At 71.4% G+C, this 50,658-nt stretch carries 45 protein-coding genes and 1 pseudogene; 15 read left to right on the forward strand and 31 right to left on the reverse strand.

The features are described from left to right. Positions 1 to 69: 69 nt before the first annotated feature. A pseudogene (gene ctaD / locus ACZ48Z_RS02605) lies at positions 70 to 1,641 on the forward strand (aa3-type cytochrome oxidase subunit I); the annotation flags it as partial. Here ctaD and ACZ48Z_RS02610 read toward each other — a convergent pair. Continuing rightward, positions 1,640 to 2,680 carry a helix-turn-helix transcriptional regulator gene (locus tag ACZ48Z_RS02610; protein WP_468733999.1) on the reverse strand — a complete coding sequence of 347 codons (1,041 nt, stop codon included), beginning with the start codon at positions 2,678 to 2,680 and terminating at the stop codon, positions 1,640 to 1,642. The pseudogene ctaD and the gene ACZ48Z_RS02610 sit on opposite strands and share 2 nt — an antisense overlap. Positions 2,681 to 2,742: 62 nt before the next feature. On the opposite strand from ACZ48Z_RS02610, the gene ACZ48Z_RS02615 reads away from it, so the two are divergent. Further along, entirely contained in the window at positions 2,743 to 3,927 is a 1,185-nt protein-coding gene (locus ACZ48Z_RS02615) for an epoxide hydrolase family protein (protein WP_468733940.1), read from the forward strand. Between the two features lies 1 nt (position 3,928). Here ACZ48Z_RS02615 and ACZ48Z_RS02620 read toward each other — a convergent pair whose 3' ends face one another. Both ACZ48Z_RS02620 and ACZ48Z_RS02625 read right to left on the reverse strand, forming a co-directional pair. Continuing rightward, entirely contained in the window at positions 3,929 to 5,221 is a 1,293-nt protein-coding gene (locus tag ACZ48Z_RS02620) for an ABC transporter substrate-binding protein (RefSeq protein ID WP_468733941.1), read from the reverse strand. Further along, positions 5,190 to 5,738: an MTB12 C-terminal domain-containing protein gene (locus ACZ48Z_RS02625; protein WP_468733942.1), complete on the reverse strand. Its 549-nt coding sequence runs from the start codon at positions 5,736 to 5,738 to the stop codon at positions 5,190 to 5,192. The genes ACZ48Z_RS02620 and ACZ48Z_RS02625 overlap by 32 nt, the downstream gene beginning before the upstream one ends. A gap of 123 nt (positions 5,739 to 5,861) precedes the next feature. On the opposite strand from ACZ48Z_RS02625, the gene ACZ48Z_RS02630 reads away from it, so the two are divergent. The 5 genes from ACZ48Z_RS02630 to ACZ48Z_RS02650 all read left to right on the forward strand — a co-directional run bounded on the left by ACZ48Z_RS02630 (position 5,862) and on the right by ACZ48Z_RS02650 (position 11,374). Beyond that, positions 5,862 to 6,338 (forward strand): hypothetical protein, encoded by a 477-nt coding sequence (locus ACZ48Z_RS02630; protein WP_468733943.1) that lies wholly within the window; start codon positions 5,862 to 5,864, stop codon positions 6,336 to 6,338. Then, positions 6,338 to 9,259, forward strand: a complete 2,922-nt coding sequence (locus tag ACZ48Z_RS02635; protein ID WP_468733944.1) for an ABC transporter permease subunit — start codon at positions 6,338 to 6,340, stop codon at positions 9,257 to 9,259. Before ACZ48Z_RS02630 ends, ACZ48Z_RS02635 begins: the two co-directional genes overlap by 1 nt. Next, positions 9,256 to 9,912, forward strand: a complete 657-nt coding sequence (locus ACZ48Z_RS02640; RefSeq protein ID WP_468733945.1) for an ABC transporter ATP-binding protein — start codon at positions 9,256 to 9,258, stop codon at positions 9,910 to 9,912. Before ACZ48Z_RS02635 ends, ACZ48Z_RS02640 begins: the two co-directional genes overlap by 4 nt. Before the next feature lie 251 nt (positions 9,913 to 10,163). Then, positions 10,164 to 10,946, forward strand: a complete 783-nt coding sequence (locus ACZ48Z_RS02645; protein ID WP_468733946.1) for a hypothetical protein — start codon at positions 10,164 to 10,166, stop codon at positions 10,944 to 10,946. A 104-nt stretch (positions 10,947 to 11,050) separates the two neighbouring features. Beyond that, the gene (locus ACZ48Z_RS02650; protein WP_468733947.1) at positions 11,051 to 11,374 is read left to right on the forward strand and encodes a hypothetical protein; all 324 of its coding nucleotides are present in this window, start codon (positions 11,051 to 11,053) and stop codon (positions 11,372 to 11,374) included. Between the two features lie 50 nt (positions 11,375 to 11,424). On the opposite strand, the gene der is transcribed toward ACZ48Z_RS02650, so the two are convergent. The 5 genes from der to aroH all read right to left on the reverse strand — a co-directional run bounded on the left by der (position 11,425) and on the right by aroH (position 15,880). Beyond that, positions 11,425 to 12,906, reverse strand: a complete 1,482-nt coding sequence (gene der / locus ACZ48Z_RS02655) for a ribosome biogenesis GTPase Der (protein WP_468733948.1) — start codon at positions 12,904 to 12,906, stop codon at positions 11,425 to 11,427. 78 nt (positions 12,907 to 12,984) lie between these two features. Next, positions 12,985 to 13,572 (reverse strand): lysophospholipid acyltransferase family protein, encoded by a 588-nt coding sequence (locus ACZ48Z_RS02660; RefSeq protein WP_468734000.1) that lies wholly within the window; start codon positions 13,570 to 13,572, stop codon positions 12,985 to 12,987. A gap of 53 nt (positions 13,573 to 13,625) precedes the next feature. Continuing rightward, entirely contained in the window at positions 13,626 to 14,312 is a 687-nt protein-coding gene (cmk, locus tag ACZ48Z_RS02665) for a (d)CMP kinase (RefSeq protein ID WP_468733949.1), read from the reverse strand. Positions 14,313 to 14,435: 123 nt separating this feature from the next. After that, positions 14,436 to 15,521 (reverse strand): prephenate dehydrogenase, encoded by a 1,086-nt coding sequence (locus ACZ48Z_RS02670; RefSeq protein WP_468733950.1) that lies wholly within the window; start codon positions 15,519 to 15,521, stop codon positions 14,436 to 14,438. Further along, entirely contained in the window at positions 15,518 to 15,880 is a 363-nt protein-coding gene (aroH, locus tag ACZ48Z_RS02675; RefSeq protein WP_468733951.1) for a chorismate mutase, read from the reverse strand. The genes ACZ48Z_RS02670 and aroH overlap by 4 nt, the downstream gene beginning before the upstream one ends. 258 nt (positions 15,881 to 16,138) lie before the next feature. Here aroH and ACZ48Z_RS02680 point away from each other — a divergent pair, with 258 nt between their 5' ends. From ACZ48Z_RS02680 to ACZ48Z_RS02690, 3 genes are all read left to right on the forward strand, one after another. Beyond that, on the forward strand, positions 16,139 to 16,801 hold the full coding sequence (locus ACZ48Z_RS02680) for a hypothetical protein (RefSeq protein ID WP_468733952.1): 663 nt from the start codon (positions 16,139 to 16,141) through the stop codon (positions 16,799 to 16,801). Positions 16,802 to 16,903: 102 nt separating this feature from the next. Continuing rightward, positions 16,904 to 17,485, forward strand: coding sequence for a DUF6529 family protein (locus tag ACZ48Z_RS02685; protein WP_468733953.1), 582 nt, complete (start codon positions 16,904 to 16,906; stop codon positions 17,483 to 17,485). Next, a complete protein-coding gene (locus tag ACZ48Z_RS02690; RefSeq protein ID WP_468733954.1) occupies positions 17,482 to 17,892 on the forward strand; it encodes a Rieske (2Fe-2S) protein in 411 nt (136 codons plus the stop codon). The genes ACZ48Z_RS02685 and ACZ48Z_RS02690 overlap by 4 nt, the downstream gene beginning before the upstream one ends. A gap of 34 nt (positions 17,893 to 17,926) precedes the next feature. On the opposite strand, the gene ACZ48Z_RS02695 is transcribed toward ACZ48Z_RS02690, so the two are convergent. From ACZ48Z_RS02695 to ACZ48Z_RS02750, 12 genes are all read right to left on the reverse strand, one after another. Further along, positions 17,927 to 18,943 carry an ADP-ribosylglycohydrolase family protein gene (locus ACZ48Z_RS02695; protein WP_468733955.1) on the reverse strand — a complete coding sequence of 339 codons (1,017 nt, stop codon included), beginning with the start codon at positions 18,941 to 18,943 and terminating at the stop codon, positions 17,927 to 17,929. After that, positions 18,940 to 19,656 carry an NUDIX hydrolase gene (locus tag ACZ48Z_RS02700; protein WP_468733956.1) on the reverse strand — a complete coding sequence of 239 codons (717 nt, stop codon included), beginning with the start codon at positions 19,654 to 19,656 and terminating at the stop codon, positions 18,940 to 18,942. The genes ACZ48Z_RS02695 and ACZ48Z_RS02700 overlap by 4 nt, the downstream gene beginning before the upstream one ends. A 78-nt stretch (positions 19,657 to 19,734) precedes the next feature. Continuing rightward, positions 19,735 to 20,268, reverse strand: a complete 534-nt coding sequence (locus tag ACZ48Z_RS02705; RefSeq protein ID WP_468733957.1) for a TIGR03086 family metal-binding protein — start codon at positions 20,266 to 20,268, stop codon at positions 19,735 to 19,737. A gap of 252 nt (positions 20,269 to 20,520) precedes the next feature. Then, complete coding sequence (locus ACZ48Z_RS02710) at positions 20,521 to 21,642, reverse strand: pseudouridine synthase (RefSeq protein ID WP_468733958.1); 1,122 nt, start codon at positions 21,640 to 21,642, stop codon at positions 20,521 to 20,523. After that, entirely contained in the window at positions 21,642 to 22,298 is a 657-nt protein-coding gene (scpB, locus tag ACZ48Z_RS02715; RefSeq protein ID WP_468733959.1) for an SMC-Scp complex subunit ScpB, read from the reverse strand. The genes ACZ48Z_RS02710 and scpB overlap by 1 nt, the downstream gene beginning before the upstream one ends. Beyond that, positions 22,295 to 23,329 (reverse strand): segregation and condensation protein A, encoded by a 1,035-nt coding sequence (locus tag ACZ48Z_RS02720; protein WP_468733960.1) that lies wholly within the window; start codon positions 23,327 to 23,329, stop codon positions 22,295 to 22,297. The genes scpB and ACZ48Z_RS02720 overlap by 4 nt, the downstream gene beginning before the upstream one ends. A gap of 18 nt (positions 23,330 to 23,347) precedes the next feature. Next, the gene (locus ACZ48Z_RS02725; RefSeq protein ID WP_468733961.1) at positions 23,348 to 23,926 is read right to left on the reverse strand and encodes a hypothetical protein; all 579 of its coding nucleotides are present in this window, start codon (positions 23,924 to 23,926) and stop codon (positions 23,348 to 23,350) included. Further along, positions 23,911 to 25,038, reverse strand: coding sequence for a ParA family protein (locus tag ACZ48Z_RS02730; protein WP_468733962.1), 1,128 nt, complete (start codon positions 25,036 to 25,038; stop codon positions 23,911 to 23,913). Before ACZ48Z_RS02730 ends, ACZ48Z_RS02725 begins: the two co-directional genes overlap by 16 nt. Positions 25,039 to 25,451: 413 nt before the next feature. Next, complete coding sequence (gene ald / locus ACZ48Z_RS02735) at positions 25,452 to 26,567, reverse strand: alanine dehydrogenase (RefSeq protein ID WP_468734001.1); 1,116 nt, start codon at positions 26,565 to 26,567, stop codon at positions 25,452 to 25,454. A gap of 144 nt (positions 26,568 to 26,711) precedes the next feature. Then, positions 26,712 to 28,775 carry a tetratricopeptide repeat protein gene (locus tag ACZ48Z_RS02740; RefSeq protein WP_468733963.1) on the reverse strand — a complete coding sequence of 688 codons (2,064 nt, stop codon included), beginning with the start codon at positions 28,773 to 28,775 and terminating at the stop codon, positions 26,712 to 26,714. Between the two features lie 279 nt (positions 28,776 to 29,054). Further along, positions 29,055 to 29,681 (reverse strand): NUDIX domain-containing protein, encoded by a 627-nt coding sequence (locus ACZ48Z_RS02745; RefSeq protein ID WP_468733964.1) that lies wholly within the window; start codon positions 29,679 to 29,681, stop codon positions 29,055 to 29,057. Between the two features lie 84 nt (positions 29,682 to 29,765). Next, positions 29,766 to 31,430 carry a CTP synthase gene (locus tag ACZ48Z_RS02750; protein WP_468733965.1) on the reverse strand — a complete coding sequence of 555 codons (1,665 nt, stop codon included), beginning with the start codon at positions 31,428 to 31,430 and terminating at the stop codon, positions 29,766 to 29,768. A 470-nt stretch (positions 31,431 to 31,900) separates the two neighbouring features. Here ACZ48Z_RS02750 and ACZ48Z_RS02755 point away from each other — a divergent pair, with 470 nt between their 5' ends. Together ACZ48Z_RS02755 and ACZ48Z_RS02760 are read left to right on the forward strand one after the other, a co-directional pair. After that, positions 31,901 to 33,706, forward strand: coding sequence for a glycoside hydrolase family 15 protein (locus tag ACZ48Z_RS02755; protein WP_468734002.1), 1,806 nt, complete (start codon positions 31,901 to 31,903; stop codon positions 33,704 to 33,706). Positions 33,707 to 33,809: 103 nt separating this feature from the next. Continuing rightward, on the forward strand, positions 33,810 to 35,192 hold the full coding sequence (locus ACZ48Z_RS02760) for an FAD-binding oxidoreductase (RefSeq protein WP_468733966.1): 1,383 nt from the start codon (positions 33,810 to 33,812) through the stop codon (positions 35,190 to 35,192). Here ACZ48Z_RS02760 and ACZ48Z_RS02765 read toward each other — a convergent pair. Next, on the reverse strand, positions 35,179 to 36,135 hold the full coding sequence (locus ACZ48Z_RS02765; RefSeq protein ID WP_468733967.1) for an LLM class F420-dependent oxidoreductase: 957 nt from the start codon (positions 36,133 to 36,135) through the stop codon (positions 35,179 to 35,181). The genes ACZ48Z_RS02760 and ACZ48Z_RS02765 overlap by 14 nt on opposite strands. Before the next feature lie 55 nt (positions 36,136 to 36,190). Between ACZ48Z_RS02765 and ACZ48Z_RS02770 the strand changes: the two genes are divergently transcribed. Then, the gene (locus tag ACZ48Z_RS02770; protein WP_468733968.1) at positions 36,191 to 37,831 is read left to right on the forward strand and encodes a PucR family transcriptional regulator; all 1,641 of its coding nucleotides are present in this window, start codon (positions 36,191 to 36,193) and stop codon (positions 37,829 to 37,831) included. Here the strand turns inward: ACZ48Z_RS02770 and ACZ48Z_RS02775 are convergent. The 5 genes from ACZ48Z_RS02775 to ACZ48Z_RS02795 all read right to left on the reverse strand — a co-directional run bounded on the left by ACZ48Z_RS02775 (position 37,828) and on the right by ACZ48Z_RS02795 (position 43,294). Beyond that, a complete protein-coding gene (locus ACZ48Z_RS02775) occupies positions 37,828 to 38,964 on the reverse strand; it encodes a glycosyltransferase family 4 protein (RefSeq protein WP_468733969.1) in 1,137 nt (378 codons plus the stop codon). The two genes, ACZ48Z_RS02770 and ACZ48Z_RS02775, sit on opposite strands and share 4 nt — an antisense overlap. 400 nt (positions 38,965 to 39,364) lie before the next feature. Next, a complete protein-coding gene (recN, locus tag ACZ48Z_RS02780; protein WP_468734003.1) occupies positions 39,365 to 41,083 on the reverse strand; it encodes a DNA repair protein RecN in 1,719 nt (572 codons plus the stop codon). A 183-nt stretch (positions 41,084 to 41,266) separates the two neighbouring features. Then, positions 41,267 to 42,172 (reverse strand): NAD kinase, encoded by a 906-nt coding sequence (locus ACZ48Z_RS02785; RefSeq protein WP_468733970.1) that lies wholly within the window; start codon positions 42,170 to 42,172, stop codon positions 41,267 to 41,269. Continuing rightward, positions 42,169 to 42,984 (reverse strand): TlyA family RNA methyltransferase, encoded by an 816-nt coding sequence (locus ACZ48Z_RS02790; RefSeq protein WP_468733971.1) that lies wholly within the window; start codon positions 42,982 to 42,984, stop codon positions 42,169 to 42,171. Before ACZ48Z_RS02790 ends, ACZ48Z_RS02785 begins: the two co-directional genes overlap by 4 nt. Positions 42,985 to 42,991: 7 nt before the next feature. After that, entirely contained in the window at positions 42,992 to 43,294 is a 303-nt protein-coding gene (locus ACZ48Z_RS02795) for a hypothetical protein (protein ID WP_468733972.1), read from the reverse strand. Between the two features lie 42 nt (positions 43,295 to 43,336). Here ACZ48Z_RS02795 and ACZ48Z_RS02800 point away from each other — a divergent pair, with 42 nt between their 5' ends. After that, entirely contained in the window at positions 43,337 to 43,684 is a 348-nt protein-coding gene (locus tag ACZ48Z_RS02800; protein ID WP_468733973.1) for an SCP2 sterol-binding domain-containing protein, read from the forward strand. On the opposite strand, the gene ACZ48Z_RS02805 is transcribed toward ACZ48Z_RS02800, so the two are convergent. From ACZ48Z_RS02805 to ACZ48Z_RS02820, 4 genes are all read right to left on the reverse strand, one after another. Continuing rightward, positions 43,668 to 44,555: an ABC transporter ATP-binding protein gene (locus ACZ48Z_RS02805; RefSeq protein ID WP_468733974.1), complete on the reverse strand. Its 888-nt coding sequence runs from the start codon at positions 44,553 to 44,555 to the stop codon at positions 43,668 to 43,670. The genes ACZ48Z_RS02800 and ACZ48Z_RS02805 overlap by 17 nt on opposite strands. Beyond that, positions 44,552 to 45,589 carry a FecCD family ABC transporter permease gene (locus ACZ48Z_RS02810; protein ID WP_468733975.1) on the reverse strand — a complete coding sequence of 346 codons (1,038 nt, stop codon included), beginning with the start codon at positions 45,587 to 45,589 and terminating at the stop codon, positions 44,552 to 44,554. Before ACZ48Z_RS02810 ends, ACZ48Z_RS02805 begins: the two co-directional genes overlap by 4 nt. After that, positions 45,586 to 46,629 (reverse strand): FecCD family ABC transporter permease, encoded by a 1,044-nt coding sequence (locus ACZ48Z_RS02815; protein ID WP_468733976.1) that lies wholly within the window; start codon positions 46,627 to 46,629, stop codon positions 45,586 to 45,588. Before ACZ48Z_RS02815 ends, ACZ48Z_RS02810 begins: the two co-directional genes overlap by 4 nt. 106 nt (positions 46,630 to 46,735) lie before the next feature. After that, on the reverse strand, positions 46,736 to 47,764 hold the full coding sequence (locus ACZ48Z_RS02820) for an HAD hydrolase-like protein (protein WP_468733977.1): 1,029 nt from the start codon (positions 47,762 to 47,764) through the stop codon (positions 46,736 to 46,738). Positions 47,765 to 47,836: 72 nt separating this feature from the next. Between ACZ48Z_RS02820 and ACZ48Z_RS02825 the strand changes: the two genes are divergently transcribed. After that, positions 47,837 to 49,120 (forward strand): DUF1015 domain-containing protein, encoded by a 1,284-nt coding sequence (locus ACZ48Z_RS02825; protein ID WP_468733978.1) that lies wholly within the window; start codon positions 47,837 to 47,839, stop codon positions 49,118 to 49,120. A 57-nt stretch (positions 49,121 to 49,177) separates the two neighbouring features. On the opposite strand, the gene ACZ48Z_RS02830 is transcribed toward ACZ48Z_RS02825, so the two are convergent. Next, entirely contained in the window at positions 49,178 to 49,954 is a 777-nt protein-coding gene (locus ACZ48Z_RS02830) for a tetratricopeptide repeat protein (RefSeq protein WP_468734004.1), read from the reverse strand. Between the last annotated feature and the right edge of the window lie 704 nt (positions 49,955 to 50,658).

Here is a 50,658-nt window from a genome sequence, read left to right on the forward strand (position 1 = left end):
CCTTACGCCCCCTGTCGCCGCGCACGACGGCGCGAGCATCATGGCGTGAGCCGAGCGAAGGGGCGGGCGATGGGGACGCAGACCGTGCAGGCGACGGCACGACCGGTGCGGACCAAGCGGCACGGGCGGCTGGTGGTGGACTGGCTGACCACCACCGACCACAAGAAGATCGGTCACCTGTATCTGATCACGTCGTTCGTGTTCTTCCTGGTCGGCGGTGTCATGGCGCTGCTGATGCGCGCGGAACTCGCCCGGCCGGGGATGCAGATCCTGGACAACCAGCAGTTCAACCAGCTGTTCACGATGCACGGGACGATCATGCTGCTGCTGTTCGCGACCCCGAGCTTCGCGGGCTTCGCCAACGAGCTGATGCCGCTGCAGATCGGGGCCCCCGACGTGGCGTTCCCCCGGCTCAACATGCTGTCGTACTGGTTCTTCCTGTTCGGCGGTCTGACCGTGCTCGGTTCGCTGATCGTGCCGACCGGTCCCGCCGCCTTCGGCTGGTTCGCCTACGCGCCGCTCAACAGCTCCGCGCACTCCCCCGGCGTCGGACCCGACCTGTGGATCATGGGCCTCGCGCTGGCCGGCTTCGGCACGATCCTCGGCGCGGTCAACTTCATCACCACGATCATCGGGATGCGCGCGCCCGGCATGACGATGTTCCGGATGCCGATCTTCACCTGGAACACCCTGTTCACGTCGATCCTGATCCTGCTGGCGTTCCCGGTGCTGGCGGCCGCGCTGCTGGTCCTGGAGGCGGACCGGCGCTTCGGCTCACAGGTGTTCGAGGCGGGCAACGGCGGGGCGCTGCTGTGGCAGCACCTGTTCTGGTTCTTCGGGCATCCCGAGGTGTACATCATCGCGCTGCCGTTCTTCGGCATCATCACGGAGATCATCCCGGTCTTCAGCCGCAAGCCGGTCTTCGGCTATCTGACGCTGGTCGGCGCGACGATGTCGATCACCGGTCTGTCGATCGTGGTGTGGGCGCACCACATGTTCGTCACCGGCGCGGTGCTGCTGCCGTTCTTCTCGTTCATGAGCTTCCTGATCGCCGTGCCCACGGGGGTGAAGTTCTTCACCTGGACCGGCACGATGCTCAGGGGTTCGCTGTCCTTCGAGACGCCGATGCTCTGGTCGACCGGCTTCCTGGTGACGTTCCTGTTCGGCGGCCTGACCGGGGTGATCCTGGCGTCGCCGCCCCTGGACTTCCACGTCTCGGACACCTACTTCGTGGTGGCGCACTTCCACTACGTCGTCTTCGGCACGGTCGTCTTCGCGATCTTCGCCGGCTTCTACTTCTGGTGGCCCAAGTTCACCGGGAAGATGCTCGACGAACGGCTCGGCAAGATCCACTTCTGGACGCTGTTCGTCGGCTTCCACACCACGTTCCTGGTGCAGCACTGGCTGGGCGCGGAAGGCATGCCCCGCCGGTACGCCGACTACCTCGCCGCCGACGGCTTCACCGCCCTGAACACCGTCTCGACGATCGGCGCGTTCCTGCTCGGCGCCTCGACGCTGCCGTTCCTCTACAACATCTGGAAGACCGCGAAGTACGGCGTGCCGGTGGAGACCGACGACCCCTGGGGATTCGGCCGCTCCCTGGAGTGGGCGACCTCCTGCCCGCCGCCGCGGCACAACTTCACGACGCTGCCGCGGATCCGTTCGGAGTCCCCGGCGTTCGACCTGCACCATCCGCAGTACGCGGCCCTGGCGCCGCAGCCCGAGCCAAAGAGCGAGCAAGCCGGTCGTGAGCCGTCCTGATCGCCTCGGTCAGCCCGTCCGGCTCCAGCACCTCGAAGTCGAAGCCCGTCAGCATCACATGGATCACCATCACGTCGAGGCTCGCGGCGCCCGTGCGCAGGATGCAGCTGTCGGGGCCCTCCGCCTCCAGCACCCCGGCACTCGGCGAGACGCGCTCGGCGGCCTGTTCCTTGGACACCAGCAGCCGTACGACCGCGTGCGAGGCGTACGCGCGCGTGGAGACGCCTCGCGAGACGTACGCGGCGAGATCCTCGGCGGGCGGGGGACGCGGCGTGAAACGGGGCCCGTGCGGTGGTCTGGGCGTGATCCGGTCGGCGCGGAAGGTCCGCCAGTCCTCGCGGTCCAGGTCCCAGGCGACCAGGTACCAGCGCCGCTCGCTGCACACCAGCCGGTGCGGTTCGACGGTACGGCGGCTGGGGGTGCCCCCGTGGTCGCTGTACTCGAAGCGCAGACGCTCGGCGTCCCGGCAGAGGTTGGCGAGCTCGGTGAGGACGCCCGGGTCGACGGCGGAGGGCCTCGGGTCGCGCAGCATCGGCACGGTGAAGGCGTTCAGGGCGCCCACCCGGCGCCGCAGCCGGCTCGGCAGGACCTGCTCCAGCTTGGCGAGGGCCCGTACGGACGTCTCGCCGATGCCCTCGATGCCCTGTCCCGCGGCCGTGCGCAGGCCGACGGCGACCGCGACGGCCTCGTCGTCGTCCAGGAGCAGCGGGGGCAGCTCGGCGCCCGCGCCCAGCTGGTAGCCGCCACCGGTGCCGGGGCTGGCGTTGACGGGGTAGCCCAGCTCGCGCAGCCGGTCCACATCGCGGCGGACGGTGCGCGGGGTGACGCCGAGGCGCTCGGCCAGGTCGGCGCCGGACCAGTCGCGGTGGGCCTGCAGAAGTGACAGCAGGCGCAGGAGTCGTGCCGAGGTCTCCAACATGATGCCGAGTCTGTCAGTCATCGCGGACAGTAGCTGTCCGCAAGTCTTCCTACCTTGAGCTCATGGCAGACAACGGCGCGACCACACAGACCCGTGAAACCCGTGAGATCCCTGAGATCCGTCCCTTCCGGATCGACATCCCCCAGGCGCAGCTCGACGATCTGCACACCCGTCTGGACCTCACCCGCTGGCCGGACGAACTCCCGGACACCGGCTGGGAGTACGGCGCCTCCCTGCCGTATCTCCGCGATCTCGCCGCCTACTGGCGGGGCGCCTACGACTGGCGCAAGCACGAGGCCGCCCTCAACGAACTCCCGCAGTACGTCACCGAGATCGACGGAGCCCAGGTGCACTTCCTGCACCTGCGTTCGCCCCGCCCGGACGCGCTCCCGCTGATCCTGACGCACGGCTGGCCGGGGTCGGTCGTCGAGTTCCTCGGCGTGACCGGCTCGCTGAGCGAGGACTTCCATCTGGTGATCCCCTCCATCCCCGGCTTCGGGTTCTCCGGCCCGACGCGTGACAAGGGCTGGAACGTCAACCGGGTCGCCCGCGCGTGGGCGGAGCTGATGCGCAGGCTCGGCTACGAGCGCTACGGCGCCCAGGGAGGCGACATGGGCGCGCTGATCTCCCCCGCACTCGCCCGGATAGCGCCGGAGTCCGTCGTCGGCGTCCATGTGAACGCCGCCTCGGTCGGCTTCATCCCGCTCGGCCCGGTGTCCGAGGAGCAGCGGCAGGGGCTCACCGAGCGGGAGTCGAGGAGCCTGGCCGGCATCGCCGCGTTCACCACGGACGGCTTCGGCTACAACGTGCTGCAGTCCACCCGTCCGCAGACCCTGTCCTATGCCCTCACCGACTCCCCCGTCGGTCAACTCGCATGGATCATGGAGAAGTTCCAGGCGTGGACGCACTCCTCGGCCGCGCTCCCGGAGGACGCGATCGACCGGGACACCCTGCTCACCAACGTGATGCTGTACTGGCTGACCGGCACGGCCGGATCCGCGGCCCGCATGTACTACGAGAACAGTCATGTGCCGGACTGGTTCCCGACGGCGACGTCGGGGGTGCCGACCGCGGTCGCCAACTTCGGCGAGGACGTGGCGATCCGCCGCTGGGCGGAGCAGGCCAACACCATCACCCGGTGGACGGAGTTCGACCGCGGCGGCCACTTCGCCGCCCTGGAGGTTCCCGAGCTGCTGGCCGGTGACGTCAGGGAGTTCTTCGGCTCGCTGCCTCACGCGCGCGCGTGACTCACTGCCGGTACGGCAGCTGCGGGACGTCGAAGCAGGTGCTGTCCATGTCGCCCTGGGAGACCCAGCCCCGGCCGTCCTCCCAGCGGGCCACCGACAGACAGGTCCTGCGGGACGTCGGCGGATCGGCCAGGCGCTCGAAGGTGACGGGGACGAGGAGACCGTCCGCTGTGTAGCCCTGGCTGCGGTTCACGAAGGCGTCGACGCACGCGCGCGTGACGCCCCGTGCAGCACAGGACTTCGCCGCGTCCGTGAACCACATCGCGGCCGCCCAGCCCTCCAGCTGCCACTGGGAGTGCGTCTCCAGGCCCTTCGTGGCGTCCCTGAACTCCCTTACGGCCGCGTTGCCGGTGTCCTCGTGGTTGCGGCTGGATCCGGTCGCCCACAGGGCGTTGCGGCAGCGCGGGGCGTCCTTGTAGTCGTCCGGGACGGTCGACGTCCAGTTCTGCACGTTGGTGACCTTGGCGGTGACCTCGACGCCGGCCCGGTCCATCGCCTCGCACAACTGCGCGTTGCCGTGACTGTCGACGGCGTCGAAGACCAGGTCGACGCCCTGTTGCCCGAGGTCGGCCGCCACGGCACGGAAGTTGGGCAGCGCGAAGTCGACCTGCTCGGTGACGACCTCGTAGCCCTCGGCCTTCAGTCCCTGCTCGACGAGCCGGGCGTAGGCGGCGGACGCGGCCTGGTTGTAGGACACGACGGCCGCCGTACGGGCCCCGTGTTCGCGCTTGAAGTAGCGGTAGACCTCGGTGCCGCCGTACTGCTTCCCGCCCCAGCCGGTGGTGCCGTCGCGGGGCGCGAGACTGCCGTAGATCCCGTAGAGGTGCGGCCAGGTGTCGTAGGCGGGCCCGATGGGCTGGCCGCCGATGTCGGGCACGCGCGCGTGGGAGACACGGGAGGCGCCCGCGTAGTCGAGGGCGGTGGTCGCGACCAGGGCGACCACCTTGTCCTCGTCGATCAACTGGTGCACACAGGTGTTGTTGCCGACCCCGCTGCCGCCGTCGTCGCACTCGCGCACCTCGACCCTGCGGCCGGCGACGCCCCCGCGCGCGTTGAGGCGCTCGAAGTACGCCTTGGCACCGTCGCGCGGGCCGGTGAAGGCGTCGCCGCCGACCGGGCTGGTGGCGCTGGTGATGACGCCGACCCTGATCGGGGCGCCGTCCTGGCGGGGCGTCGCCCGCTCCCGGTGCTCGAAGTCGCTCTCCGGCAGCCTGCTGCCGCATGCCGTGCCCATCACGAGCAGCAGGACGGCGACGGCGGCCTCAGCAGCCCGGAAGGGCCGACGCCGTGGCATTGCCGCTCAACTGGACCAGCGCGCACAGGGTGTTGACCGACACCTTCCAGGTGCCGTCCTGTTCGACGGTCGTTCCGGATGCGTCCGGCAGGGCGGTGGCCCCGTTCAGGAGCAGCGTGTACGTGACGGTCGCCGCGGCCGGCTTCGTGAACTCGATCTTGGTGACCCGGGCCGCCACCTGACCGCCGCGCTGGTCACCGCTGAAGGCCTTCAGCACCGGACCCATCCGGTCGCCGTTCTCCAGGACGGCCTGCTTCTCCTTCGTCGAGGTCTTCGGGTCGAAGAACTTCTGCCAGTTCTCCTTGATCTCCTTCTCGGCCGCCGCACGGTCGGCGGGCCCGCTAGCGGAGGGACTGGGCGCCTGCGTCGTCCGTTCCACCGTGGGCGTCGGGGGCGGACTGTCGCTGCCGCCGCCGCTGTCGTCGCTGCACGCCGTGAGGGCCACGGCGAGGGCGAACCCCACCGCCATCAGCCCCCGGCTGCCGTTCGCCCGCTTGCGGTCGCTCCCGAGAACCATCTGGCTCACCACCGGGTGTCGGTCCGGACCGAGTGCGCCCGGAGCTATCAGGGTCGGCTTCCAGAAGGCATAGTGCAAAAGATTGGCTGACATGGACAGGCACGCGACATGTGGGAGCCACAGATGCGGACAGCCCGACTGCGGACCGTGCACCCCGTCCTGTGGGCCGGCTGGGCCGCCCTCGCCACCGGCGCGGTGTTGTGCGTCCTCGGCTGGTACGGCGTCTCGGGCGAGCGCTACGCCGAGCGGCAGCTGCCCTACCTGGCCTCCTGCACGGTGCCCGGTGCCGCGCTGATCGTCGCCGGGGCGGTGCTCCTCGCCCACGGCCGCAGCGTGCTCGCCACCGCGCGCGTGGAGGAGCTGTACGGCCTCCTGGTCGCCGCGGATCCCGCGGACGCCGAGGAGCCGGGTACCGCGGTCATCGCGCCCCTGGCGGTCAGCGGGGACCTGCTGATGGTGCCCGGCGGCACCCTCTGGCACCGCGCGGACTGCCCGCTGGTGGCCGGGAAGGTGGAGTCGGTCCCGGTGGACGCCAAGCTCCTGGCGAGCGGCGAACTGGGCCCCTGCCCGATCTGCGAACCCGTCGAAGAAACCGACTGATGTCCTCGCTGACCTACGACCTCACCCTCGCCGGGCTGTCGGTCGGCAGCGCGGCCGCGCTCACCGGAACCGGCCTGATCGTGACGTACCGCGCGACCGGGGTGCTGAACTTCGCGCACGGGGCGATCGCCATGGTGTGCGCGTACGTTCTGCGGCAGTGCGTGGTCGGGTGGGGCTGGCCGCTGTGGGCCGGGGCGGTGGTGACCCTGCTCGTCCTGGCCCCGGCACTCGGCGTGGTGCTGGAGCGTTTCGTCTTCCGGCCCCTGTCCGTCCTCGGCGGCGATCCGGCACAGACCCTGGTGGCCTCCATCGGCGTCTTCGTGCTGCTCGTGGGCGGGGCCGCGCTGCTGTGGGGCCAGGGCGCCCGGGACGACATTCCGGAGCTGGTGTCGGCCGACCCGTGGGGACAGCTGACGGTCGCACTGGTCCTGGCCGCCGGTGTGGGCGCGGTGATCCGCTGGACGCGCTTCGGACGGGAGCTGCGGGCCGTCGTGGACGACCGGCAACTGGCCGTGCTCGGCGGGATCGACGCGGACCGGGTGGCGGCGGCCGGCTGGGCCTTCGGGTCGTTCACGGCGGGCCTGACCGGCGTCCTGCTGGCCCCGTACGTCCGCCTGGACCCGTACGGGCTGCCCCTGCTCGTCATGGAGGTGGTCGCGGTCGCGGTCGCCGCGCGGATGCGGAGCCTGCCGGTGGCCGTGGTGGTCGCGCTGGGCGTCGGGGTGGCCCAGAGCCAGCTGACGAGACTGCACCCGTCCGGCTGGGCCGAACCGCTGCTCCAGGCGGTCGGCGCGAACCTCTTCGTGGTCGCCCTGCTGATCGCGGCCCTGGCACTCCCCCGCATCGGCACCCAGGACGCGCTCCCCCGCACGGCCACCGCGCGCGTGCCGACGCCTCAGGGCGCGTGGATCGTCGCGGTGATCCTTTTCCTGCTCCCCCTGGGCTTCGCGGGCACGGACCTGCACACGTCGGTCCAGGTCCCGGCACTGGGCGTCGTACTGCTCTCCCTGGTCGTGGTGACGGGCAGGGGCGGCCAGATCTCCCTGGGCCAGGCGGCGTACGCGGGCCTGGGCGCCCTCTTCACCGCCCTGCTCGCGGCGGGCCGCTTCCCCGGCCTGCCCCGCCTACCGGAACTGGCCGCGCTGGCGGTGGCGGTGCTCCTGGTGGCCCCCCTCGGCCTCCTGACCGGCTGGCCGGCGATCACCCGCCAGGGCCTGGCCCTCGCCCTCGCGACCTTCGCGGTCGGCGTCGGCGTGAGCCGGTTCGTCTTCGCCCAGCCGTACGCCACGTCGGGCCTGTCCCTGGACCGCCCGGGCGGCTTCGAGGGCGACCGCGCGTACTACGTCCTGGAGTTGGCCCTGCTGACCCTCGCCCTCCTGACGACCCGTGCACTGCGCCGGGGCCGCACGGGCAGAGCGCTGGCCGCCCTGCGCGACCACGAGTCCGGCGCCGCCGCGGCAGGCGTCCAGGTCCGCTCCCTGAAACTCCTCGCCTTCGTGGCGGGCGCCGCCCTGGCCGCCCTGGGCGGCGGCATGCTCGGCATGGGCCTCCACGCCTTCGACCCCAACGCCTACGACCCCGTCCGCGGCCTCCTCTGGTTCGCGGCGGTGGTGGTCCTGGGCGCCGACAGCACCCTGGGCGCCCTCGCCGCGGCGGCTCTGCTCGTCGGCCTGGACGCGGGTGCGCGCGGCGGGGTGGCGGCGGCACTGATCGGCGTACTGGCGGTGCTGGTGGGTCGCTTCCCCGGGGGGCCGTACGAGGCGGTGCGCGGGCTGCGGCTTCGACGGCACCCGACGTTGACGGCGGCAGGCCTCCGAGCCCGCAACCGCCTGCACCCGACCCCTCGGACCACCGCTCCCCCAATCACAGCCAACCCCGACCCACCACACCAGACAAACACCGACGACACCGCAACCGACCCACCGCACCAGGCGAACACCGGCGACACCGAACCCGACCCACCGCACCGGCCAAGCACCGGCGGCACCGGAACCAACCGGCCGCACGGGGCAGACACCAGCGACATCAACCCAGCCACACCCCGCCGACCCGACCCCGCCACCCCCGAACCCGCCACCCCCGAACCCGGCACGCCCCGCCACGGCCCTCCCCCCGCACCGCGACCCGCCGACGGCGCTTCGCCCCCGCCGGGGCCACCCGCACCCGACCACGGGACCCGCACGGGTGGTGCGGGTGGGAACACGAACCCGGCCGAAGGCCGGGCAGTCCTCACCGCCCACAACCTCCAGGCCCGCTACGACGGCTTCACCGCCCTCGACGGAGTCGACCTCACCGTCCCGCCCGGAAGAATCACCGCGGTCATCGGCCCCAACGGAGCCGGCAAATCCACCCTCTTCCACTGCCTGGCAGGAACAATCCGACCCTCCCGAGGCCAAGTCCGGTACGGAGGCCGGAACATCACCCGTCTGTCCCCCCACGCCCGCACCCGCCTCGGCATCGCCCGCACCTTCCAGCAACTCGCCGTCTTCCCGACCCTGACCGTCGCCGAGAACATCCAAGTGGGCGCGGAACAGGGCCACATCACCGACCCGACCGCGACGGACCGCGCACTGCGCCTGTTCGCCCTCGACGGCCCCCTGCGCGACGCCCCCGCCGCCGGCCTCCCCACCGGCACCCTCCGCCGGGTCGAACTGGCGAGAGCCCTCGCCGGCACACCGGGCGTCCTGCTCCTCGACGAACCCGCCGCCGGCCTGGACACCGCCGAGGTGACCGCGCTGGCCCGTGTCCTGAAGGCCCTGGCGGCCGACGGCACCGCGATCCTCGTGGTCGAGCACGACCTGGACCTGGTGGCCGACCTCGCGGACGTCGTGCACGTCATGACCGCGGGCCGCATCATCGCCTCCGGCCCCCCGGCCCACGTGCTCGACTCGTTCGACGCCGCCCGGGAGACCGCCGTATGACAGCCGCCCCTGCCCTCTCCCTCCGCCAAGCGCGCGTGCGCTACGGCCCCCTGGAAGCCCTGCACGGCATCACCCTCACCGCCCCGGGCCCCGGCCTCACCGTCCTGCTGGGCCGCAACGGCTCAGGCCGTACGACGACGCTGCGCGCCCTGGCCGGGACCGTCCCGCTGTCCGGCGGCACGGTGCTGTGGGACGGCGTGGACGTGACGCGGGCACCGGCGTACGAGCGGGCCCGTCGCGGTCTGTTCCTGGTCCCCGAGCGCCGGGCGGTGTTCGGTTCCCTCACGGTGCGAGAGAACCTCGAACTCGCCGCCCCCGCCCACGACCTGGCCCTGGAGGCCTACCCGCACCTGGCCCCGCTGCTCCCCCGCCGGGCGGGCACCCTCTCCGGCGGCGAGCAGCGCATGCTCGCGATCTCCCGTGCCCTGCTGTCCGGTGCGCGCGTGGTCCTCGTGGACGAACCCGCGCAGGGCATGTCCCCCGAGGTCGCGGCCCGCACCTACGCACTCCTCGCCGCTCTGGACGCGTGCGTGGTCGTGGCCGAACAGCGGCTGCCGCCCGCGCTGCACGGCGTGAGGGCGATCGTGTACGAACTGCGGCGCGGCACGGTCGTGTTCGGCGGAGAGGCGGGAGAACTGCGCCCGGGGGCGTGACGGCTCCGACCGCCTGCGACAGGTTCTGTCGGCGGCGCAGACCGGCTGCCAGGCGGTCCCGTGCCGGGCGGCCATCCTGCTGTCACCCCGCGCTGTCACCCCGCGCTGTCAATGGTTCGATTCCGTTCGCCGTGGAGCGTGACCCCCGCCGCAGATCACCCGTTGTCTTCTTCATGAGCCCGGGACCCGCCCGGTTCACGGACCGGGAGCCACCCGGCCCCGCCACGCACCACATCCCGAGGGAGTCACCCGTGCCGCGCATGCTCGACGTCAGCGACGAGGTACGCGCCGAGATCGGCGACGAAGAAGCCGACCGGCTGCTCGCCGGAGAGAACGCCCCCGGCAGTTACGACTGCACGTCCTGCCGCACCCAGGGCGACTCCGAACAGGAGCGCACCAGCACCGTCCTGTTCATCGGCGACGAGACCGCCGTACTCGCCTTCGCCCACGCCTCCTGCCTGCCCTCACAGGTCGTCCAGGTCACCGAGGAGCAGCTCCAGGGGGCGGTGAAGTCCATCACCGGTGACACCGTCGACCTGGACCCGGACCGGGCCGTACCCGAGCAGGCGGTGCTCGGGGTGACCAGCGGACTCGTCCTGATCGCCGGGGAGTTGCACCCGGCGCTGGTCGTGGAGCCGACCGGCCCGATCGTGCGGCCCGGGGAGACGGGGCTCGGTGACGACTTCCTGCCGCTGCTGATCGAGCAGGGGTTCATGCCGCTGACGGCGATCGAGTCGGTTCCGTCGGTGCTGCACGGATGGTCCGTGCTGCTCGCGGTGGGTCAACTGCACGCGGTGCTCCAGCCGTCGGCGAACGGCGGTCAGCCGGTGGCCTGGTGGCAGGCGCACCAGCCGCTCCAGGTCACCGACAGCTGGCGGGCCGCCGCCAACAAGCACCAGCAGGTGCTGATGTTCGCGGCGCCGGTGGGCTCGATCGGCCGCCAGCCCCGCGAGGACCTGCTGCGGGGCGCGCTCGACAAGGCGGCGGCGAACGGCAAGCTGGTCGCGGCGGCCATGCCCCTCGCGGGCACCTGAGCGGCCGGGCAGAACCGGCACCCGGCGTGCGTCAGCACAGGGCATCCGGCGCGAAAGCCCCATGTCGGCCGCATCCCTTGGTACGTGCTGTCGTTTGGACATACGTGCACCCATACGACGCTCCGCGCCGGTTTCCCGGCGGACCATCGGCCACGCCGATCTACGACGCGCTCTACTCCGAGTACGTCAAGACCTTCCGTTCCCTGCCGGGTGACCGCAGTGGCGAGGAGGAGCTGGGCTTCACCGCGTTCGGGAACATTCCGCACGCCTCGGGCTCGTTCAGCAGCGCCTACAGCGCCTACAGCGCGGGGGCGTTCAGCGCCCGGCAGCAGTCGCAGTGGCAGCGGGTGGGACACATCGGGCAGCAGCACACCGGGATGCACCACGTCCCGGCGGCGCTGCCGCCCGGCCCTCGCCGAGGGCTCTGAGACATGAGGAAGGGCGGCCCCGGTCGGGGCCGCCCTTCCTCATGTCTGCGTCACTTCTTCTTGTTGGTGCCGCGCTTCTCGCGCACCCGCACCGAGATGTGGATCGGGGTGCCCTCGAAGCTGAACTCCTCGCGCAGCCGGCGCTCGATGAAGCGCCGGTAGCCCGCCTCGATGAAGCCGGAGGCGAAGAGCACGAACCGCGGCGGCTTGGTGCCGGCCTGGGTGCCGAAGAGGATGCGCGGCTGCTTTCCGCCCCGGACCGGGTGCGGGTGGGCGGCGACCAGCTCGCCGAGGAAGGCGTTGAGGCGGCCCGTCGGGACGCGGGTCTCCCAGCCGGCGAGCGCGGTCTCGATCGCGGGAACCAGCTTCTCCATGTGGCGCCCGGTGCGCGCCGAGACGTTGACGCGGGGCGCCCACGCCACCTGGGCGAGCTCGGTCTCGATCTCCCGCTCCAGGTAGTAGCGGCGCTCCTCGTCGAGGGTGTCCCACTTGTTGTAGGCGAGGACGATCGCGCGGCCCGCGTCGACGGCCATGGTGACGATCCGCTGGTCCTGGACCGAGATGGACTCGGAGCCGTCGATCAGGATGACCGCGACCTCGGCCTTCTCGACGGCGGCTGCGGTGCGCAGCGAGGCGTAGTAGTCGGCGCCCTGCTGGAGGTGGACCCGCTTGCGGATACCGGCCGTGTCGACGAACTTCCAGACGACGCCGCCGAGTTCGATCAGCTCGTCGACCGGGTCACGGGTGGTGCCGGCCACCTCGTTGACCACGACCCGCTCCTCACCGGCCACCTTGTTCAGCAGCGAGGACTTGCCGACGTTCGGGCGGCCGATCAGGGCGATGCGGCGGGGCCCGCCGACCGCGGTGCCGAAGGTCTGTTCGGGCGCCTCCGGCAGTGCCTCCAGGACGGCGTCCAGCATGTCGCCGGTGCCGCGGCCGTGCAGCGCGGAGACGGGGTGCGGCTCGCCGAGGCCCAGGGACCACAGGTACGCCGCGTCGGACTCGCCGCTCAGGCCGTCGACCTTGTTGGCGGCCAGCACGACCGGCTTGCCGGACTTGCGCAGCAGCCGTACGACCGCCTCATCGGTGTCGGTGGCACCGACCTTGGCGTCGACGACGAACACGACGGCGTCGGCGGCCTCGATCGCGTACTCGGCCTGCGCGGCCACGGAGGCGTCGATGCCGAGGACGTCCTGCTCCCAGCCACCGGTGTCGACGACCTTGAAACGCCGCCCCGCCCACTCGGCCTCATAGGTGACGCGGTCGCGGGTGACGCCGGGCTTGTCCTCGACGACGGCCTCGCGGCGCCCGATGATGCGGTTCACCAGAGTCGACTTGCCGACATTGGGCCTGCCGACGACGGCCAGCACGGGCAGCGGCCCGTGACCGGCGGCCTCGATGGCCCCCTCGACATCCTCGACGTCGAAGCCCTCTACCGCGGCGAGCTCCATGAACTCCGCGTACTCGGCGTCGCCAAGCGCTCCGTGGTCGTGCTCTTCGGAAGAGCCCTCGGAGTGGATGTGGTCGTTCATGAAGTCCGTACCTCGTTCATCGTGGTCATCGGTGGACCGGCCGGCTCTTTCGCCGGTCGATCCACTACTCAGTGTCGCCTAGCGCCCGGTGAGGCGCCTGGCGTTGTGCAGGTGGGTGCTGAGCTGCTTCTGGATGCGCTCGGTCGCCTCGTCGAGTGCCTTGCGTGTGCGCCGCCCGCTGCCGTCTCCCGCTTCGAAGGGGTCGCCGAAGACGACGTCGACGCGGCTGCGCAGCGGGGGCAGCCCCTTCATCAACCGCCCCGGCTTCTCGGAGCTTCCCAGCACGGCGACCGGGACGACCGGCGCGCCGCTCCGGACGGCGAAGTAGGCGAGCCCGGAGCGCAGGGAGGCGAAGTCGCCCTCGCCCCGGCTGCCCTCAGGGAAGATACCGAGCACGCCGCCGCTCGCCAGGACGTCGAGCGCCCGTGTGATCGCCCCGCGGTCGGCCACCGAGCGGTCCACCTTGAGCTGTCCGATGGCCGTCAGGAAGGGATCCAGTGGGCCGACGAACGCTTCCTTCTTGATCAGGAAGTGCGTCGGCCTGGGTGCCACGCCCATGACCATCGGGCCGTCGATGTTGTGCGAGTGGTTGACCGCGAAGATCACCGGGCCGGCCGCGGGGACCTTCCAGGCGCCCAGGACACGCGGCTTCCACAGCCCGTACATCAGGCCGACGCCGATGCGCCGTCCTACCTCGGCGCCCTTCTCGGAGGGAACAGTCACTTACCGGCCCGCTTCTCCTCGACCAGGGTCACGACGCACTCGATGACCTGCGCGAGGGTGAGCTCGGTGGTGTCCACCTCGACCGCGTCGTCCGCCTTGGCGAGCGGCGAGGTCTTCCGGCCGGCGTCGGCCGCGTCCCGCTTGACCAGGGCCTCACGGGTGGCGTTGACGTCGGCCCCCTTGAGCTCCCCGCTGCGGCGGGCGGCCCGGGCCTCCGGGGAGGCGGTGAGGAACACCTTGAGGTCGGCGTCGGGCAGCACGGTCGTGCCGATGTCCCGCCCCTCGACGACGATGCCCTCTTCGGCGGATGCGGCGAGCGACCGCTGGAGCTCGGTGATCCGGGCCCGCACCTCGGGCACGGCGCTCACGGCGCTGACCTTGGAGGTGATCTCCTGGGTCCGGACCGGACCGGCCACATTCACACCGTCGACCGTGATCGTCGGCTTCTCCGGGTCGGTGCCGGAGACGATCTCCGGCTTCCCCGCCACGGCGGCGATCGCGGACGGGTCCTCGATGTCGATCCCGTTGGTCACCATCCACCAGGTGATCGCCCGGTACTGGGCGCCGGTGTCCAGGTAGCTGAGGCCCAGCTGCGCGGCGACAGCCTTCGACGTGCTCGACTTGCCGGTGCCGGAGGGACCGTCGATGGCGACGATCACGGGCTGGGCGACGCCGTTTTCCACGGGGGGACACCTTTCGGGTGCGGTGTGGCGAGTGGTGTGGGGGCGTGACTGTGCCCCGGACAAGGTTACTGGCTCCCCGGGGCCCGTCTTACAGGCGGATGATCCCCCGAACGATCCGCCGCGTCACTGCCTGATCGCCCAGCCCCGCTCCCGCAGCGCGGCCGACAGCACCGGCGCGGCCTGCGGCTCCACCATCAGCTGCACGAGACCGGCCTGCTGTCCCGTCGCGTGCTCGATCCGCACGTCCTCGATGTTGACCCCGGCCCGCCCCGCGTCCGCGAAGATCCGGGCCAGCTGTCCCGGCTGGTCGTCGATGAGGACGGCCACGACCTCGTACGCCCGGGGAGCGGACCCGTGCTTGCCGGGCACCCGAACCTGCCCGGCGTTCCCCCGCCGGAGCACGTCCTCGACCCCGGAGGCTCCCTCGCCCCGCTTGACCTCGTCCGCGGACTGCAACGCCCGCAGCGCGCGCACGGTCTCCTCCAGGTCACCGGCGACATCGGTGAGCAGATCGGCCACCGGGCCCGGATTCGCGGAGAGGATGTCGATCCACATCCCGGGATCGGACGCGGCGATCCGGGTCACGTCCCGGATCCCCTGACCGCACAGCCGTACGGCGGCCTCCTCGGCGTGCTCCAGCCGCGCGGCGACCATGCTGGACACCAGATGGGGCATGTGCGAGACGAGCGCCACGGCGCGGTCGTGGGCGTCGGCGTCCATCACCACCGGCACCGCACGGCAGTGCGAGACCAGCTCCAGGGCGAGGTTCAGCACCTCGGTGTCGGTGTCCCGGGTCGGCGTCAGGACCCAGGGCCGGCCCTCGAAGAGATCGGCGCTGGCGGCCAGCGGCCCGGACTTCTCCCGCCCGGACATCGGATGCGTGCCGATGTACGAGGACAGGTCGAGCCCGAGCGCCTCCAGCTCCCGCCGCGGGCCGCCCTTGACGCTGGCCACGTCGATGTAGCCGCGAGCGGCACCGCGCCGCATGGTGTCGGCGAGCACCGCGGCCACGTGCGCGGGCGGCGCGGCGACGATCGCGAGGTCGACGGGCCCCTCGGGAGTCTCGTCCGTGCCGGCGCCGAGCGCGGCCGCCGTTCGGGCCTGCTCGGGGTCGTGGTCGGCGAGGTGCACGGTGACGCCCCGCGCCGCCAACGCCAGGGCGGCGGAGGTTCCGATGAGCCCGGTGCCGATGACGAGCGCGGTCCTCACTGGGCGATGTCCTTGCGCAGGGCGGCTGCGGCGCCGAGGTAGACGTGCGCGATGTCGGCGCGGGACCTGTCGGACTCTATGTGCGCGAGAACACGGACGACCCGGGGCATGGCGCCCTTGATGTCGAGCTCCTGGGCGCAGATCAGCGGGACGTCCACGATGCCCAGCTTGCGGGCGGCGGCGGCCGGGAAGTCGCTGTGCAGATCGGGCGTGGCCGTGAACCAGATGCTGATCAGGTCGTCGGCGGTCAGTTCGTTCCGCTCCATGATCGCGGTGAGCAGTGCCCCGACCTGTTCGTCCATGTGGCCGGCCTCGTCCTGTTCGAGCTGGACGGCGCCCCGGACCGCTCGTACCGCCACGGCGTTGCTCCTTGCTGGTGTTCGGCTCTTGTCCATCCAGCCTAGTCAGGCCGTGCGGGACGGGTGCGCGGCGCCCGCCCCATGAGACGCGACCGCCGTGACACGCCCGCCCGCCGCTTTCCGGCGCCGGACCGTGCCAATGTCACCCGAATGTCGCAGTTCCGCTACTTGGGGTGAAAACACACCCGTGCGCCTCTGGACTAGGAGCCGCACGTCCGCTCTGATTGCAGGAAACCCGCCTCGGGGGAGGCCCCTTACATGAAGCGTTCCGGACCCTTGCTCACACTGATCACGGGGTTGCTGGTCGGCTTGTTCATGCTCTCGCTCAACGCCACGACGGGAGAGAAGCCGACGTCGGCGTCGGTGAAGCCGTCGCCCAACACCAAGGCGTCACCGAACACCGCACCGCCGAAAACGTCCGCCCCGCCCAGCCCGTCCCCGTCCCGCACACCCGTGCCGGAGGGGGTCTACGCGGGCCGCACCGACGACGACTCCTCAGCCGTCGCGATCACCGTGCGCGACGACAAGGCGATCGCGTACGTCTGCGACGGCCACAACATCGAGTCGTGGCTCCAGGGCGACGTGAAGGACGACGGCAGCCTGCATCTCACCGGCAAGGGCGGCGCACGCCTGGACGGCACGGTGAAGGGCACCAAGGAGATCCGCGGCACGGCGGCCGTCGGCGGCGGGCGCTACGCCTTCGGCGTCGACAGGACGAAGAAACCGTCCGGCCTGTACCGGGCGAACAGCACGGTGGCCGGCGCGAAGATCGAGGGCGGCTGGATCGTCCTGCCCGAGGGTGAGCAGGTCGGCATCCTCACGCGCGACGGCAAGCGCTCCGCGGCACCCGAGATCGACCCGGAGACCGGTGCGGTGACGGTCGACGGACAGCAGCTCACGGCCCGCCCGGTACACCCCTGACCCTAGGGCCTGTCCGGCGGATCATGCCGGCGTCGCGGGGCAGCACCGTTTCTTGCAGCCGGCCTGATCCGCCGGACAGACCTTAGCCCGAGGGAGCCGATCATGACCGTCGACCCGAACGCGGCCACCCAGAGCTGGCCCTCGCCCGAACCCGAGCGGCGCCCCGGCCCCGCCCGCTATCTGATCCCCGCCCTGGTGGCCGCCGCGGTGGCGGTCGCCCTGGGCGCCTACGGCAAGGTCCACGACCCGACGGGAACGGCCTTCAACCTGGCCGGCTTCAGCAGCACGGGCGCGGTGAAGTCGTGGCTCGCGACGGTCGCGTTCTTCTTCGCGATCGTGCAGCTCGTCTCGGCCCTGATGGTCTACGGCAAGCTGCGGGGCCCGAGTTGGTCCTCCACCCTGCACCGTTGGTCCGGCCGTGTGGCGTTCCTCGTCGCGGTGCCGGTCGCGGTGCACTGTCTGTACGCGCTGGGCTTCCAGTCGTACGAATCACGCGTTCTGTGGCACTCCCTCTTCGGTTGCTTCTTCTTCGGTGTCTTCAGTGCCAAGATGCTGCTGCTCCGCTCGGAGCGACTTCCCGGCTGGCTGCTGCCGATCATCGGTGGGCTCGTCTTCAGCGCGCTCACGATTCTCTGGCTGACCTCGGCCCTCTGGTTCTTCCGCACTTTCGGAGTGACTACATGACGCACAGCCCGACGCGACGCACGGCCCTTCTCGCGACCGGCGCCACCGCGCTGGCCGTCGGCTGCGGCCAGTACGGCGGCAGCAGTGATTCCGGGTCCAGCTCGGTGGAGGCATCGGCCGGCACCGAGCTGGCGAAGACGAGCGAGATCCCGGTCGGCGGCGGGAAGATCTTCAAGGACGAGAAGGTCGTGGTCACGCAACCGAAGAAGGGCGAGTTCAAGGCCTTCTCGAACATCTGCACCCACCAGGGCTGCGCGGTGACGAGCGTGTCCGGCGGCACCATCAACTGCCCTTGCCACGGCAGCAAGTTCAACATCGCGGACGGCTCGGTGGCCAACCCGCCGGCGCCGAAGCCCCTGCCCGAGAAGCAGATCACCGTCAGCGGCGACTCGATCCAGCTCGCTTAGCCGACGGCCCGGCGCGGTCCGTCCAGCGAGGCGCTCAGGCGTCCCAGAGCGCCCCGAGTGTCACCAGCTCGCTGCCGTACTCGATCCGGTCGGCCCACTCCACCGGCCATGCCTCGGCCCCCAGGTGGGCGCCTGCGAAGGCGCCCGTCAGGCAGGCGATCGAGTCGGAGTCGCCGGAGGTGCAGGCGGCCCGGCGCAGGGCGGTCAGCGGCTCTTCCGGGAACTGCAGGAAGCACAACAGGCCGGTGGCCAGGGCCTCTTCGGCGATCCAGCCGGCCCCGGTGGCCAGGCACGGGTCGTCCTCGGGCGAGGCGGTGCGCACCGCGTCGTCGAGCCGGTCGAGGATCGCCAGGCACTCGTCCCAGCCGCGCGCGATGAACTGCCCGGGCGTCGGATCCTGACTGCGGGTCCACAGGTCGCCGAGCCAACGCTCGTGATACCGGCCCCGGTTCGCCACGGCGTACGACCGCAGCATCCCGACCAGTTCAGCGGGCTCGGCCCCCTGCGTGAGCAGCCGTACGGCATGCGCGGTGAGGTCGGAGGCGGCGAGCGCGGTCGGGTGCCCGTGGGTGAGCCCGGACTGCAACTGGGCGGCACCGGCGCGCTGTTCGTCGCTGAGACCGGGGACGAGTCCGACGGGTGCGACGCGCATGTTGGCGCCGCAGCCCTTGGAGCCGATCTGGCTGGCGTCCTGCCAGGGCAGATCTGTGCGCTCCAGCAGGTCGCACGCCCTGAGGCAGGTGTTGCCGGGGGCCCGGTTGTTCTCCGGGGAGCGGTTCCACGCGATGAACTCCCGGCGGACCGGCTCGGCCATGTCGGACGCGAGCACCCCCCGGTCCATCGCCGTCCGCAGCCCCCTCGCCACCGCCAGTGTCATCTGCGTGTCGTCGCTGACGATCGCCGGTGTCGACAGCTCCATCTCCCGCCACGGCCCGCACTTGGCGAGGATCGACGGCACGCTGTTGAACTCGGTGGGAAAGCCGAGGGCGTCCCCTAGGGCCAGGCCGACGAGCGTCCCGGTGGCGGCGCGTTTGGTGAGGATCGTGGTCATGCGGGGCGTCCTTCCGGGGACGGTCGAAGGAGAGGTGGGTGCAGGGCGGTGGCCGGTCCCGCGCGGTAGAGCGCGGCCGGTTTCCCGCGGCCGCCGGTCAGGCGCGCGGCGCCGGGGACGGCTTCGACGAAGCCGGGCGTGGCAAGCACCTTGCGGCGGAAGTTGGGCCGGTCGAGGGCGGTGCCCCACACGGTCTCGTACACCTGCTGCAGCTCGCCGAGGGTGAACTCGGGCGGGCAGAAGGAGGTGGCCAGGCAGGTGTATTCGAGCTTGGCGCCGACGCGGTCGTGCGCGTCGGCGAGGATCCGGTCGTGGTCGAAGGCCAGCGGCCCTGTCTCGTCGTAGGGCACCCAGCGGGCCTCGGCTGCGTCGCTGCCGCCGTGCGGCTCGGGAGGGTCGGGAAGCAGCGCGGCGAAGGCGACGGAGACGACCCGCATGCGCGGGTCGCGGTCGGGGTCGCTGTAGGTCCGCAGCTGTTCCAGGTGCAGGCCGGTGAGGTCCGACAGGCCGGTCTCCTCGGCGAGTTCGCGCCGCGCGGCGGTCTCCGCGGACTCGTCCGGGTGCACGAACCCGCCGGGCAGCGCCCAGCGTCCGGCGTACGGTTCCTGTCCCCGCTCCACGAGCAGCGCGTGCAGGGCGCCCTCGGCGACGGTCAGGACGGCGAGGTCGACGGTGACGGCGAAGGGCTCGTGGGCGTACTTGTCGTAGTCCACTCGCACCCGCCCCCTTCATGGTCAGCATGACTAATAGTCGTTACGACTATAAAGGGGGCGGGCGGGATTCGGCAAGCCCTAGGAAGGGCGCCCCAGGAAGCCGAGGAGCCGTGCCTCGGGCTGCGCACGGGAGGGCACGGCGACCGGTGCCGCGAACCGCACGCCCCGGTCCTCCTCCCCCACCACGCACTGGGCGACCGTCAGCAGTTCGGCCGCGAGGCCGTCCGGGATGGGCCGCCGCTGCCCGCAGGCCCGGGCCACGTCCCACCCGTGCACGGTGATCTCGACGGCGCCGACGGCGGCCATCACCCGTACGTCCAGCGGCCGTTCACCCACCAGCACGTCCTCCGGCGGCCCTGCCGCCCACGCGCCGAGCACGGCACGCGCACGTGTACGGAAGCCGCAGACCCGGTCGGCGTGCGGGAACAGTCCGATCCGCGCACCGGTGAGCCCCTCGTACAGCGCGTCCAGGGAGTCGTCGAGATGGCCCAGCAGCTCGCCCAGATCCCATTCGGCGCACGGCGTCCCCCTGCCGAGACCCACGCCGCCCGCTTCGGCCACGCTGCCCAGCGCGTAGGCGAGCGAGCGCTCCAGCAACTCCCCCGCACTCATGACAGCACCTCCGCCGGACCGCCGGAACGGCCCCTCCGCGACCTCGCAGCGGTCTCCTGAGCCCCGAGTGACCCCACGGGCCACGAAGGCCGCACACAGCCCTCCAGCGCCGCCGGGCCCTCCTCGTCGCGGATACCGGTCCTCGCGTCCATCCCCACTCCCTCCGTCACGGATACAGACCTGCGGGAGGCCCAGAACGCATCGGCCGGCCCCGGAGAAGTCCGGGACCGGCCGCACGCGCGTGTGTGGGGACTACAGATCGACTTCCTTCATCAGCATGCCGACCTCGGTGTTGGACAGCCGTCGCAGCCAGCCCGACTTCTGGTCGCCCAGGGTGATGGGGCCGAAGGCGACCCGCACCAGCTTGTCGACCGGGAACCCGGCCTCGGCGAGCATGCGGCGGACGATGTGCTTGCGGCCCTCGTGGAGGGTCACCTCGACGAGGTAGTTCTTGCCGGTCTGCTCGACGACCCGGAAGTGGTCCGCCTTCGCGTACCCGTCCTCCAACTGGATGCCGTCCTTGAGCTGCTTGCCCAGGTCGCGCGGGATCGGGCCCACGATGTGCGCGAGGTAGACCTTCTTCACGCCGTACTTGGGGTGGGTCAGCCGGTGGGCCAGCTCACCGTGGTTGGTGAGCAGGATGACGCCCTCGGTCTCGGTGTCGAGCCGGCCCACGTGGAACAGCCGCGTCTCGCGGTTGGTCACGTAGTCGCCGAGGCACTGCCGGCCCTCGTTGTCCTCCATCGTGGAGACGACACCGGCGGGCTTGTTCAGCGAGAAGAACTGGTACGACTGCGTCGCCACCGTCAGGCCGTCGACCCTGACCTCGTCCCGCTCCGGGTCGACCCGCTTGCCCTGCTCCAGGACGATCTCGCCGTTGACCTCGACCCGCGCCTGCTCGATGAGCTCCTCGCAGGCCCGCCGCGAGCCGTAGCCCGCGCGGGCGAGGATCTTCTGCAGCCGCTCGCCCTCCTGCTCGGCGCCCGGGAAGGTCTTCGGCGGCTTCACGTCCTGCTTGCCCGCGTACCGCTCGCGGTTGCGCTCCTCGGCCCGCGCCTCGTACTCGCGTGAGGTCGCCGGGACCGAACGGCCGCGCCCGGTGCCCTGGCTCTGCTTGGGGCCGCCCTTGGCCCCGCCGCGCGCGGAGGCACCGCGCCCGGACTTCGGTCCGTCGTGGGTGGCGCCGGGGCCCACGTCGTAGCGGCGCTCCTCGGGACGGGGATTGCCCGCGCGCTTCGGTTTGTCGTCGCGGCCCGCCCCGCCCTTCGGCTGGGAGCCGCTGCCACCCGCTCCGCGGGGCTTGCCGCCCCCACTGCTTCCCCGGGGGTTGCCGCGCCCGTTGTTCCTGCCACTGCCGCTGCCACTGCTTCGCATCAAAGTTCCGTCGTCGTCGAGTCGTCTGCATCTGCATCCGGTGCGTCCGGATCGAACGACGGGACCCCTTCCAGCGTCTCGGCCTCGATCGCCTCAGCCTCCGGGAGGAAGGGCGCAAGCTCCGGGAGCTCGTCCAGGCCGCGCAGGCCCATCCGCTCCAGGAAGTAGTTCGTCGTCACGTACAGGATCGCACCTGTTTCGGGTTCCGTGCCCGCCTCCGCCACCAGACCCCTCTGGAGGAGGGTGCGCATCACACCGTCACAGTTCACTCCGCGCACCGCGGAGACCCTGCTGCGGCTGACCGGCTGGCGGTACGCGACCACCGCCAGCGTCTCCAGCGCCGCCTGGGTGAGCCGGGCCTGCTGCCCGTCCAGGACGAAGCGTTCCACGGCCGCCGCGTACTCGGCACGGGTGTAGAAACGCCAGCCGCCGGCGACGTACCGCAGCTCGAATCCGCGGCCCTGCACGGTGTAGTCGTCGGCGAGTTCCCTGAGCGCCTTCCCGATGAGCCGCCGCGGCCGCTCCAGGATCTTCGACAGGTGCTCCTCGGTCGCGGGCTCGTCCACGACCATGAGGACGGCCTCCAGAGCCGGCTTCAGATCAAGGTCGGCGACACTGAGCCGCCCCGCCGGGACCTCGGTGGTGTCCTCGCTCACGCCTTGTCCTCCTTGGGCGGCTCGGGCGGTCGGTCGAACTCGTCGGTCACCGTCGGCTCGGCCTCCCCCTCGCCGCCGGTCCACCGCACGATCAGCTCCCCGAGAGCGGTCTCCTGGTCCAGCGCCACGGCCTTCTCCCGGTACAGCTCCAACAGCGCGAGAAACCTCGCCACGACGGTCAGGGTGCCGTCCGCGTCCTCCACCAGCAGACGGAAGCTGGCCTCACCGAGCTCCCTGAGCCGTGCGACCACGATCCCCGCCTGCTCCTGGACGCTGACCAGGGGCGCGTGGATGTGGTCGACGTACACCTGCGGCTTGGGCTTCGGCTGCATCGCCTTCACGGCGAGCTTCGCGAACCCCTCGGCGCCGATGCTGATGACCACCTCGGGCAGCAACTCGGCGTGGTGCGGCTCCAGCCCGACGGTACGGGGATAGCGCCGGGCCTCCTCGTCGAGGCGCCGGTTGAAGATGTCGGCGATCTGCTTGTACGCGCGGTACTGCAGCAGCCGCGCGAAGAGCAGGTCCCGCGCTTCGAGGAGCGCCAGGTCGGCCTCGTCCTCTACCTCGGCGGCGGGCAGCAGCCGGGCGGCCTTGAGGTCGAGGAGGGTGGCGGCGACGACGAGGAACTCGGTCGTCTCGTCCAGGTCCCAGTCCGGCCCCATCGCCCGGATGTACGCCATGAACTCGTCGGTGACCTTGGAGAGCGCCACTTCGGTGACGTCCAGCTTGTGCTTGGAGATCAGCTGGAGGAGGAGGTCGAAGGGTCCCTCGAAGTTGGCGAGCCGAACCTTGAAGACACCGTCGGAGGCTTCTTCCCCGGGTTCGACCTCGCCGGATTCGGCGGCCTGCGGCTCCTGCGGACCGGCGTCGCCGTCGGCCGTCTCAGCGGGAGCCCCGGCCTCGGCGACCGGCTCGCTCTCCGCCTCGACCGGCGGTGCGGCAACGGGCGCCGATCCCGGCCCCCGCCCCAGCACACGCCGACGACCGGCAGCGCCGCCGGCGCCGGGCACGGGAACGTCGTTCGAGGTCATAGCCCTCGCAGGCTACCGCTACCGCCCGCGCAGCCGGCGTACGAGAATGCTCGCGTCCCCACGGGATTCCAGATCCGCCAGCACCACGGCGACCGCCTCGCGCACGATCCGTCCGCGGTCCACCGCGAGCCCGTGCTCACCCCGGAGCACCAGACGCGCGTGCTCCAGGTCCATGAGCTCCTCGGCCGACACGTACACGGTGATCTTCTCGTCGTGCCGCTCCCGCCCGCTGGGCCGCCGAGAGGGCGACCGGCCGCGCTTGCCGCGCTGCTGGGCACCGTTGGAGGCCTGGGGTGAACCTTCCTGCGCCTCCTGACGTCGGGCGGTGCGCTCCGCGGCAGCCGCCCGGAGACGGGACTCGCCCGCCTCCGCCGACCCGGCGTCGACCGCCACATGCTCGGCCCCGTCGCCGTCCCCGCCCTGCGCGGGCACGGACTGGGGGCCGTCCTCGGACGCCGCCCCGTCGGACTCGCCCGCGGGAGCCGGTACCCGGGCCTCGCCGTTGGCCCCCCGCCGGGGAGTGGACGCCTGGAGCGCCATCCCCCCTGTCGTACGGAACAGTTCGTCGGCCCCCGGCAGACTCACTCGGCGTGACACCGGGCGAGCACCTCCCTGGCGAGCTGACGGTAGGCGGCGGCGCCGACGGAGTTGGAGGCGTACGTGGTGATCGGCTCACCGGCGACCGTGGTCTCCGGGAAGCGGACCGTGCGCCCGATGACCGTGTGGTAGACGTGGTCGTCGAACGCCTCGACGACCCGTGCGAGCACCTCACGGCTGTGCACGGTGCGCGAGTCGTACATCGTGGCGAGGATGCCGTCGAGCTCCAGGTCCGGGTTGAGCCGCTCCTGGACCTTCTCGATGGTCTCCGTCAGCAGTGCGACCCCTCGCAGGGCGAAGAACTCGCACTCCAGAGGCACTATCACCTTGTGCGCGGCCGTCAGAGCGTTGACCGTGAGCAGACCGAGTGAAGGCTGACAGTCGATCACGATGTAGTCGTAGTCGGCCATGAGCGGCTTCAGGGCACGCTGCAGTGTCGACTCGCGGGCGACCTCGGAGACCAGCTGGACCTCCGCCGCCGACAAGTCGATATTGCTCGGCAGCAGGTCCATGTTGGGGACCGCGGTCTTCAGCAGGACCTCGTCGGCCGCCATGCCCCGCTCCATGAGCAGGTTGTAGACGGTGAGGTCGAGCTCCATCGGGTTGACACCGAGCCCCACCGACAGCGCGCCCTGCGGGTCGAAGTCCACGAGCAGCACACGTCGGCCGTACTCCGCGAGCGCGGCACCCAGGTTGATGGTCGACGTCGTCTTGCCGACGCCGCCCTTCTGGTTGCACATCGCGATGATCGTCGCGGGTCCGTGACTGGTCAGCGGACCCGGGATCGGGAAGTACGGCAGCGGGCGTCCGGTCGGACCCACGCGCTCACGGCGCTGACGGGCCGCGTCCGGCGCGAGCGTGGCCGCGTACTCCGGATCGGGCTCGTACTCGGCGTCGGGGTCGTAGAAGTGCCCCTCGGGCAGTTCGTCGTAGTCGGCGAAGTGGCTGTGGGGCGCGCCACCTCCGTCGCCGGCCATGGCGTTCACGTGATGGCCATCCATGCTCTGGTGTGCTGTCCGCACGGTGCGCGGACTCTGGTGGGCTGCGAAGGTGCGCACCGCGACGGAGCCGACAGCCTCGAAGCCCGCGGGGCCCTGGGCCTCGGCGGGCATTCCTGGTTGACCACCCCCGGGAAGAAATGTCGACTCATTCACAAGTCGTCTTACCTCCTTGGAGACCAGGAAACTTCTAGACAAGGTCAGCGTGTCACCATGCCGACGGTTGGCGACTCTATGGCGTGTCGGGTGTTCACAGCAACACAATCCGCCGGACCCGGCAGGATGTGTCGGCAATGAAACATCCCGCTGTCAAGGGCGTACGGCAGTCGCACGGCAGGTTTCGCCGGTGTACGAATCGGTTCAAGGGTTACGTTCGACGCGAGTTGACCGAGAGTCGCAAAGTGACCATACACACATCCGGCCGGACCTTCTCGGGCAAGGTCCGGCCGTGCGTGCGACGTTGACGCGCCTTGTTGACGTATCGCCTTTACGAAAAGGTGACTTAGCCATCCGGCGAGGTCAGAGGCTCAGCCGAGCAGCGTTTCCAGCTCCACGTGCTCCAGGCCGTGTGCCTCCGCGACCTCCCGGTAAACGACCTTGCCGTCATGGGTGTTGAGACCCTTGGCCAGCGCGGGATCGCGGCGCAGCGCCTCCACCCAGCCACGGTCGGCGAGTTCGACGATGTACGGCAGCGTCGCGTTGGTGAGCGCGTGGGTGGACGTGTTGGGCACCGCGCCGGGCATGTTGGCGACGCAGTAGAAGACCGAGTCGTGGACCTGGAAGGTCGGCTCGGCATGGGTGGTCGGACGGGAGTCCTCGAAGCAGCCGCCCTGGTCGATGGCGATGTCGACAAGGACACTTCCGGGCTTCATCCGCGCCACGAGCTCGTTGGTGACCAGCTTCGGGGCCTTGGCGCCCGGGATGAGAACGGCCCCGATGACGAGGTCGGCGTCGAGGACGGCCTTCTCCAGCTCGAAGGCGTTGGACATGATCGCCCGGACCTTGGTGCCGAAGACCTTGTCCGCCTCGCGGAGCTTGTTGATGTCACGGTCGAGCAGCGTGACGTGGAAGCCCATGCCGACGGCGATCTGCGTGGCGTTCCAGCCGGAGACACCGCCGCCGATGACGACGGCCCGCGCGGGCTGGGTGCCGGGGACACCGCCCGGGAGGACACCGCGGCCGCCGACCGAGCGCATCAGGTGGTAGGCGCCGACCTGCGGGGCGAGCCGGCCCGCGACCTCGGACATCGGGGCGAGCAGCGGGAGCGCGCGGGAGGGCAGCTCGACGGTCTCGTAGGCGATCGCGGTGGTGCCGGACCCGATGAGCGCGTCGGTGCACTCCTTGGAGGCGGCCAGGTGCAGGTAGGTGAAGAGCGTCTGGTCCTTGCGGAGGCGGTGGTACTCCTCGGCGACGGGCTCCTTGACCTTCAGCAGCAGGTCGGCGGCGGCCCACACCTCGTCGGCGGTCTCCAGGATCAGGGCGCCCTCGGCGACGTACTCCTCGTCCGGGATGGAGGAGCCGAGGCCGGCGCCCCGCTCGATGACGACCTGGTGGCCGTGGCGCACCAGTTCGTGCACACCTGCGGGGGTGATGGCCACCCGGAACTCGTTGTTCTTGACCTCGCGGGGGATGCCGACCTTCACGTGGATCACGGTCCTTGGCTCAGTGGATGTGGGGCAATACGACACATACCCAGGCATGCACGAGCACACCAGGAGACACCGCAGGAGAAGGTGCGGCAGAGCCAGTCTAATGAAGGTGTTCCCGCTGTCTAGCCTTTCATTGCATCAATCTTCCGCAGATGTACTACGGATTTCGCAGGCATTAGCGTCGTGTTCCGGCTCGTCGGCCTGCTCCGGCCCGGGTTTCCCCTGGGAAAGCTCCTCCCCCAGCAGCCGCTCGGCGGCGCCGCGGTGCAGCTGGGCGGCCGCGGGATCGCCGAGGCGCTCCAGCGTGTCCGCGAGCCGCAGCTGGAGCGCGGCCTGCAGCCGGACGTCCTCGGCGCGCCCGGCCCAGTCGACGGCCTCCTGGCAGGTGCGCAACGACTCCTCGGGGTGTCCGGCGTACTCCTGGACGCGGGCGAGCTCGCTCAACGCCCGTGCGTGGGCTGCGACATCGCCGTTCTTGCGGTGTCCGGCGAGCGCGGCCCGCCAGTTCCTGGCCGCCTCGCCGTAGCGGCCGGCGTAGGTGTGCGCGGCGGCGATACGGCCGTACAGCCGGGCGGCCTCCGCGCGCTCGTCCCGGGCCAGCCGCTGGGCGAGGGCCCGGCCGAACCAGTCGGCGGCCCGGTCGTAGTCGCCGAGCTCCAGATGCGCGCCGCCTACGGATTCCATCGCGCGGCCGGTCGCATACGGGTCGTTCGCCTCCCGTCCGGCGTCCAGCGCCTCCCGGTAGCGGGCCAGTGCCTCGCGGGTCCGGCCCGTCTGGGCGTCCAGGTCGGCGAGGTTCAGCAGGGCGGCGGCCTTCTCGCGGGGCAGGTCGCGCCGCTCGGCCACGTCCAGGACCAGGCCGTGGATGCCGTAGAGGTCGGGGGCGGCAGCCTTCATCCCGAAGTGGGCGACCATCGTGCGCACGAGCTGCGACATCAGACGCCGGGCGAGGGTGTCCAGCTCCCCGTCGGCGACCGCGAGACGGGCCGCGGCGAGCAGGGCGGACCTGCGCACGCGCAGCCAGTCCTCGGCGGCCCTGGGGCTCGGGAAGCGCAGGGAGCGCGGCAGGTCCTTGAGCTTCTCGCGGGCGTCGGGGTTGTCGGTCTCGGTGATCGCCCGGGAGGACTGGAGCAGCCGCACGGTCCGTTCCAGCATGCGGGCGCGGGCCAGTTGGAGTTCGGCCGGGCGGTCCTGGGAGTTGGCGAGGGCCTTGAACAGCGGGTGCAGACAGCCGGGGACCACGTACTGCGGCAGCGTTGAGTCCACGGCGTGCAGCAGGCCGAGGCCGACGAAGTCGTCGAGGGTGGAGCGGGCGCCGTCCACCGAGCAGCCGGCGAGCGCGGAGGCGGTGTGCGGGTCGACGAGGCCGGCCGGCGCGAGGGAGAGCAGCCGCAGAATCCGGGCGGCGGGGTTCGGCAGGGACGCGTAGACGAGTTTGAAGACCCGGCTGAGCGGGTCCCCTTCGTCACTCTCCGCATGCAGCTGTTTGGCCAGATCGGCGACGGCGGACTTGGGACGGGCGGCGAGCCAGCCCCCGGCCAGCATCAGCGCGGCCGGGTGGCCCTGGCACTCCTCGACGAGTCCCTCGGCGGCACGCGGATCGACCGTGATGCGGACCGCCCCGGTGTGCCGGGACAGCAGGTCCAGCGCGGACTTGGTGTCGAGCCCGCCGAGCGTGCACGGGCGGACGTCCGCGATCCCGGTCAGCGGGCCCCCCGAAACGGCCACGACCAGGCATTCCGGAGTATCCGGAAGCAGGGCGTCCACCTGCGCGGCGGCCACCGCGTCGTCGAGCAGGAGCAGGGCACGCCGGTCGGCGAGGGCCTCGCGCAGCACCGCCGTGAGGTCGTCCTCCGAGGCCCCTGCGGGCGCCGACACATCGAGCGCGGCGAGCAGTTCACGGGCGGTGTGCTCGACGGGAACGGGGGTGCCGTCGGGCTCGCTGAGCCGGGCGCGCAGCACCCCGTCCCGGTAACGCTGCGCAACCTGCCGTACGAGTTCCTCGGCGAGCTCGGTACGGCCGGAACCCGGCCTGCCCGCAATGAGCAGCACGCGTGCGCGAGGTGCCTTGCGCCCCGAGATGGTGTCCAGCCCGGCGCGCTCGATATCGGCCCGGAGTTCCTTCAACTCCCGCTCCCGGCCCAGGAACTGACTCTCGGCCGACAGCTCCACGCCGCCTGCTTCCACCGCCTGGTCCGTCACGGGCCACACTCCCGTCCACCGCACGCGCAAAGCCCGCCGGGACCCCGGTTCGGGCATTCAGAGCCTAGTTCACGCTCTGCAACGTTCCTGGTGGAGCGCGGCGGCGGGGCCACGGGAGTCCCCCGATCGGATCAACGGATCATAGGAACTATGGCAGCGCAGTACCGACAGGGGCGCGGGGCTGTATCGATATGCGGCTCCGCCGCGTGGGCGCGACCAGCCACATCGGACCCGCGTCCCGCGACGATCCGACACCACTACGGCGCTGCCCGCATCGGCTCAGCTCTCGAACGGCCGCGCCGGCCACTCCGCCTCAGCCGGCCGCAACCCGTCCAGCCCACCGGAAGCCCGGGCGGCCACCAGCGAGAGCACGCCCACCACCAGACAGTTGTTGTGCAACTCCCCGGCCAGCACCCCCCGCACCAGCTCGGGGACCGGCACACGCGCGTGCTCCATGTCCGCCTCCTCGTCCTCGACCTCGAACCGCTCCTCCTCGGCCTCGGACAGCCCCGTGGCAAGGAAGATCCGGATCGCCTCGTCGCAGCCGCCCGGAGTGGTGTAGACGTCCGTCAGCACCCGCCAGTTCTCCGCCTTGACGTGCGCCTCCTCGTACAGCTCCCGCTGGGCCGCGTGCAGCGGATTCTCACCGGGCACGTCGAGCAGTCCGGCGGGGATCTCCCACAGCTTCTGCCGTACGGGGTGCCGGTACTGCCGGATGAGCAGGACCCGGTCCTCGTCGTCGAGGGCGAGGACGGCCACGGAGCCCGGGTGGACCTGGTAGTCACGGCGGACCACCGACCCGTCGGGCATGACGACCTCGTCCGTGCGGACGGAGGTCTTGTTGCCCACGAAGGGGGTCTCCGTGGCCCGGATCTCCCACTCCTGCGGGGTGTCCTTGATCGTCATGCCCTGTCCTTCCCCACGTGCACAAAAGAAGCCGGGGCACTCGCCGTTGAATGCGCGCGCCCCGGCCACCGTACAACTGTCGTGCTACTGAGAAGTCTTCCGCTCGACCGCGGCCTTCACGAGGCCCGCGAACAGCGGGTGCGGACGCGTCGGCCGCGAGCGCAGCTCCGGGTGGGCCTGCGTGGCGACCAGATAGGGGTGGACATCGCGCGGGTATTCGACGTATTCGACGAGCTTGCCGTCCGGCGAGGTGCCGGAGAACACGATGCCCGCGTTCTTTTCGAGCTCGGCGCGGTAGGCGTTGTTCACCTCGTAACGGTGCCGGTGCCGCTCCTCGACGTACTCCTTGCCGTCGTACACCTCACGGACGATGGAGCCCTCGGCGAGCTTGGCCGGGTACATGCCGAGCCGCATGGTGCCGCCCATGTCGCCCTCGCCTGCGACGATGTCGAGCTGCTCGGCCATGGTGGAGATGACCGGGTGCCCGGTGGCCGCGTCGAACTCGGTGGAGTTGGCGTCCGGGATGTCGGCCAGGTTCCGCGCGGCCTCGATCACGATGCACTGCAGGCCCAGGCAGAGACCGAGCAGCGGGATCCTGTTCTCGCGGGCGTACTTGATCGCGCCGACCTTGCCGAGCACACCGCGGTCGCCGAAGCCGCCCGGGATGCAGATGCCGTCGACGTCACCGAGCTGCGCCGCGGCGCCGGCCGGGGTCTTGCAGTCGTCGGAGGTGACCCACTTGATCTTGACGCGGGCCTTGTTGGCGAAGCCGCCGGCCCGCAGCGCCTCGGTGACCGACAGGTAGGCGTCGGGCAGGTCGATGTACTTGCCGACCAGGGCGAGGGTGATCTCGTGGTCGGGGTTGTGGACGCGGTCGAGCAGGTCGTCCCAGGTCGTCCAGTCCACGTCCCGGAACGGCAGGTCCAGCTTGCGGACGACGTAGGCGTCCAGGCCCTCGCCGTGCACGGTCTTCGGGATGTCGTAGATCGAGCGGGCGTCGGGGCAGGCCACGACCGCGGCCTCGTCGACGTCGCACATCAGCGAGATCTTGCGCTTGATCGCGGCCGGCACCTCGCGGTCGGAGCGCAGCACGATCGCGTCCGGCTGGATACCGATGTTGCGCAGTGCCGCAACCGAGTGCTGGGTGGGCTTCGTCTTCAGCTCACCCGACGGTCCGATGTACGGCAGGAGGGAAATGTGGACGACGAAGACGTTGTCACGGCCGACCTCGTGACGGACCTGGCGGACCGTCTCCAGGAACGGCAGCGACTCGATGTCACCGACCGTGCCGCCGACCTCGGTGATGACGACGTCGACCTCGTCGGTCGCCATCCGGCGGATGCGGTGCTTGATCTCGTTGGTGATGTGCGGGATGACCTGCACGGTGTCGCCCAGGTACTCGCCGCGCCGCTCCTTGGCGATCACGGTGTTGTACACCTGGCCGGTGGTGACGTTCGCCGAGCCGTCGAGGTCACGGTCGAGGAAGCGCTCGTAGTGGCCGATGTCCAGGTCGGTCTCGGCGCCGTCGTTGGTGACGAACACCTCACCGTGCTGGAAGGGGTTCATCGTGCCCGGGTCGACGTTGAGGTACGGGTCGAGCTTCTGCATCACGACGCGCAGGCCCCGCGCCTTGAGCAGCATGCCGAGGCTGGAGGCCGTCAGGCCCTTGCCGAGCGAGGAAGCGACACCCCCAGTGACGAAGATGTGCTTGGTCGTCGTGGCTGTGCTGTTTCGAAAAGCAGCGGTCATGGCCAAGAGGGGGCTCCCGTGGTCGCGATCTGGAGGTGCGGTTCGGGGGTCAGACGCCACCCGGGCCACGGGCTACCAGGGTATCAGCGCCGCGAGGAGATGGCTTCCGGCCACGCTCCGCACACGTGCCGACACGGACCCGCACGAGCACACCCGTTTCTCACCCGTTGCTCACCCGTTCGGCCCACCCGCGTTGCCCGGAGCGGCACACAGATCATCTACGTGCGTCGTATCCTGCTCGGACACTCGCTGCCGAGCCGGGCCGAGAACACGGGACCACCCCACCCGTAGGCGCCGGAACAACGAGAGCTCGTCAGGTCGTTGAGCAACAGTTGTCGTTTTGCCTCACGGCGGCAGGCCTGTTTTGCTTCACCGCTCAACGACGCATTACAACGACCCCCTTGACCGCACCAAGCGACAGCCCCCTTTTTCCCTGAGGGGGTGACGTGGCCGTTCGACTGGAGTTGCACGTGGCCGGGCGCATCGAAGACTACGCACTCATCGGAGACATGCAGACCGCTGCCCTGGTCTGCCGGGACGGCACGGTGGACTGGCTGTGCCTGCCCCGCTTCGACTCGCATGCCATCTTCGCCGGCCTGCTGGGCACCGAGGAACACGGCTTCTGGCGGCTCGGACCCGCGCACGCGGCCGACGCCGAGCCCCCCACCGCGGCCCGGCGCGGCTACCGCGGCGACTCCCTGATCCTGGAGTCGGAGTGGGACACCCCCCGCGGCACGGTCCGTGTGACGGACTTCATGCCCCCGCGTGACGGCGCCCCGCAGCTGATCCGGATCGTGGAGGGCGTCTCGGGCCGCGTCCCGATGCGCTCGGCCCTGCGCATGCGGTTCTCCTACGGCCGTGTCGTGCCGTGGGTCCACAAGCACGAGGGCCGCACGGTCGCCGTGGCGGGCCCGGACTCGGTGTGGTTCGACACCGAGTGCGAGACCTACGGCAAGTCCCTGACGACGTACTCGGACTTCACGGTCGCCCCGGGTGACCGGATCGCGTTCACCATCTCGTGGGAGCCCTCGCACAAGCAGCCGCCCCCGCTGCCGGAGCCCGAGCAGTCGCTGGAGGCGACGCAGGACTTCTGGCGCGAGTGGGTCGAGCACTGTACGTACCACGGCCCGTACCGCGAGGCGGTGATCCGCTCGCTGATCACCCTCAAGGCGCTGACGTACGCCCCCACCGGCGGCATCGTGGCGGCCCCCACCACCTCCCTGCCCGAGGACATCGGCGGCGTCCGCAACTGGGACTACCGCTACACCTGGCTGCGGGACGCGGCCATCACCCTGTCCTCGCTGCTGCGCACCGGCTACCGAGAGGAGGCCCGTGCCTGGCGCGAGTGGCTCCTGCGGGCCGTCGCCGGCGACCCCGAGAACCTGCAGATCATGTACGGCATCGCGGGCGAACGGGAGTTGGGCGAGGCGGAGCTGGACTGGCTGCCGGGCTACGAGAGCTCCGCCCCGGTCCGGGTCGGCAACGGCGCCGCGCACCAGCTCCAGCTGGACGTGTACGGCGAGGTCACCGAGGCACTGCACCTCGGCCACATGACCGGCCTGGCCCGCAACGACTACGCCTCCCTGCTCCAGCTCAAGCTGATCCGCTACCTGGAGCAGCACTGGGACGAGCCGGACGAGGGCATCTGGGAGGTGCGCGGCCCGCGCCGGCACTTCGTGCACTCCAAGGTGATGGCCTGGGTCGCCGTCGACCGCACCATCAAGCTCATCGAGTCCGGGGACGCGGACGGCCCGCTGGAGAAGTGGCGCGACCTGCGCGACGACATCCATCGGGACGTGTGCGAGAAGGGTTACGACAAGGAGCGCAACACCTTCACGCAGTCGTACGGCTCGAAAGAGCTGGACGCCTCCCTGCTGCTGATCCCGCAGATGGGCTTCCTGCCGCCGGACGACAAGCGCGTGATCGGCACCATCGAGGCGATCCAGCGCGAACTGTCCACCGAGGACGGCTTCATCCTGCGCTACCCGACGACCTCGGGCGGCGACGAGAACCTCGACGGTCTGCCGGGCGACGAGGGCGCGTTCCTGGCCTGCTCGTTCTGGATGGCGGACGACCTGGCGATGATCGGCCGCGTGGACGAGGCCCGCAAGCTCTTCGAGAAGCTCCTGGCCCTGCGCAACGACCTCGGCCTGCTCGCCGAGGAGTGGGACCCGCGCCTGAAGCGCCAGGTCGGCAACTTCCCGCAGGCCTTCAGCCACGTCCCCCTCATCGACACGGCACTGCGGCTGACGGCGTCGGGGGCGTACGGCGGTTGACCCGCTGATCCACGGGGGACCGGGGCGGCCGACGGCTGAACAGGCCCGTCGGCCGAAGCCCGCCTAGGCTGGTGCCATCACCCCCAAGGAAGGGGGCGCCCCCATGGCATCCCCGTCAACTGCGGGCGCGGCCCTCACCGCGCTGCGCGAGGAACTGGTCGGCGACGTGTTCGCCCCGGGTGATCCGGGCTTCGACGAGGCCCGGACCGTCTTCAACTCGATGATCGACCGACGGCCCGCGGTCATCGCGCAGTGCGTGACCGAGGACGACGTCGTACGGGCCGTCCGCTTCGGAAGAGACCTGGACCTGCCGATCGCGGTGCGCGGCGGCGGGCACAGCGTGTCCGGCATGGCCCTCAACGACGGCGGACTGGTCATCGACCTGCGCCATCTGCGTACGGTCACCGTCGATCCCGCGGCCGGGTCGGTGCGCGTCGCGGGCGGCGCCACGATGAGCGACCTGGACCGGGCCTGTCAGCCGCACGGCTTGGCCACCACCGGCGGCCGGGTGTCCACGACCGGCGTCGGCGGCTTCGTCCTGGGCGGCGGTTCCGGCTGGCTGGACCGCTGGTGCGGGCTCGCCGTCGACAACCTGCTCGGCGCCGACCTCGTCACCGCGGACGGCGAGCGGGTCCACGCGAGCGCCGACGAGAACCCGGAGTTGTTCTGGGGTCTGCACGGCGGGGGCGGCAACTTCGGCGTCGCCACCGCGCTCACCCTCAAACTGCACGCACTGCCCGAGTTCTCCATGGCGCTGCTGCTGTACCTACCGGAGTTCGGCCCCGAGGTCGTCCGCACCTACCGCGAGCTGATCTCCGTCGGCCCGGACGAGGCGAGCGGCGGTGTGCTGTACATCACCGGCCCGCCCGAGGAGTTCGTACCGCCGCACCTGGTCGGCACGCTCCTGTGCGGTGCGCTGCTGACGTACGCCGGGTCCGAGGAGGAGATGCTGAAGCTGGCCGAGCCGCTGCTGGCCCTGCCGCACGAGGCGGAGGTCATGGGGGCGATGCCGTACGCCGATGTCCAGTGCATGCTCGACGATCCGCCGGGGATGCGGAACTACTGGTCGGCGGAGTACCTGACCGGTGTGCCGGACGACTTCCTGGACGTCTACTGCTCCCGGGCGCAGTCCCTGCCCGTGCCGACCGGCACCATGCATGTGCTGTTCCCGCTGGGCGGGGCGATCGCCGCGGGTCCGCGCGACTACCCCGTGCCCTACCGGGACGCGCCGTGGGCCGTGCACCCCTTCGCGATGTGGGAGGACCCGGCGCAGGACGAGCGGTGCATCCAGTGGGTCCGGGACGCGTGCGCGGACGCGCGACCGTGGAGCACCGGCGCGGTCTACCTGAACTTCATCGGTGACGAGGGCACCGAGCGGGTCACGGCCGGCGTGGGCGCGGAGAACACCGGACGGCTGGCCGCGCTGAAACGCCGTTACGACCCGGACAACGTGTTCCGCTTCAACCACAACATCAGCCCGGCGTAAGGGCCGTCAGGGTGCGCTCGCCGCCCGGGTCCCCCGCCGTCGCCGGAACGAGGGCGATCTCGTCGAGTCCCGCCTCGGCATAGGTGTCGATCCTGGCCCGTACGGCGTCCACGTCGCCCACCAGACCGAGCGTGGCGGCCGCCCTCGGCGGGAGGGCGCGCAGCAGGGTCTCCGGGTCGGCCCCGGTCGCCGCGAGCATCACCGCCTCGCCGAATCCGGCCTCGACGAACACCTCGCTGTAGCCCGGCACGGTCAGGTATCCGGCGATACTGCCCAGCACCTGCGCGAGCGACTCCGGTGCCGGGTCGACGGCCGCCGGCAGCCACGCGGCGAGCGTGGGCGGCGTGCGGCCCGCCTTCTCCGCCGCCACGTCCAGCTGCGCTCGCAACGCCCGCACCTGCTCCGGGGAGACCACGTCCAGCAGCATCCGGTCGGCGTGCGCGGCGGCCGTGGCGATCGCGCGGGGCCCGAAGGCGGCGACGGTGAGCGCGCCACCGGGCGCGGGCAGCCGTCGGCGGAACATGCTGCCGGGCACGACCGGCTGCCCCGGAACGCCGTGCATCAGCCGCCGTACGGCTGCCGCGCTCTCCTCCAGTACGGCCGCGGGGCGCGTCCTGGGCCGGTCGTGCACGCCCTCCACCACCCGCTTGCTGGAGGTGCCCAGCGCCACCCCGACCGGCCGTCCGACGAGCGCCGCGACCGACGCGGCGCCCCTGGCCACGGTGTACGGGTCGCGCACGGACACCGGCACCGGACCGGCGGTCAGCGTCACCCGCTCGGTGGCCCGCCCGATCGCGGCGGCGAGGACGAAGGAGTCCCACGTCGGCCCTTCACCGGCCCACACCTCCCGGTAGCCGAGCCGGTCGGCGACCACCGCCACCCGTACCGGCTCCTCGACCGGAGTGTCGTCCTCCCGTGCCACGGCAACCACGCTGAAGTCCATGCCCCGGCCGCTACCCCGACACGGCGCCGGGCACGCCTCGGGTAGCGTCCGGCTCATGGACAGCGCTACGAGCAGCGGATTCGACACCCAGGGCGCCGGGATCACCGTGCAGCGGGCGCTGGAGCTGCCCGGTCTGCGCAGCGGGCTCCCGGAGATCCTCGCGGGCGCGGACCGGCTGCACCGGACCGTGCGCTGGGTGCACGCGGGCGAGGTGCCCAACATCGCTTCCCTGCTGAAGGGCGGCGAGCTGCTGCTGACCACCGGCTACGGTCTCGGCACCCGTCCGGCCGAACAGCGCGCGTTCGTCCGCACCCTGGCCGAGCGCGGTATCGCGGCCCTGGTCGTCGAGCTCGGCCCGCGTTTCACCCGGCTGCCCGCCTCCCTCGTCGACACGGCCCGCGCGACCGGCCTGCCGCTGGTCCAGCTGCACCGCGAGGTGCCGTTCGTGGCGGTCACCGAGGAGATCCACACCGAGATCGTCAACGGCCACTACGCGCTGCTCCAGCGCGCGGAGGAGGTGCACAGGCGCTGCACCGAGGCCCTGCTGGGCGGCGGCGGTGTCCCTCAGGTACTCGGCATCCTGGCCGACTTCAGCGGCAACCCGGTCTTCCTGGAGACGCCGGACGGCCGGCTCCTGTACGCCGCCGGGGCAGGCCCCGAGGGCGCCGACCCGCTCCAGGTGTGGGAGGGACTGCGCAGCCAGCACAAGGACTCGCCGCCGTCCGGCTCGGCTCTCGTGGACGTGCCCGGGGGCGGCCCCGGCACGGGTTCGGTACGGGCGCGGCTGGTCCTGCTTCCGGTACGGGCCCCGCTCGGGCCGGTGCACCGCATGGCGGCCGAACGCGCCGCGGGCATCCTGGCCGTCGTCCTGATGCAGGCCCGCCAGGAGGAGGAGCTGGCGGCACGCGGCCGCGGCGACTTCCTCACCGACCTCGCCGAAGGCAGGATCACCGCCGAGGACGCGCCCGCACAGGCGCGCGTGCTGGGCTTCAAGCCGGGCACGGGTCCGCTGCTGCCGGTGGTGATGCGGCTCGGCGACGCCCTCTCCCCGGGCGGTGGCTGGGCGGTCCTGGCCCGGGCGGTCTCCGAGGAACTGGCCGCGGTCGGTGTGCCCGTCCTGCTCGGCGTGCGACCGGTCGAAGGCCGTGTGCTCGTGCTGCTCGGACTGCGCTCGGAGTCGGAGCGGTCGGCGGTCGCGGACCGGGTCGCGGCGGCTCTGCGGGCGGGTGTGGAGCGGGCCGGGATGCAACGGCCCGGTGCCCAACCGCCCGTGGTCGTGGTCGGCATGGCGGGCAGCTGGGCGGCGGCCTCGGCGGGCCTGCGCCACGCGGCCGAGACGGCGACGGCCGCACAGGGCCTGTCCGACCGCCCCTGGTACGACGCCCGCCGCCTCGACATCGACCTGCTGCTGTGGCGGCTGCGTGACCACCCGGACCTCGCGGCCTTCGTGGACCGCGCGATCGGGCCGCTGCGCGCCCACGACAACCGTTCCAAACCGCCGCTGCTGCCCACGCTGGAGACCTATCTGGCGCACGCGGGCCGCAAGGCGGAGACGGCCCGCGAACTCCACCTCAACCGGCAGACCCTCTACAACCGCCTCGCCCGCATCGGCGAGTTGCTCGGCACGGACCTCGACGACCCGCAGACGGTACTGGCGTTGAGCCTGGCGCTGCGGGCGCGCCGGCACGTGCCCTAGATCAGCGGCCGGAGCTGGGTCAACTCGTCGTAGACGCTGAGCACCTGAGCGACGGTCTCGTCCTCGGTGGGCCAGGTCGCCGCCTGCCGCACGCCCCGCTCCCTCAGCAGGTCCTGCCGCTCGGGATCCCCGAGCAGCCGCACGACGGCCTCGGCGAGCGCCTGCGGGTCGCCGTACGGGACGAGTTCGGCCGCGTCGCCGACGAGTTCGGGGATGCCGCCGACCGCGGTCGCGACGAGCGGCACGCGCGCGTGGAAGGCCTCCTGGGCGAGCACCGAGCGGGCCTCCCAACGGCTGGGCAGGAGTGCGAGATCGGCGGCCGCGAGCAGTTCGGTGATGTCGTCGCGTCGGCCGATGAGGCGAACCGGCAGCCCTTCTTCCTCGATGCGGCTCTGCAGGACGGGCCGCAGCGGGCCCTCCCCCGCGACGACGACAAGCGGTACGGGATCGAGAAGGCGCCACGCGCGGGTGGCGTCCAGCAGCGTCTCGTAGCCCTTGTGCCGCTCCAGAGCGCCGACCGCGATCAGCAACGGCCTGCCGGTGGCCCCCAGTTCGGCCCGCATTTTCGGCCGCAGCCGATCGGGGTCCTCCTGCTCGACGGCCCCGCGCGGTCCGGGCAGGGCCACTGCGGCGAGCCGCGCGTCCCGGGCACCCGTCCCGCGCGCCCGGTCCACGAGCGCCGAGGTGGATCCGAGGACCACGGAGGCGGCCTTCACGACCCGGCGCTCGAGGAGGCGTACGAAATGAGCCCGCGCGCCCTCGGCGTACACCCGGTCGTGCCAGGTGACGATGAGCGGAGTCCGCCGCCCGGCGAGCGCCAGCACCGCACGGAACGAGGCGTGCAGCCCGTGCGCGTGCACCAGGTCCGCATCCGCGCATGCCGCCCGCAGCACGGCCACGGAGGTCGGATCGCTGCTGCGCGGCACGTGCACGTGTTCGGCACCGGCCCCGGAAAAGTCGTAGGTGCGATCCGCCTCGGCGGGGGCGCACACCGTGACCCGCACGCCCCGCGCGACGAGCCCCGAGGTCAGGGAGCGCACATGCGCGCTGCTGCCGGCATTGCCGCCGCCCAGCACCTGCACGGTGCGCAGCGGCGACTGGCCGTGCGGTGAGTGGCTGCTCACGGGGGTCACGTGGCCGGGGCTCCTGGTTCGGGTCGGACGGTCACGAGGAAACGTACAGAAGGTGTCGAGCGGAGGGGTGTACCGCGCGCTTCCTACGCGTGATGGGTTCTCCCCCAAGGATGCCAGGACGTACGGGTGTTCCGCGCATACGGAGAGCGAGCGCAAGGGCGCGCGCGGCGAGTCGGGGTCACTCACACGAGTGAGAGCACGGTGCCCGCCCCCGTTCCAGGGCGCTCCACCCCAGGGCGCACGACACTCCACGCCGACCCCCACCCCCCAGGGGCGCGGGGAACTGCGCGACCGGCCCCCACCGGCCCGCAGCCGACACAACCCGACCGGCCACCCACCCACCCCCCGCCGCCACGCCCGACGCGAGTCAACGGTGGCCGCGACTACCCAGGACGCCCCGTCACGCGTCCGCCCGAGCCGTCGCCAGCAACTCCTCCGCATGCGCACGGGCCGTCTCGGAGTCCTCCTGCCCGGCGAGCATCCGGGAGAGCTCCCGAACCCGCTCCTCGCCCTCCAGCACCTTCACACCGGACCGGGTGACGGACCCGTCGTTGGTCTTCTCGACCAGCAACTGCCGGTCGGCGAAGGCGGCGACCTGAGGCAGGTGCGTCACGACGACGACCTGCGCGGTCTTCGCGAGCCGCGCCAGGCGCCGCCCGATCTCCACCGCCGCCTTGCCGCCGACACCGGCGTCGACCTCGTCGAAGAGATACGTCGGCACGGGGTCCGTCCCCGCGAACACGACCTCGACGGCCAGCATCACGCGTGACAGCTCACCACCGGACGCGCCCTTGGCGATGGGCCGCGGCGGCGCCCCCGGGTGCGGGGCGAGCAGCAGTTCGACCTCGTCGACACCGGACGTCCCGTAGGCGACGGTGCGCCCGCCGACCTCCACACCCTCCGGGTCCTCGGTCTGCCGGATGTCGAACGACACACGCGCGTGGGGCATCGCCAGCGACGCCAGCTCTGCCGTCACCGCCGCCGCAAACCTCTCCGCGGCGTCCGTTCGCGCGTCCGACAACGCCTGTGCCAGCCCGCCCAGTTCGGCCCGGAGCGCGTCCCGCTCGGCGGTCAGCTCGTCGATCCGCTCGTCGTCGCCGTCGAGTTCGGTGAGACGCCCGGCGCTCTGCTCGGCCCAGGTGAGCACGGCGGCGACGTCATCGCCGTACTTCCGTGTCAGCGCGGTGAGGGCGGCCCGGCGCTCCTCGACGGCCGACAGCCGCAGCGGATCGGCGTCCAGGTCGTCGGCGTACCCGGCCAGCTCACCGGCCACGTCGCCCAGCAGGATGCCGATCTCCCCGATCCGGTCGGCGAGCGCGGCAAGGGCGGGGTCGTGCGACCGTACGGCCTCCAGAGCCCGCTGGGCGCCCGCCACGAGCGTCGCGGCATCGATGCCCTCAGGATCCTCGGGGTTCCCGGCGAGGGCGCCGTGAGCGGCCGTGGCGGCCGACGACAGTGCCTCGGCGTGCCCGAGCCGCTCGGCCTCCTCGGCCAGTTCGACGTCCTCACCGGCACGCGGCTCGACACCGGCGATCTCGTCGAGCCCGTACCGCAGCATGTCGGCTTCCTGGGCCCGCTCACGCGCGCGGGTGACGATCTCGTCCAGCTCGACGGAGACGGCCCGCAGCCGCCGGTAGGCCTCGGTGTACTTGGCCAGCGGCACGGTGACCGCGTCGCCCGCGTACCGGTCGAGCGCCTGCCGCTGCCGGTTCAGCTTGAGCAGCCCCTGCTGATCGGTCTGGCCGTGCACGGCGACCAGCTCGTCGGCGAGCTCGGCGAGCACCCCGACCGGCACGGACCGCCCGCCCAGGTGCGCCCGGGACCGCCCTTCGGCGGAAACGGTACGGCTGATGAGCAGCGCCCCGTCGTCGATCTCCGCCCCGGCCTCCTCGGCCCGTACGACCACGCGGTCACCGGGGGACACACTGATCCGCCCCTCCACGACCGCTTTCTCGGCCCCGATCCGCACGAGCGCCGCGTCAGCCCGTCCACCGAGCAGCAACCCCAGGCTGGTGACCACCATGGTCTTGCCCGCACCCGTCTCACCGGTGACAGCAGTGAACCCGGGTGACAGCTCGACGACAGCGTCGTCGATGACTCCGAGCGACCGTATCCGCATCTCTTCCAGCACGGTGACGACCTTACGAGGTCGGGGCAACGAGATGCGAGGCCCCCTGTCACTCGGGCGAGTGGAGGTTTTTCAGGGGCGCGGGGCTGTATCGACTTGCGGCTCCGCCGCGTGGGCGCGACAAGCCCCACCGGCTCGCAGCCGCCCACGCTCCGCAACCACCCCCACGGTTGGCTAGTGAGGCGCCCCCCGCCACCCGGAAACGGGCAACGCGAACTTCGCCACAAGCCGATCCGTGAACGACGCATGATGCAGCCGGGCCAACCGCACCGGCACAGCACCCCGCCGCACCTCGACCCGCGCCCCCGGCGGCAACTCGAAGGTCCGCCGCCCGTCGCACCACAACACACCCGGCGGAATGTGCGGCAGCAATTCCACGGCCAGCACGGAGTTCGGCGAGGTCACCAACGGTTTCGCGAACAGCGCGTGTGCGGAGATCGGGACCATCAGCAGCGCCTCCACCTCGGGCCACACCACGGGCCCGCCCGCGGAGAACGCGTAGGCCGTGGACCCGGTGGGCGTGGACAGCACGATCCCGTCACACCCGAACCCGGTCACCGGCCGCCCGTCGATCTCCAGCACGACCTCGAGCAGCTTCTCCGCGCCGGCCTTCTGCACGGCCGCCTCGTTCAGCGCCCAGTCGGTGTGGACGATGTCCCCGTTCCGGTGAACGATGACGTCGACCGTCATACGCTCCTCGACCTCGTACGACTTGGTCACCACCCGGTCGACGACCTTGTCGAGGTCGTCCCGCTCGGCCTCCGCGAGGAACCCGACACTGCCCAGGTTGACGCCCAGCATCGGCACCCCGGAGGCCCGGGCGAACTCGGCGCCGCGCAGCAGCGTCCCGTCACCGCCGAGCACGATGAGCAGTTCGCACCCTTCGAGGCACTGCGGAGTGGCCTCCTTGACGAGTTCCACCTCGGGCGGCAGCGGCAGGTCGGCGGCCTCGTACTCCAGGACGCGCACGCCGATCCCCGACTGCATCAGTCCCTTCACGACCAGCTCGGCACTGCGGATGGCCGCGGGCCGCCCGGTGTGGGCGAGCAGGAAAACAGTACGAGCTCGGTTCTGGCTCAACGCGGCCCCTCCGCAACTGCACGGTCGACATCGGCCGGGTCCAGGGCGGGCGCCCCGGCACGCAGCCACAGAAAGTATTCGACATTGCCCGAGGGCCCGGGCAACGGACTGGCCGTGACGCCGTTCACCCCGAGCCCGAGTTCGGCCGCTTTTCCGGCGACCCCGCGCACGGCCTCGGCCCGCAGCTGCGTACTGCGGACGACTCCCCCACTGCCCAGCCGTTCCTTCCCCACCTCGAACTGCGGCTTGACCATCATCACCAGGTCGGCGTCCGGCTTCACGCACCGCACAAGGGCGGGCAGTACCAGTCCGAGCGGGATGAAGGACAGATCCCCCACGACAAGATCCACTGGTTCCCCATCGATCGCTTCGAGCGTCAACTCGCGTACGTTCGTACGGTCTTTGACGGTGACGCGTTCATCGCTTTGGAGAGACCACGCGAGTTGGCCGTAGCCGACGTCGACGGCGACCACGTGCGTGGCACCGGCCCGCAGCAGCACATCGGTGAAACCGCCGGTGGACGCACCGGCGTCCAGCGCCCGCCGCCCCTCGACGACCAGCCCCCGCGGCACGAACGCCTGGAGGGCACCCGCAAGCTTGTGCCCGCCCCGGGACACGTAGTCGGGATCACTGTCGTCGCTCTGGACCAGGATCGCGGCCGCGGTCTCCACCTGGGTGGCGGACTTGGTCGCGACGGTCTTGCCGACGGTGACCCGCCCGGCCGCGATCAGCTGCCCGGCGTGCTCGCGCGAGCGCGCGAGCTTCCGCCGGACCAGCTCCGCGTCCAGACGACGGCGTGCGACTCCTGCCACGTTCGGTTCAGCTCCTAGTGCCATACGAGGGTGAAGGCACCCTCTGGTCATACGACGGCGAGGGCGCCGGAGGTTCCGGGCGGGCGTCGAGCGCCGTGAGCGCGTCGCGCAGCCCCCGGTGTACATCCTCGTACACCTCGCCGTGGCCGTCCGTGGCGAGGTGGTCGGCGTCGCCCAGCCGCTCCAGCCGGGCGTCGACCTCGACGTTGCCGGTGGGGATGCGGGGCACGTTCAAAGGCGCGGGGGCAGCAGGGTCGTACCCGGGGTCGACCGGGACCTCTTGTGAAGGCTCTGGAACTGCGTCGCTCATGCCCAGACGCTACCTCGAACCCCTGGGGTACCGTCGATCGCGATGGCCACGATCGAGGAGTGCCGCGCCGCACTCGAGAAGCTCTCCGACACCATGCGGAACGCCGAGGGGGACGTCGCCTCGGCGGCGTCGATGGACCGCTCGGTGAGCTGCCGCATCACCGATCTCGACGTGACCTTCGTCGGCCGGATGACGGGCGGCCGGATCGTGGTGCGGGACACCCTCCAGGGCCCGCCGAAGGAGAAGGCCCAGATCAGGCTGGCCATGTCCGGTGACGACCTGGTGGCCCTGGTGAACGGCGAGCTGAACTTCGCCAAGGCCTGGGGCTCGGGCCGGGTGAAGCTGGAGGCCGGTCTCAGGGACCTGCTCCAGCTCAGGAAGCTTCTGTAGCGCCCACCGTCCCGCTGCCGGCCTCCACACGCACGCGTGCCTTGCGGGCCGCCGGTACCACCAGGGGTGTCCCCGTCTCGGGGTCGTCGATGACCTGGCAGCGCAGCCCGAAGACCTCCTCGACCAGGCCGGCCGTGACGATGTCGTTCGGGGCGCCCTCGGCGATGATCCTGCCGTCCTTGAGCGCGATCAGATGTGTGGCGTACCGGGCCGCGTGGTTGAGGTCGTGCAGGACGGCGACCAGCGTCCGCCCCTGCTCCTCGTGCAGCTCGGCACAGAGATCGAGGACGTCGATCTGGTGCTGGATGTCGAGGTAGGTCGTCGGCTCGTCGAGCAGCAGCAGCGGGGTCTGCTGGGCGAGCGCCATCGCGATCCACACCCGCTGCCGCTGACCTCCGGACAGCTCGTCGACGTACCGCTCGGCGAGCTCGGCGACCCCGGTCTGCCGCATGGACTCCTGGACGACCCGCTCGTCCTCGGTGGACCACTGGCGCAGGATGCCCTGGTGGGGGTAGCGGCCGCGGCCGACCAGGTCGGCGACGGTGATCCCGTCGGGCGCGATCGAGGACTGCGGGAGCAGGCCCAGGGTGCGGGCGACCTTCTTCGCCGGCATCGACTGGATGGCCTGTCCGTCGAGCAGCACCTTGCCCCGGCTGGGCTTGAGCATCCGTGAGAGGGCCCGCAGCAGTGTGGACTTGCCGCACGCGTTGGGGCCGACGATCACCGTGAAGGAGTTGTCGGGTATCTCCACCGACAGTTGCTCGGCGATGACGCGCTGGTCGTAGGCGAGGGTGACGGTGTCGGCGGACAGGCGGTTCACGGTGCTCCTTGGGTTGTTCAGTCCGCTGGTGAGGCTGCTCTCGGCGCTCATATCCGGCCCGCCTTGCGCTCGGTGACCAGGAGCCACAGCAGGTAGACCCCGCCGAGTACTCCGGTGACCACGCCGACGGGCAGCTGGTCGGCACCGAAGACCTTCTGCGAGACCCAGTCGGCGGTGACCAGGAGGGTGGCGCCCATGCACAGCGACGGGAGCAGGTTGGGGCCGGGCGAGCGGGTCAGGCGGCGGGCCAGTTGCGGTGCGGTGAGCGCGACGAAGCTGACCGGTCCCGCGGCCGCGGTGGCGGCGGCGGTGAGCAGGACGGCGGCGACCAGCAACAGCAGCCGTACGCGCTCGACACGCACGCCGAGGGCGTTCGAGACGTCGTCGCCCATCTCCATCATCCTGAGGCCGCGCGCGTTGACGAGGACCAGCGGGACGAGGACGGCGCACAGCCACAGCAGCGGCCAGACCTGCGCCCAGTCACGGCCGCTGAGCGAACCGGTCATCCAGACGACGGCCTGCGCCGCCTCGGTGAGAGTGGACCTGGTCAGCAGATAGCCGTTGACCGCGGTGACGATCGCGGAGACCCCGATTCCGACCAGGACCAGCCGATATCCGTGCACACCCTGTTTCCAGGCGAGCAGATAGATCGCGAGCCCGGTGACCAGGCCGCCCACCAGCGCGCCCGTGGTGATCTGGGCCGCGCTCCCGGAGAACAGCACGATCATCGTGAGCGCCCCGGCCGTGGCCCCCTGGGAGAGCCCGAGCACGTCCGGACTGCCCAGTGGATTGCGGGAGATGGCCTGGAACAGCGCACCGCCGAGCCCGAGCGAGGCGCCGACCAGGAGCCCTACGAGGACCCGGGGCAGCCGAAGCTCGTTGACGATGAACTCCTGCCCGGCGTTTCCGTTCCCGAGCAGTGTCCTCAGGACGTCCTTGGCGGGGATCGGGAAGTCGCCGGTCCCGATCAGCACGACGCTCGCGGTGAGCGCGGCGAGCAGGATCAGGCCGACGACGACAGCGGCCCGGACGTCCACCCGGACCGAGAGTCCGCCGGGGGTCCTGAGGGCACGGTTGGTCTTCACAGCTGCGCCGTCCTCCGCCGTCGTACGAGAAAGATGAAGACCGGCCCGCCGATGAGCGCGGTGACGATGCCGACCTGGAGCTCCGCGGGCCGGGCGACGATCCGCCCGATCACGTCGGAGCCCAGCAGCAGCGCGGGCGACAGGACGGTCGCGTACGGCAGGATCCAGCGCAGGTCGGGCCCGGTGAAGGAGCGCACGATGTGCGGCACCATCAGGCCGACGAACACGATCGGTCCGCAGGCGGCGGTGGCGGCCCCGCACAGCACGGTCGCGGAGAGCATGGCCAGCGCCCGGGTGCGGTTGAGGCTGGCGCCGAGAGCCTTGGCGGTGTCGTCGCCCATCTCCATCGCGTTGAGCGGCCGCGCCAGCGCGAGGGCGAGAAGCGAGCCGGCCACGAGGAACGGGAGCACCTGGAGGATGGTCGAGTTGCTCGCCGAGGACAGCGAACCGACCGTCCAGAAGCGCATCTTGTTGAGCGCCTGGTCGTCGGTGATCATCACGGCCTGGAGGTAGCCGTACAGCGCCGCGCTGATCGCCGTACCGGCCAGCGCGAGCCTGACCGGGGTGGCACCACGGCTGCCGCCCAGGAACCAGACCAGCGCGCCCACCGCGGCCGCGCCGAGAAAGGCGAACCACACATAGCCGTTGAGCGAGGTGACGCCGAAGAAGGTGATCGCGGTGACGACCGCGGCGGACGCGCCCGCGTTGATGCCGAGCAGCCCGGGGTCGGCCAGCGGATTGCGGGTGAGCGCCTGGAGCACCGCCCCGGACAGGCCGAGCGCGGCGCCGGCGAGCAGTCCCAGCACGGTCCGCGAGAGCCGGTCCGCCACGACGACGTCGCCGTAGGTCCCCGTGTCCTCGAACAGGCCGTGCCAGACCTGCGCGACGGACAGTCCTTTCGCGCCGATCGCGATGCTCGCCACCGCGACGAGCACCAGGATCACGACGGAGACGAGGAGCCCGACGACTCGTATCGCCCGGCGGGTCGGGGGCGCGGGGGCGGTCTCCGCGCGCTGTTCGGGAGCACTGTCGACCAACACCCGGTTAGGTTAGCCTACCCTGCCAAGCAGTCACGATCCTGAGGCCCGGAACGCACCCGGACTCAAAGGAACGCCCGCCCCCATGGCTCTGCCCGCCCCCCACGGCTCACAACCCCAGCTTGGCCAGCGCCTTGCCCCCGTCCAGCTCGCACGCCGCTTCTCCCCCCGCCGTCCAGGCCGCCGCACACAGCGCCCGCAGTCCGTCCAGCGCCTCGCCGTCACCGTCGAGTTCCAGCCGCTCCGTACCGGCCGTCGCCGTCCAGCCACCGCACCGGAAGCCCTCTCCCGCCTCGGTGACCTCGGGCTGCCCGGTGAGCAACCCCCGCAGATCGGCGTCCACATAGGTCGGCCGGTGCTGCGGCGGTGCCGCCAGCAACTGGGCACCGTCGGTGACACCGGTGAGCACGAGCAACGAATCGACCTCCCCGTTGATTGCGCCCTCAATGTCGGTGTCCAGCCGGTCCCCGACCACCAGCGGCTTCTTCGCACCGGTCCGCAGGATCGTCTCCCGGTGCATGGGCGGCAACGGCTTGCCCGCGACCTGCGGCTCGGCACCGGTCGCGATCCGCACGACCTCCACCGCGGCGCCGTTGCCCGGCGCGATGCCACGTCCGCTCGGAATCGTGAGGTCGGTGTTGGACGCGAACCAGGGCACCCCGCGCGCGACGGCATAACTGGCCTCGGCGAAGCGCCCCCACGGCAGATCCGGCCCGCCGAAGCCCTGCACGACCGCCGCCGGATCGTCGTCCGCCGACTCGACGGGCTCCAGACCGCGCTCCCGCAACGCCACCCGCAGTCCCTCGCCCCCGATGACGAGCACCCTCGCTCCGGCGGGCACCTGTTCGCTGATCAGCCGCGCGACCGCCTGGGCGGACGTGATGACGTCGTCCGCTCCCGTCGGTATGCCCAGCTCGGTGAGGTGCTCGGCCACGGTGTCGGGCGTACGCAGCGCGTTGTTGGTGACATAGGCGAGGTGCATCCCGCCCTCACGCGCGACGGCGAGCGACTCGACCGCGTGCGCGATCGCGTTCCCACCCGCGTACACCACCCCGTCGAGGTCGAGCAGCGCCGTGTCGTACGCCTCATTCAGAGCCTGCCCACTGCCCTCGGGCCTCGTCCTCACGCCCTGGCTCATTCCGCATCGCTCCTAGTTCGACGGCTTTCCCCCGATCATCCCCCATGCCACTGACACCCGTACGATGCCGGGATGAACACAGCAGGTCACCCGGAAGCAACGGCGCGCCGAGGCCTGGAACTCACCCCGTTCCGAGGCCTGCGCTACGACCCCGACCGGGTCGGCAGCCTCGCCGCCGTGACATCCCCGCCGTACGACGTCGTGGTCCGCCCCGACGGCCTGCACCAGCTCCAGTCCAACGACCCGTACAACATCGTCCGGTTGATCCTCCCGCAGGCGAGCACCCCGGCCGAACGCAACGAACAGGCGGCCCGCACCCTGCGCGGCTGGCTGTCCGAGGGGATCCTGGCCGCCGACCCCGAGCCCGGCCTGTACGTCTACGAACAGCAAGACGGCGCCGGCCTGCTCCAGCGCGGAATCATCGGCACCCTGCGTCTGTCGGACCCGTCGGAGGGCGTCGTCCTGCCCCACGAGGACGTCATGCCGCACGTCGTCGCCGACCGCGCGGCCCTCATGCGCGCCACCTCGGCGAACCTGGAGCCGCTGCTCCTCACCTACCGCGGCAACGGACCCACCGCCGACTTCGTGGAACGCACCGCCGAGCAACCACCGCTGCTCGCCACCACCACGGAGGACGGCTACAGCCATCGCCTGTGGTCGGTCACCGACCCTGCCGACCTGGCCCGCGTCCAGGCCGACCTGGCCCACCACCAGGCCCTCATCGCCGACGGCCACCACCGCTGGGCGACCTACTGCCGGCTGCGCGCGGAACACCCCTCGCCGAGCCCCTGGGACCACGGCCTGGTCCTCCTCGTCGACACGGCCCGCTACCCCCTCCGCGTCCGAGCCATCCACCGCCTCCTGCACGGTGTCCCGGTGGCAGCGTCCCTCGCCCTACTCGACGGCCTCTTCCGGGTACGGCACCTCGATGTGCCCCTGGCGGAAGCCCTGGAGACCCTCGCCGACGCGGCCTGCGCGGGCAACGCCTTCCTGCTCGCCGGCGACGGCGCCTTCCACCTCGTCGACCGCCCCGACCCGGATCTCCTGTCCCGCACGATCCCCGGGGACCGCCCCACCGCCTGGCGCACCTTGGACGCCACGGTCCTGCACGCCACCCTCCTCGCCCACATCTGGCGCATCCCCGAGGACGACCCCGCCCGCATCGCCTACATCCACGACACGGCCGCCACGGTCGAGAAGGCGGAACGCGACGGCGGCACCGCCGTCCTGATGCACCCGGTCCGCGAGGAGGTCGTCCGCGACCTCGCCCGCCAGGGCGTCACGATGCCCCGCAAGTCCACGTCGTTCGGCCCGAAGCCGGCATCGGGCCTTGTCCTTCGCGCCCTGGACCTATGACGCAAGAAGGGGCGGGATCCCGGGATCCCGCCCCTTGTTCTCACCTCACTGCAGCCCTCAGTCCTTGAGGTCGCTCTCGTCACCGTCTTCGTCGTCCACGGCCTTCTCGACGACGACTTCAGCGTCACTCGCAGCGTCGACCTCGGCCTCAGCCTCGTCGAAGGCGTCGACGAACTCCACGCCGTCCATCTCGGCGAGCCGGTCGGAGGCGTCCGTGCTGCCGTCCTTGTCGGACTCCACGGCCTTGGCGAACCACTCCCGCGCCTCGTCCTCCCGACCGGCCGCAAGCAACGCGTCGGCGTACGCGTACCGCAGCCGCGCGGTCCACGGCTGCACGGAGTTGGAGGCGAGCTCGGGACTCTGGAGCGTCACGATGGCCGCTTCCAGCTGGTCCATGTCCCGCCGGGCACCGGCAGCGACGAGCCGCATCTCGACCTGCCCGGCCTTGTCGAGCTTGTGCACCTCGGGCGCCCCGGCCATGTCCAGCGCCTTCTCCGGCCGCCCGAGCCCCCGCTCGCAGTCGGCCATGACCGGCCACAGTTCCACGTGCCCGGTCATCCGCCGCGCGGCCCGGAACTCGGCGAGCGCCTCGCTGTACTTCTGGTTCGCGTACGCCGCGAACCCGGCCGCCTCCCGTACGGCGGCCACACGCGACGCCAGCCGCAGGGCGATCTTGGAGTACGCGTACGCGCCCTCCGGATCCTCGTCGATGAGCCGGGCGACCATCACCAGGTTCTTGGCGACATCCTCCGCGAGCCCCTTGGGCAGGCTCTGCAGCTCCTGCCGTACGTCCTTGTCGATCTCGTTGCCCGTGACGTCCTCGGGGATCGGCAGCCGCTTGATCGGCTCACGGTCCCGGTCGCGCTCCTCACGGAAACGCCCCCCGCCACGCCGGTCGTCACCACCACGCCGGTCATCCCGCCCACGGAACCCACCGCGGTCGTCCCTACGGGGACCACCACTTCCACCACGGTTGTCGTCACGCCGGAAGCCGCCAGCGCTGCGGTTGTCGTCACGCCGGAAACCAGCACGGTCCCCGCCACCACCACGGTTGTCATCACGCCGGAAACCACCGCGGTCATCGCTGCGACGGTCATCGCGGCGGTCGTCTCGGCGGTCGTTGTCACGGCGGAAGCCGCCGCGGTCGTCGCTGCGGCGGTCGTCCCGGCGCGGCGCGTAGCTGCTGCTGCTGCTGCTGCGGTTGTCGTCGCGGCGCTCTACGCGCTCCCCACGGTCCCCGCGGTCGTCGCGACGGAAGGCAGGCCGGTCACCGTCACGCCGGAAGCCACCGTCACGGTCGTCCCGGCGAGGCCCAGCCGGCCGGTCATCGCGCCGGAACGGAGGACGAGCCCCACGATCCCCACCGCGATTGTCGTCACGCCGGAAACCACCGCGATCACCGCCACCACTGCGGTTGTCATCACGGCGGAAGCCACCACGGTCACCGCCACCACTGCGGTTGTCATCACGGCGGAAGCCACCACGGTCACCGCCACCACTGCGGTTGTCATCACGGCGGAAGCCACCACGGTCACCGC

Source organism: Streptomyces sp. NPDC031225 (assembly GCF_055570355.1).

Bases quoted from the DNA above. Each gene is read 5' to 3' on its own strand.
- ACZ48Z_RS02610 (WP_468733999.1), bottom strand. From the start codon at position 2,680: ATGTTGGAGACCTCGGCACGACTCCTGCGCCTGCTGTCACTTCTGCAG.
- ACZ48Z_RS02615 (WP_468733940.1), top strand. From the start codon at position 2,743: ATGGCAGACAACGGCGCGACCACACAGACCCGTGAAACCCGTGAGATC.
- ACZ48Z_RS02620 (WP_468733941.1), bottom strand. From the start codon at position 5,221: ATGCCACGGCGTCGGCCCTTCCGGGCTGCTGAGGCCGCCGTCGCCGTC.
- ACZ48Z_RS02625 (WP_468733942.1), bottom strand. From the start codon at position 5,738: ATGGTTCTCGGGAGCGACCGCAAGCGGGCGAACGGCAGCCGGGGGCTG.
- ACZ48Z_RS02630 (WP_468733943.1), top strand. From the start codon at position 5,862: ATGCGGACAGCCCGACTGCGGACCGTGCACCCCGTCCTGTGGGCCGGC.
- ACZ48Z_RS02635 (WP_468733944.1), top strand. From the start codon at position 6,338: ATGTCCTCGCTGACCTACGACCTCACCCTCGCCGGGCTGTCGGTCGGC.
- ACZ48Z_RS02640 (WP_468733945.1), top strand. From the start codon at position 9,256: ATGACAGCCGCCCCTGCCCTCTCCCTCCGCCAAGCGCGCGTGCGCTAC.
- der (WP_468733948.1), bottom strand. From the start codon at position 12,906: ATGAACGACCACATCCACTCCGAGGGCTCTTCCGAAGAGCACGACCAC.
- ACZ48Z_RS02660 (WP_468734000.1), bottom strand. From the start codon at position 13,572: ATGTACGGGCTGTGGAAGCCGCGTGTCCTGGGCGCCTGGAAGGTCCCC.
- ACZ48Z_RS02680 (WP_468733952.1), top strand. From the start codon at position 16,139: ATGAAGCGTTCCGGACCCTTGCTCACACTGATCACGGGGTTGCTGGTC.
- ACZ48Z_RS02685 (WP_468733953.1), top strand. From the start codon at position 16,904: ATGACCGTCGACCCGAACGCGGCCACCCAGAGCTGGCCCTCGCCCGAA.
- ACZ48Z_RS02690 (WP_468733954.1), top strand. From the start codon at position 17,482: ATGACGCACAGCCCGACGCGACGCACGGCCCTTCTCGCGACCGGCGCC.
- ACZ48Z_RS02695 (WP_468733955.1), bottom strand. From the start codon at position 18,943: ATGACCACGATCCTCACCAAACGCGCCGCCACCGGGACGCTCGTCGGC.
- ACZ48Z_RS02705 (WP_468733957.1), bottom strand. From the start codon at position 20,268: ATGAGTGCGGGGGAGTTGCTGGAGCGCTCGCTCGCCTACGCGCTGGGC.
- ACZ48Z_RS02710 (WP_468733958.1), bottom strand. From the start codon at position 21,642: ATGCGAAGCAGTGGCAGCGGCAGTGGCAGGAACAACGGGCGCGGCAAC.
- ACZ48Z_RS02720 (WP_468733960.1), bottom strand. From the start codon at position 23,329: ATGACCTCGAACGACGTTCCCGTGCCCGGCGCCGGCGGCGCTGCCGGT.
- ACZ48Z_RS02730 (WP_468733962.1), bottom strand. From the start codon at position 25,038: ATGCCCGCCGAGGCCCAGGGCCCCGCGGGCTTCGAGGCTGTCGGCTCC.
- ACZ48Z_RS02745 (WP_468733964.1), bottom strand. From the start codon at position 29,681: ATGACGATCAAGGACACCCCGCAGGAGTGGGAGATCCGGGCCACGGAG.
- ACZ48Z_RS02750 (WP_468733965.1), bottom strand. From the start codon at position 31,430: ATGACCGCTGCTTTTCGAAACAGCACAGCCACGACGACCAAGCACATC.
- ACZ48Z_RS02760 (WP_468733966.1), top strand. From the start codon at position 33,810: ATGGCATCCCCGTCAACTGCGGGCGCGGCCCTCACCGCGCTGCGCGAG.
- ACZ48Z_RS02765 (WP_468733967.1), bottom strand. From the start codon at position 36,135: ATGGACTTCAGCGTGGTTGCCGTGGCACGGGAGGACGACACTCCGGTC.
- ACZ48Z_RS02770 (WP_468733968.1), top strand. From the start codon at position 36,191: ATGGACAGCGCTACGAGCAGCGGATTCGACACCCAGGGCGCCGGGATC.
- recN (WP_468734003.1), bottom strand. From the start codon at position 41,083: ATGCGGATACGGTCGCTCGGAGTCATCGACGACGCTGTCGTCGAGCTG.
- ACZ48Z_RS02795 (WP_468733972.1), bottom strand. From the start codon at position 43,294: ATGAGCGACGCAGTTCCAGAGCCTTCACAAGAGGTCCCGGTCGACCCC.
- ACZ48Z_RS02800 (WP_468733973.1), top strand. From the start codon at position 43,337: ATGGCCACGATCGAGGAGTGCCGCGCCGCACTCGAGAAGCTCTCCGAC.
- ACZ48Z_RS02805 (WP_468733974.1), bottom strand. From the start codon at position 44,555: ATGAGCGCCGAGAGCAGCCTCACCAGCGGACTGAACAACCCAAGGAGC.
- ACZ48Z_RS02820 (WP_468733977.1), bottom strand. From the start codon at position 47,764: ATGAGCCAGGGCGTGAGGACGAGGCCCGAGGGCAGTGGGCAGGCTCTG.
- ACZ48Z_RS02825 (WP_468733978.1), top strand. From the start codon at position 47,837: ATGAACACAGCAGGTCACCCGGAAGCAACGGCGCGCCGAGGCCTGGAA.